The organism is Micromonospora sp. MW-13, from assembly GCF_003434305.1.
In the GTDB taxonomy this organism is placed as follows: Bacteria; Actinomycetota; Actinomycetes; order Mycobacteriales; family Micromonosporaceae; genus Micromonospora.
This window is the reverse complement of record NZ_QKKX01000069.1, coordinates 1-57,671: the sequence shown is the minus strand read 5'-3', so window position 1 is coordinate 57,671 and position 57,671 is coordinate 1. Positions and strand designations below refer to the sequence as shown.

4 protein-coding genes (1 of these 4 running past the window's edge) are annotated in these 57,671 nt (G+C 76.0%); all 4 read right to left on the bottom strand.

What is annotated here, in order from left to right; translation table 11 throughout:
* Nucleotides 1-5,312, bottom strand: partial view of a type I polyketide synthase gene (locus C5N14_RS27355; protein WP_117672153.1) — the start only. 9,334 nt of this gene lie to the left of the window's left edge; 5,312 of the gene's 14,646 nt are visible here — the first part of the coding sequence; it begins with the start codon at nucleotides 5,310-5,312; the stop codon falls past the left edge of the window.
* Nucleotides 5,313-5,355: 43 nt separating this feature from the next.
* Nucleotides 5,356-15,405: a type I polyketide synthase gene (locus tag C5N14_RS27350; RefSeq protein ID WP_371685915.1), complete on the bottom strand. Its 10,050-nt coding sequence runs from the start codon at nucleotides 15,403-15,405 to the stop codon at nucleotides 5,356-5,358.
* 873 nt (nucleotides 15,406-16,278) lie between these two features.
* The gene (locus C5N14_RS27345) at nucleotides 16,279-46,209 is read right to left on the bottom strand and encodes a type I polyketide synthase (RefSeq protein WP_117672149.1); all 29,931 of its coding nucleotides are present in this window, start codon (nucleotides 46,207-46,209) and stop codon (nucleotides 16,279-16,281) included.
* A gap of 26 nt (nucleotides 46,210-46,235) precedes the next feature.
* Nucleotides 46,236-57,671 (bottom strand): type I polyketide synthase (locus tag C5N14_RS27340; RefSeq protein WP_117672147.1); only part of this gene is annotated, 11,436 nt, incomplete at its 5' end.

Genomic DNA, 57,671 nt, shown 5'->3' with positions numbered 1-57,671 from the left:
TAGTCGAACACCAGCGTCGAGGGCAGCCGCAGGCCGCTGGCCGCGTTCACCCGGTTGCGCAGGTCCACCGCCGTCAACGAGTCGAAGCCCAACTCCCGGAACGCCCGGTCCGCCGGCACCGACTCCGCCCCACCGTGGCCGAGCACCTGCGCGACGAGCCCCCGGATCAGCACGTCGACCTGGGCGCGGGCCTCCTCGGGGGCCAGGCCGGCGATGCGGGTCGCCCAGGTCGCGCCCTGTCCCGCCTGGCGGCGGATGGTGGTCGCGCCGACCAGGGCGCGCAGCATCGGCGGCACCATGCCGGTGCCGGCGGCGGCCCGCAGGGCGGCCACGTCGATCACGGCCGGCACGAGGGCCGACCGGCCCCCCGAGACCGCCGCGTCGAACAGCGCCAGGCCGGTCTCGGCGCTCATCGCGGCGAGGCCACCCCTGGTCGTCGAACGGGTCCGCCCGGCCTCGCCGAGGGACGCGGCCATCCCGGGGGTGTCCCACATCCCCCACGCCAGCGACACCGCCGGCAGACCGGCCCGCCGCCGGTGCACGGCCAGGGCGTCCAGGAACGCGTTGCCCGCCGCGTACGCCGCCTGACCCGGCGAACCGAGCACCCCGGCAACCGACGAGAACACCACGAACAGGTCCAGGTCCAGCCCGGTGGTGGCCTCGTGCAGGAACCAACCGGCCGACACCTTGGGGGCCAGCACGCCCGCCAGCCGCTCGGCCGTCAGCGTCTCGACGACGCCGTCGTCCAGCACGCCGGCGGTGTGCACCACACCGGCGAGGCGGCCCGCCGACGTCACCTCGCCGACCAGGCCGGCCACCTGCTCCCGGTCGGTCACGTCACACGCCACCACCCGGACCGACGCGCCCAGACCCGCCAGCCGCTCCACCAGCTCGGCCGCGCCCGCAGCGTCCGGGCCCCGCCGCGACACCAGCACCAGCGACCGCACCCCGTGCGCGACCACCAGGTGCTCCGCGACCAGCGCACCGAGCGAACCCGTGCCACCGGTCACCAGCACCGCGCCCTCGCCCACCACGGGCGACGGGTCCGGCACGGACGCCCGCACCAGGCGCGGCGCGAGGACCTCGCCGGCCCGGACCGCGACCTGGCCGCCGGTGGCGAGGGGTTCGTCCGCCACCCGGGCGAGCAGGCCCAGCACCGCCGCGTCGGCGTCGGCGTCGACATCCGCGAGGACGATCCGGCCCGGGTGCTCCGACTGCGCCGACCGCAGCAGACCCCACACCGCCGCACCCGCCAGGTCCGTCACCTCGTCGCCGTCCCGGGCGGGCACCGCGCCCCGGGTCACCACGACCAGCCTCGACTCCGCGAGGGCGTCGGCGGCCAGCCACGATCGCACGACCGACAACACGCCGGACGTGACCTCGCGCACCGCGTCCGGGACCGCCGCCCCGGGGGCGACGGACACCGGCAGCACCAGCGCCGGCGGCACCGCCGCGCCCGCCGCGCCCGCGCCCGCCACTGCGGCCAGGTCCGGGTACGAGGCCAGCCCGCCCCGATCCGCCAGCTCGCCGGCCAGCCCGGCAACGCCCTCGTCGCCGGCGCTGTGGAGCTGACCCGGCTGCGCTGCCAGCAGCGCCCACCCAACGACCTGCCCGGCCGGGGCGGTCTCCGCCGCCTGCCAGGCCACCTCGAACAGCGACCGCCCGGCCGGGTTCGGGGCGGCCACCCCGCTCATCTCCCGTAGCACGAGCGAGTCGACGGAGACGACGGCCGCGCCCGAGGAGTCCACGGCGACCAGCCGTACCGCGGAGCCCTCGCGGGTCAGCCGCACCCGCAGCACCGACGCCCCCGAGGCGTGCACCTGCACACCCTCGAACGCGAACGGCACCCGGGGCGCGGCCGTCTCCTCGAACAGCAGCGCGATCGGGTGCAGGGCGGCGTCCGACAGCGCCGGGTGCACCCCGAACGCCGCCGCGTCGCCCGCCACCCGCTCCGGCAGGGCCACCTCGGCGAACACCTCGCCACCGGCCGTCCAGAGCCGGCGCAGGCCCTGGAACACCGGCCCGTACACCAGGCCACGCTCCGCCACCGCCGGGTACCAGCCGGCGAGGTCCACCTCGGACGCCCCGGCCGGCGGCCACTCCCCCAGCACGGGCTCGTCGGCCGACACCGGCTCCAGCACACCCTCGGCGTGCCGGACCCACTCGGGGTCGGCGTCCTCCTCCGGCTGGGAGTGCACGGTCACCGACCGCAGGCCGGCCGCGTCGGCCGTGCCGACGCGCACCTGCACCCGCACCCCACCGGAGGCGGGCAGCACCAGCGGCGCGGCCACGGTCAGCTCCCGCACCCGCGACGCGCCCACCTCGTCACCGGCCCGCACCGCCAACTCCACCAACGCCGTCCCCGGCACCACCACCGAACCGGCAACCACGTGATCGGCCAGCCACTCGTGCGTCGACACCGACAGCCGCCCGGTCAACACCACCATGTCCTCGCCGGCCACCGACACGGCGGCGCCGAGCAGCGGGTGCCCGGCCGCGCCGAGGCCGGCCCCGGAGACGTCCGTCCACCGGCCGGCGGGCTCCAGCCAGTACCGCTGGTGCTGGAAGGCGTACGTCGGCAGGTCGACCCGCTCGCCGCCGGCTCCGGCGAGGAGGCGGGTCCAGTCGACGGCCAGGCCGTGGACGTGGAGTTGGGCGAGGGCCTCCAGGGCGGCCTGCGGCTCGGGCCGGTCGTGCCGGGACACCGCGACCAGCAGGGGCGCGGGCTCGTCGCCGGGCCGGTCGGCGAGGCAGCCCTGCGCCATCGCGGTCAGCACGCCGTTCGGGCCCAGCTCCAGGTAGGTGCCGACCTCCTCGGCGTGCAGGCTGTCGACGGCGTCGGCGAAGCGCACGGTGCCCCGGACGTGCCGCACCCAGTACCGGGAGTCGCGGAGCTGCTCCGGCTCGGCGAGCCGGCCGGTCAGGTTGGACACCACCGGGATGGTCGGCGGGTGGTAGGTCAGCTTGTCGGCGACGGCCGCGAACTCCGCCAGCATCGGGTCCATCCGGACGCTGTGGAAGGCGTGGCTGACCCGCAGCCGGCGGGTCGGGGCACCCCGGTCGGTCCAGGTCCGCTGGAGTTCGTCGAGGGCGTCGGCGTCCCCGGAGACCACGACGGCAGTGGGACCGTTCACGGCGGCGATGTCCAGCCGGTCGGCCAGCCCGGCCAGGGACGCGGTGACGGCGGCCTCGTCGGCGCCGACCGCGAGCATCCCGCCGCCGGCGGGCAGCGCCTGCATCAGCCGCCCACGGGCGGCGACGAGGGCGCACGCGTCCGCCAGGGAGAACACCCCGGCCACGTGCGCTGCGGCGATCTCCCCGATCGAGTGCCCGGCGACGAAGTCCGGGGCGAGGCCGAACGACTCGACGAGGCGGAACAGCGCCACCTCGACGGCGAACAGCCCGGCCTGGGTGAACACGGTCTGGTCCAGCAGGTCCGCCTCGGGCGTGGCCGGCGCGGCGAACATGACCTCCCGCAGCGGACGCGGCAGCAGCGGGTCCAGGTGCCCGCACACCTCGTCCAACGCGGCGGCGAACACCGGGAACGCGGCGGACAGCTCGCGACCCATGCCGGGACGCTGCGCGCCCTGGCCGGAGAACAGGAACGCCACCCGGCCGCGCGGGGACGCCGATCCGGTGGTGACGGTGCCGTTCGGCTCGCCGCCGGCCAGGGCGCGCAGCCCGGCGAGCAGGTCGTCGGGGCCCTCGGCCAGGACGACGGCCCGGTGTTCGAGGCCGGAGCGGCTGATCGAGGAGACGGCGACGTCCACCGGCCGCGGGGCGTCGGCGGCGGCGAGGTGCTCGGCCCACCGGGCGGCCTGCCCGGCGAGCGCCTCGGCGGTGCGCGCGGAGAGCAGCACCGGGGCCAGCGGCAGCGCCACGGGTCCGGCGGGCGGGGCGGCGTCGGCGGGCGGCGGGGCGTCGTCGACCGGGGCCTGCTCCAGGATGACGTGGGCGTTCGTACCGCTGATGCCGAAGGACGACACGGCGGCCCGGCGCGGCCGGTCGGACGCCGGCCACGGGCGGGCCTCGGTCAGCAGCGAGACCTGGCCGGCGGTCCAGTCGATGTGCGGGGACGGCTCGTCGACGTGCAGGGTGCGCGGCATCGAGCCGTGCCGGATCGCCTCGATCATCTTGATCAGGCCGGCGGCGCCCGCCGCCGCCTGGGTGTGGCCGAGGTTCGACTTGATCGAGCCGAGCCACAGCGGCCCGCCCTCGCCCCGGTCCTGCCCGTACGTGGCGAGCAGCGCCTGCGCCTCGATCGGGTCGCCGAGGGTGGTGCCGGTGCCGTGTGCCTCGACCACGTCCACGTCCGCCGGGGAGAGCCGGGCGTTGGCCAGGGCCTGCCGGATCACCCGCTCCTGGGAGGGTCCGTTGGGGGCGGTCAGGCCGCTGCTGGCGCCGTCCTGGTTCACGGCGCTGCCGCGCACGACGGCGAGGATCCGGCGGCCGTCGCGGCGGGCGTCGGAGAGCCGCTGGAGCAGCAGCACGCCGACGCCCTCGGACCAGCCGGTGCCGTCGGCGGACGCGGCGAACGACTTGCACCGCCCGTCCGAGGCGAGGCCACGTTGCCGGGAGAAGTCGGCGAAGGTGCCCGGGGTGGACATCACGGTCACGCCGCCGGCCAGCGCGAAGTCGCAGTCGCGCTGGCGCAGCGCCTGCACGGCGAGGTGCACGGCCACGAGCGACGACGAGCACGCCGTGTCGACGGTGACGGCGGGCCCCTCCCAGCCGAAGGTGTACGCCACCCGGCCGGACACGACGCTGCCGGAGTTGCCGGTGCCGATGTACCCCTCGACGCCGTCGGGCAGGTCCAGCACCCGGGACGCGTAGTCGTGGTACATCACCCCGGCGAAGACGCCGGTGCGGCTGCCGCGCAGCCGCTGCGGGTCGAGGTCGGCGTGCTCGATCGCCTCCCACGAGGTCTCCAGCAGCAGCCGCTGGTGCGGGTCCATGGCCAGCGCCTCGCGGGGGCTGATGCCGAAGAAGCCCGGGTCGAACTGCGCCGCGTCGTAGAGGAACCCGCCCTGGCTGGTGTACGAGGTGCCCGGGTTGTCCGGGTCGACGTGGAACAGCCGCTCCAGGTCCCAGCCCCGGTCGGTGGGGAAGTTCCCGACCCCGTCGCCATCGGAGTCGACCAGGTCCCACAGCTCCGCCGGGCTGGACACCCCGCCCGGGAACCGGCACGCCATCCCGATGACGGCCATCGGCTCGCGGTCCTTGGCCTCCACCTCACGTACCCGCCGACGGGCGTCGCGCAGGTCGGCGGTCGCGCGCCGGAGGTAGTCGAGGAACTCAGCCTCAGTGGGCATCGGGCCACTCCGTATCGGGAATCGGGGTGCGGAACATGCCGGATCAGGCCGCGCCGAGTTCTTCGTCCAGCAGGCTGAAGATCTCCTCGGCGGACGCCGAGGACAGGCTCTCGCCGTCGTCGGTGGCGTCCTGGGCGGCGGAGCCGGTGTAGGTCCACAGGGAGAGCAGTTCGCGCAGCCGGTCGCCGACGGCGGCCCGGTCGGCGTCGCCGTCGGCCACGGTCCGCATGACGTGCTCCAGCTTGTTCAGCTCGCCGAGCACCGACAGCGCGGACGTGCTCCGCTCGGCCAGCAGCGCGCCCCGCAGGTGCTCGACGAGGGCCGCCGTGGTGGGCCGGTCGTAGATCAGCGTGGACGGCAGGCGCAGGCCGGTGGCCGCGTTGAGGCGGTTGCGGAACTCGACGGCGGTGAGCGAGTCGAAGCCGAGTTCGACGAAGCCGCGCTCGACGTCGATGGACCGGATCGAGGCGTACCCGAGCACGGCGGCGGCGTGGGTGCGGACCAGGTCGGACAGCACCTGGTCGCGGTCGGCCTCCGGGGTGGCGGCGAGGGTGTCGCGCAGCGCCGCCGCCGGGTCGCGCTCGGCGGCGCGGGCCGCGCCGGTGGTCGCCGGGCGGACCAGCGACCGCAGCACCGGCGGCACGGCGGCGGGCCCGTGCCGGCCGATCAGGGCAAGGTCGAGGTTGACCGGTACGACCACCGGGTCGGCGAGGCGCAGCGCCTCGCTGAACAGGTCCATGCCCTCCTCGGCGGCGAGCGGGACGAAGCCGCCCCGGTTCATCCGGTCCTCGTCGACGTGCCCGGGCTGCCCGTCGCCGGTGTCGTTGGCCCACGGCCCCCAGGCCATGGCCGTGGCGGGCAGCCCCCGGTCGTGCCGGTGCTGGGCGAGGGCGTCGAGGAAGCAGTTGGCCGCGGCGTGGTTGGCCTGCCCGGGGCCGCCGAACAGGCCGGCGGCGGAGGAGAACAGCACGAACGCGGCCAGGTCCAGCTTCTCGGTCAGCTCGTGCAGGTGCCAGGCGGCGTCGACCTTGGGCCGGAGCACGGCGTCGAACCGGTCCGGGGTGAGCGCGCCGAGGATGCCGTCGTCGAGCACGCCCGCCGCGTGCACCACGCCGGTGAGCGGCCGGTCGGCGGGGAGCTGGTCGACGAGCAGGGCCAGCGCGTCGCGGTCGGTGACGTCGCAGGCGGCCACCCGGGCGGTCGTGCCCAGCTCGGCGAGCTCGTCGACGAGCGCCGCCACGCCGGGGGCGTCCCCGCCGGTACGGCTGACCAGCAGCAGGTGGCGTACGCCGTGCCGGTCGGCCAGCCGGCGGGCCACCAGCCGGCCGAGCGCGCCGGTCGCGCCGGTCACCAGGACGGTGCCGGCGGCCAGGTCGGGGTCGGGCCGGTCGGCGGGCGGCGGGCCGAGCCGGGTCAGCCGGGGGACGCGGAGCTGGCCGGCGCGCACCGCGAGCTGCGGCTCTCCGGTGGCGAGCGCCGCCGGCAGCAGGTCGGCGGCGGCCCGGTCGTCGTCGGCGTCGACGAGCACGATCCGGTCGGGGTTCTCCGACTGGGCGCTGCGCAGCAGCCCCCACGCGGTGGCGGCGGGCAGGTCGGCGATCCGGTCGCCCGCGTCGACCCGGACGGCGCCACGGGTGACCACCACCAGCCGGGCGGTGGCGAGGGTGTCCTCGGCCAGCCACTGCTGGGCGAGCGCGAGCGTGCGATGGCTGACCCGGTGGGCCAGCCGGGCCGGGTTCGGCTCGTCCGGCTCCGGGCCGACGCAGGTGACGACCACCGCGTCGGGGACGGCCGCGCCGGCGCGTACCCCGGCGACCAGGGCGGCGAGGTCCGGGGAGCGGTCGGCGGCGGGCCAGTCGTCGCCCAGGACGGCCAGCCGGTACGGGCCGTCGGCGCGGGCCGCGTCGGGGGTGACCCAGTCGAGGCGGTGCAGGGACCGGGTGGCGGCGCGACGGGCCGCGCTGAGCTGCTCGCCGGAGATGGGCCGCAGGACGAGGCCGGTGACGGCGGCGACCGGCGTCGCGCCGGTGTCGGTGACCGTCAGCGCGACCGCCCCGGAGCCGGTGGCGGTGAGCCGGATCCGCAGTTCCCGGGCGCGGGTGGGCCGGATCGTCACGCCGGTCCAGGTGAACGGCAGGCCGGGCCGGATGTCGGCGCCGCCCGTCGCGGGCGGCTGGGCGGCGTCGGGGTCGGCGCCGGCGACGCTGGCGCCGATGGCATGCAGCGCCGCGTCCAGCAGCGCGGGGTGCACCGAGAAGGCGGTGGTGTCGGTCGCCGCGTCGGCGTCCAGGGCCACCTCGGCGAGGATGTCGGTGCCGCAGCGCCACGCGGCGCGCAGGGACCGGAACACCGGGCCGTAGTGGTAGCCCTGCTCGGCGAGGCGGGTGTAGAGCCCGTCGAGGGCGATCGGCTCGGCGTCGGCGGGCGGCCACACCGCCGCCGGGGCGTCGGCCGGGTCCTCGGTGGCGGCGAGCAGGCCGGAGGCGTGCCGCTGCCACGGCCGGGCCCCGTCGGCGGCGTCGTCGGGCCGGGAGTGCACGGAGACCGGGCGGTGCCCGGTGTCGTCGGCCGGGCCGACCCGGACCCGCAGGTCGACGCCGCCCTCGGCGGGGATCGCCAGGGGCGCTTCCAGGTTCAGTTCGGCCACCGATGCGGCGTCGGCGTGCCGGCCCGTCCAGGACGCCAGCTCGACCAGCGCGGTGCCGGGCAGCAGCACGGTGCCCAGCACGGCGTGGTCGGCCAGCCACGGCTGGGCGGTCAGGGAGATCCGGCCGGTGAACAGCAGCCCCTCGTCGCCGGGCAGTTCGGCGACGGCGCTGAGCAGCGGGTGGTCGACGACGTCGAGGCCGACGGCGGGCAGGACGGCCCGGTGCGCGCCGGTGCGCTCCAGCCAGAACCGGTGCCGCTCGAACGCGTACGTGGGCAGGTCGACCGGGTCGGCCCCGGCGAGGACCCGGCGGTGGTCGACCGGCAGCCCGACGGTGTGGGCGGCGGCGAGGGCGGCCAGTAGCCGGGTGGGCCCGTCGCCGTCCCCGCGCAAGGTGTCCAGCACCTGAGCGGCGGCGCCGGCCGCGGCGAGGGCCCCGGTCAGCTCGGCGGTCGACGCCGGGTCCGGCGACAGCCCGACGAAGGTGACGTGGCCGGCCGCGACGGCGGTCCGCGCGGCGGCGTCGAGGGACCCGGGCCGGCGAACCCCGTCGGCCCAGTGGTCGGCGCCCAGGGACGCCGGGTCGGCCCAGTCCCCGGTCACGGTCGACAGCAGGCGGGCGGTGCCCGGCTGCGGGGCGAGGCCGGTCAGCTCGGCGCGGAGGCGGTCGGCGGCCCCGTCGGCCGGGTCCGCGACGGCCCGGGCCCGCAGGGCGACCACACGGGCCGCGTCGGGCAGGGACAGCACGCCGGCCACGCAGGCGGCGGTGACCTCCCCGTCGGCGTGGCCGAGCACGGCGGCGGGGGTGACCCCGGCGTGCCGCCACACGGCGGCCAGGGCCACGCCGACGGCGAAGGCGACGGGCTGGGCCAGCTCCGGCCGGTCGGTCCAGGACCGGTCCGCGCCGGTCAGCAGGGCGGCGGGGTCGACGTCCAGCCAGGGGGCGAGGGCCTGGCGGCAGTCGGCGAGCGCGTCGTCGAGGACCGCGCACCGGCCGACCAGCCCGGCCGCCGCGTCGAGGGCGGCGCGGGCGTCCGGGAGGACGAACACGGGGCCCGGCCCGTGGCCGGCGACGGCGCCGGTGAGCAGGTTGCCTGCGGGGGCGCCGGCGGCGAGCGCGTCCAGGCCGGCGAGCAGGTCCGGGGTGCCCGCGCCGAGCACCGCCGCCCGCCGGTCGAACGCCGACCGGGTGGTGGCCAGCGACCAGGCCACCGCCGCCGGGTCGAGCCCGGGGTGCTCCCGCAGGTGCCGGGCCAGCCGGGCGGCCTGCGCGGCCAGGGCGGCCGTGGAACGCGCCGACAGCGGCCACGCCACCACGTCGGCGGCGAGCAGTCCGGGGTCGGGGGCGGGCGCGGGGGTCGCGTCGGCGTCGTCGGCGGCGGGCAGCTCGACGAGCACGTGGGCGTTGGTGCCGGAGATCCCGAACGAGGACACCGCGGCCCGGCGCGGCCGGTCCACGGCCGGCCAGGGGCGGTTCCGGGTGACCAGCTCCACCGCCCCGGCCGACCAGTCGATGTGCGGCGACGGCTCGTCGGCGTGCAGGGACGCCGGGACCAGTCCCTCCCGCATCGCCAGCACCATCTTGATCACGCCGGCCACCCCGGCGGCGGCCTGGGAGTGCCCGATGTTCGACTTCACCGAGCCCAGCAGCAGCGGCTCGCCGCCGTCGCGGCCCTGGCCGTACGTGGCCAGCAGGGCCTGCGCCTCGATCGGGTCACCCAGGACGGTGCCGGTGCCGTGCGCCTCGACCACGTCCACGTCGGCGGTGGTGAGCCGGGCGCTGGCCAGGGCCTGCCGGATCACCCGCTGTTGCGACGGGCCGTTCGGGGCGGTCAGCCCGTTGGACGCGCCGTCGGAGTTGACCGCGGACCCGCGGACCACGGCGAGGATGCGCCGGCCCTCGCGGCGGGCGTCGGAGAGGCGCTGCACCAGCAGCATGCCGACGCCCTCGGACCAGCCGGTGCCGTCGGCGGAGGCGGCGAACGACTTGCACCGGCCGTCGGAGGCCAGCCCGCCCTGCCGGGAGAACTCCTGGAACGCGGTGGGGGTGGCCATCACGGCCACGCCACCGGCCAGCGCCAGGTCGCACTCGCCCCGGCGCAGCGCCGCCCCGGCCAGGTGCAGCGCCACCAGCGACGACGAGCAGGCGGTGTCGACGGTGACGGCCGGCCCCTCCAGCCCGAGGGTGTACGCGACCCGGCCGGAGATCACGCTGTGCGCGGCGCCGGTCATCAGGTACCCCTCGACGCCCTCGGGGACCTCGGTCAGCCCGGTGCCGTAGCCGGAGGTGGACGCGCCGACGAAGACGCCGGTGCGGGTGCCGCGCAGCGCGCCGGGGTCGATCCCGGCCCGCTCCAGCGCCTCCCAGGACGCCTCCAGGGTGAGCCGCTGCTGCGGGTCCATGGCCAGCGCCTCGCGGGGCGAGATCTCGAAGAACGCGGGGTCGAAGTCGGGCACGTCGTAGAGGAAGCCGCCGGCCGGGGCCTGGGCGCCGTCGAGGCCCTCGGGAATCTCCCAGCCCCGGTCGGTGGGGAACGCCGACACGGCGTCGACGCCGTCGGCGACGAGCCGCCAGAACTCCTCCGGCCCGCCGACGCCGCCCGGGTACCGGCAGGCCATGCCGACGATCGCCACGGGCTCGTCGGCGTCCACGACGGTGGCCGCCACGGCGTCGGCCGCGTCGCCCCCGAAGACCAGTTCGCGCAGGTGCGCGGCCAGCTCGGCGGGGGTGGGGTAGTCGAAGACGACGGTGGTGGGCAGGCGCAGGCCGGTGGCGGTGTTCATCCGGCCCCGGAAGTCCACCGCGGTCAGCGAGTCGAAGCCCAGGTCCTTGAACGGGCGTCCGCGCAGCTCGTCCGGGGTGGCGTGGCCGAGGACGGCGGCGGTCTGCTCGTTGACCAGCCGCAGCAGGTCGCGCTCCTGGTCGGTGGCGGACAGGCCGGCCAGGTGGCGCAGCGGCTCGGCGACGGCGCCCGGGGCGGGCGCGGCGGACTCCTCGGCGTCGAGCAGGGCCCGCACCTGGGGCAGGTCGCCGAGCAGCGGGCTGGGCCGGGCCACGGTGAACGCCGGGTGGAACCGGGTCCAGTCGACGTCGGCGACGGTGACGCATCCGGTGGGCCGGCGGGTGGCCCGGTCCAGCGCGACGAGCGCCCGCTCCGGGTCGATCGGGGGCAGGCCCATCCGGTTGAGCTGCGCGGTGGCCGCGTTCTCGGCGGCCATGCCGCCCTCGCCGCCCCAGGCGGTCCAGGACACGGCGGTGGCCGGCAGTCCCCGGCCGCGCCGGTTGACCGCGAGTGCGTCCAGCAGCGAGTTGCCGGCCCCGTACGCGCACTGGCCGGCGCTGCCCCACACCCCGGAGATGGAGGAGAACAGCACGAACGCGGCGAGGGGGCGGTCGGCCAGGCAGGCGTCGAGGTTCAGGGCGCCGAGCACCTTGCCGGCGACGACGTGGGAGAACTCGTCGAGGGTGGTGTCGGTCAGCGGGGTGAGCTGGTCGGTGCCGGCGGCGTGCACGACGGCGGTCAGCCCGGGCAGCGAGTCCAGCAGTGCGGCCACCGACGACCGGTCGGTCACGTCGCAGGTGGCGGCGGTGACCCGCCCGTCGGCACCGTACCGGTCGAGCAGGTCGGCCACGGCGGGGGCGGCGGCGCCCCGGCGGCTGGCCAGCACCACCTGCCGGGCGCCACGGTCCAGCAGCCAGCGGGTGACGTGGCCGCCGAGCCCGCCGGTGCCGCCGGTGACCAGGACGGTGCCGGCGCTCCAGTCGACGGCGGGCACGTCGTCCACGGCCGCCGGGGCGGGCCCGAGCCGGCGGGCCCAGACGCCGCCGGAGCGGACGGCCACCTGGTCCTCGCCGCCGTCGGCGAGCACGGCGGTCAGCCGGCGGGCGACGGCGGCGTCCACGGTGGCCGGCAGGTCGACCAGGCCGCCCCAGCGGTGCGGCTGCTCGACGGCGGCGGCGCGGCCGAGGCCCCAGACCTGGTTCTGTAGCGGGTGCTCCAGCGCGTCGGCGGGGGCCGCGGCGACCGCGCCGCTGGTGACGCACCACAGCGGCGCGACCAGGTCGAGGTCGGTCAGGGCCTGGACCAGCGCGAGGGCGGTGGCGGCGGCGAGCGTGACACCCGGGTGTTCCGGCAGCAGCCGGTCCTGGCCGGCGACGACGAGCAGCACGCCGGCGACGGGCCGCTCCCCGGCGGCCTCCCGCAGCCGGGCGGCCAGCGCCGCCCGGTCCAGGTCGGCCGCGCCGACGGTCAGCGGCGCGGCGTCGGGCAGCAGGTCGGCCAGCCCGGCGGCCCAGGCGGGGGCGTCGGTGGCGGGCAGCACGACCAGCCAGTGGCCGGCGGGCGCGTCCCGGTCGGCGACCGGCACCGGCTTCCAGGTCACCTGGTACGACCACTCGTCGGCCAGCGACCGCTCGCGGCGGGACCGGCGCCACGAGCTGAGCACCGGCAGGGCCGGCAGCAGGGTACGCACGGCGTCGTCGTCGGGGTCGACGCCAAGCTCGCCGCCGAGGGTCTCGGCGTCGGCGCCCTCCAGCGCGGCCCAGAACCCGTCGTCGTCGCCGGCGGCGGTGGCCGCGACGGGGGCGGGCGGCGGCTCGGGCCAGAACCGCTGGCGGTGGAAGGCGTACCGGGGCAGCGGCACCCGCGCGACGTCGGTGCCCGCGAACAGCGCGGCCCAGTCCACGTCGACCCCGCCGGCGTGCAGCTCGGCGAGGGCGGCGAACGCGGAGCCGGGTTCGCCCCGGTCGCGGCGCAGCAGGGCCGTCGCGGCCCGGCCCTCGTCCCGGCCGGTGGCGGCGAGGACGTCGCGGGTGAGCGCGGTGAGCACCCCGCTCGGACCCACCTCCAGGAAGGTGCGTACGCCCATGGCGCACAGCCGGTCCACGCCGTCGGCGAACCGGACGGCCTCCCGCACGTGCCGCACCCAGTACTCGGGGGTGCGCACGGCGTCGGGGTCGACGACCTCGCCGGTCAGGTTCGACACGATCGGCAGGGTCGGCGGGTGCAGCTCCACCCCGCGCAGCACGGCGGCGAACTCGTCGAGCATCGGTTCCATCAGCGGGCTGTGGAAGGCGTGGCTGACCCGCAGCGGCTTGGTCCGTACCCCCTGGTCGGCCCAGCGTCGTTCGAGGTCCTCCACCGCGTCGGCGGTGCCGGAGACCACCACGGAGGTGGGGCCGTTCACGGCGGCGACGGCGACCCGGTCGTCCAGGCCGGTCAGGGCGGCCCGGACCGACTCGGCGGGGAGCTGGACGGACAGCATCGCGCCGCCGGCCGGCAGGGCCTGCATCAGCCGGCCGCGGGCGGCGACGACGGCGGCGGCGTCCGGCAGGGCCAGCACGCCGGCGACGTGGGCCGCCGACAGCTCGCCGATCGAGTGGCCGAGCAGGACGTCCGGGACGATCCCCCAGCTCTCCAGGAGCCGGAACAGCGCCACCTCGACGGCGAACAGCCCGGCCTGGGTGAACAGGGTCTGGTTGAGCAGCGCGGCGGCCTCGTCGCCCTCGGGCGCGAAGAGCACCGGGGCCAGTGGCCGGGGCAGGTGGCGGTCCAGCTCGGCGCAGACCTCGGCGAGCGCGCGGGCGAAGACCGGGAACGCGTCGGCCAGGTCGCGGCCCATGCCGCAGCGCTGCGCGCCCTGCCCGGAGAAGAGGAACGCGAGCTGGCCGCCGCGCGGCCCGGCGCCGGTGACCAGTCCGGGCGCGTCGTGGCCGGCGGCGAGCGCGCGCAGCCCGGCGAGCAGGTCGGCGCGGTCGGCGGCGAACAGCACGGCCCGGTGCTCCAGCCGGGCCCGGGTGGTGGCCGACGACCAGCCCAGGTCGGGCAGCCGCAGTTCGGGGCGGGCGTCGACCAGGTCGGCCCAGCGGGTGGCCTGCTCGGCGAGCGCCGCCGCGTCGCGGGCAGAGAGCAGCACCGGCACGAGGCCGGCGCCGTCGACCGGCGCGGACCCGTCACCGGCCGACGTGGCCGCACCGGCCCCGGCGCTGGTGGCCGCGCCGCGCCCGGCGTCCCCGTCGGGGGCGGTGTCCGCCGCCGCCGGGTCGGCCTCGGCCGGCGCCTCCTCGATGATCACGTGGGCGTTGGTGCCGCTCATCCCGAACGACGACACGCCGGCCCGGCGCGGCTGCTCCCCGGCGGCCCACGGCTGGACCCGGGTCACCAGCGACACCGCGCCGGCCGTCCAGTCCACGTTGGGGGTCGGCTCGTCGACGTGCAGCGTCGCCGGCACCGTCTCGTGCCGCAACGCCATCACCATCTTGATCACCCCGGCGACGCCGGCGGCGGCCTGGGTGTGGCCGATGTTCGACTTCACCGAGCCGAGCAGCAGCGGCCGGTCCGCCGGCCGACCCTGCCCGTACGTGGCCAGCAGCGCCTGCGCCTCGATCGGGTCGCCGAGGGTGGTGCCGGTGCCGTGCGCCTCCACCACGTCGACCTGCTCGGGCGAGAGGCGGGCGCTGGCCAGGGCCTGGAGGACGACGCGCTGCTGGGACGGGCCGTTGGGGGCGGTGAGCCCGTTGGACGCGCCGTCCTGGTTGACGGCGCTGCCCCGGACCACGGCCAGCACGGGGTGCCCGTGCCGGCGGGCGTCGGAGAGCCGCTCGACGAGCAGCAGGCCGACGCCCTCGCCCCAGGCGGTGCCGTCGGCGGCGGCGGCGAACGACTTGACCCGCCCGTCGGCGGCGAGGCCGCGCTGCCGGCTGAAGCCGATGAAGGCGGACGGGGTGGACATGATGGTGGCGCCGCCGGCCAGCGCCAGGGTGCACTCCCCCTGGCGCAGGGCCTGGCAGGCGAGGTGCAGGGCGACCAGCGACGAGGAGCAGGCGGTGTCGACGGTGACGGCGGGGCCCTCGATGCCGAGGGCGTACGAGATACGGCCGGACACCACGCTCGCCGCCGTGCCGGTGAGGATGTATCCCTCGGTGCCGGGCGGCGGCTGCTGGAGCAGTGACACGTAGTCCTGGCCGGTGGTGCTGGCGAAGACGCCGACCTGGTGGCCGCGCAGCGCGGACGGGTCGATGCCGGCGTGCTCGAACGCCTCCCACGACGTCTCCAGCAGCAGCCGCTGCTGGGGATCCATGGCGAGCGCCTCGCGCGGGGAGATGCCGAAGAAGCCGGCGTCGAAGTCGGTGGCCGAGTCGAGGAAGCCGCCCTCGGAGGCGTACGACGTGCCGGGGTGGTCGGGGTCGGGGTGGAACAGCCGGGTCAGGTCCCAGCCCCGGTCGGCCGGGAAGCCGGAGATGGCGTCCTCGCCCGAGGCGACGAGCTCCCACAGGTCCTCCGGGGAGCGCACCCCGCCGGGGAAGCGGCAGGCCATGCCGACGATCGCGATCGGCTCACGGTTGGCCGCCTCAAGCTCGCCGAGCTTCCTCCTGGTCTGGTGAAGGTCCGCCGTCACCCATTTCAGGTACTCCCGTAGCGTATCTTCGTTCGCCATTAGCGCCACCTCTTCGGGCCGGAACAACCAGGCGACCCAATACCGTCCACAGACGCCTCAAGCCGCGAAGACCAGAGCCCACAAAGCCGACCACGAATTGCCAGACAAACAGCGCTGCAGCGCACACCAGGTCTTACTTACCGGAGGAAGGTATTTGGCCCCGGACAGCGCTGCCAACCCCTAGCGAGCCCCTACCACTGCCCCTAGCAGCAGGGCCGCAGGCTGGGACGAAGCGCCCCTCGGACGGGCACCGGCCGGTGCCCGTCGACCGGCGGCCGGGCGGGTGCGACACCGCCCGGGCCGACTTCGCCGTTCTCGTCGACACCACGCGCCCGCCGGCCTTTCCACTGTGGCACATTGAACCATTCCGCGTAACGATGCATGACGTCGTGCAGTGAGCCATTCGCACAATTTTATGAGCACGAAGCGCGCTGTGCTCAGAACGTGGAACTCTGCTACGAAGTGTTCCTCTCACAGACCACTGTCCGGCCCGGCCGGTGCAGGGTCATTGCGTTGTCGCGGGTGCGGTCCCCGGTCGGCCGGGGACCGTGGCCCGGGCGGAGCTGAGGGCGCGGCGGCTCGATGCCGTGGTACGCCGCCTATGGAGCTGAGTCGTCCACGTCATCACCGCCGGTCGGGCCACCGCCGTCGCGTTACCCACCACCCCGCCGGGCCGTTCGCCTGCGGTCGCCGATCACGACGGGCGTGGGTGATGTCGTATTCGACTCAGCTCCAAAGGAGCCGGTAGGCATACCTGCGATGGAGCGACGCCCACGCCAGGAACCCCCCGGACTCCCTGATCAAGCGCTCCCGCCCGACTTCGCAATCACCCTGCCGGCCGGTGGAGGAGGAGGGGCCGGGCAATCATCACACTCTCCATACTCAGCGCGTCGCACCGAAAGGCTCATCACCGCCGGGGCCACCCAGTTCGCGTCGGATGAAGTCGAAGATCTCGGCGTCCGTCGCGTCGTCGAGGGTCTGCGTGACGGGCTTCTCCTCGACCGGCGGCCGGTCGTCGCCCCACCGGGCTACGAACGCCTGGAGCTGGACCAGCAGCTTCTGCCGGGTCAGCCGGTCCGGCGTGTCGGCCGCGAAGACGGCGTCGAGGCGCTCCAGCTCGGCCAGCAGCGGCGCGGCCGTCGCGGTGCCGTCGTCGACGAGCTGGTCGCGCAGGTGCCGGGCCAGCGCCATCGGCGTCGGGTAGTCGAACACCACGCTGGGGGGCAGTTGCACCCCGCTGGCGGCGCGGAGCCGGTTGCGCAGCTCCACTGCCGTCATCGAGTCGAACCCGACCTCCCGGAACGCGCGGTCGGGTTCCAGCCCCCCGCCGTCGGCGTGGCCCAGCACGCTCGACGCCTGCGCGCACACCAGGTCGACGAGGATCACCTCGTGCTCCCCCGCGCCGAGCGGGCGCAGCCGCTCCCGCAGCGCCGCCACCGCCTCGTCGTCCGCCGGCTGGCGGACGTCGTCGGCGGGCAACGCCTCGCGCGCCTCGGGGATCTCGGTCAGCAGCGGGCACGGGCGCATGGCGGCGAACGTCGGCACGAACCGTTCCCAGCGCACGTCCGCCACCACGACGGTCGCCTCGTCGCGGACCGCCCGGGCGAGGGCCTCGACGGCCAGCTCCGGGGGCAGGCCCGGCAGCCCACGCCGACGAAGCTGCTCCAGCTCGGGCGACGCCGGGTCGTCCTGCCACGGCCCCCACGCCACGTCGGTGGCCGGCAGCCCGGCATGCCGGCGGTTCGCGGCGAGGGCGTGCAGCAGCGCGTCGCCGGCCGCCTGGCCAGCCCGGCCGCCCGAGCCCCACACCCCCGAGGTGGAGGTGCACAGGACGAAGGCGTCGACCGGCCGGTGGGCCAGCTCGTCGGCGTACCGGGGAACGTCGCCCACGGTCACGACGAGGTCCGCGGCCAGGGCCGCGACGGTGAGCTCGGCCAGCGGCACCGACCCGGTCTCCGCCGGGACGTGCACCAGCCCGGTGACCGGCCGGCTCTCGGCGGCGAGCTGCTCCATCAGGTCGGTGAGCTTGCCGGCCGCCGGCTCCTCCAGCGGCAGCACCTCGGCGCCCTGCCGGGCGAGCCACGCGCCGGCGTGCCGGGCCAGTTCGCCCGCCCCGCCGGTGAGCACGACGGTCCCGTGCGGGGTGTAGCCCCGACCGGTGTCCGCCGGCCGGGTGGTGTCCCGCACGAGGCGCCGGGTGTGCACCTCGGTGCCCCGGACCGCGAGCTGGTCCTCCCCCTCGACGTTGGTGAGCGCGGTGACCAGCGCCGCGTACGCCGCCTCGTCCGGGCTGCCGGGCAGGTCCACGACGCCCCCGAGGTGCCTCGGGTGTTCCAGCGCCGCGACCAGTCCGAGACCCCAGGTGGTGGCCTGCGTGGGCCGCGCGACCGGCTCGTCGTCGACGGCGACGGCGCCGGTGGTGGCCAGCCACAGCGGCACGGCCGGGCCGGGCCGCAGGGTGTGCGCCTGCACCAGCAGCAGGTTCGCCGCGAGGCCGGTCGGCAGGGCGGTCTGCTCGGGGTGCGGGGCGTCGTCCAGCGCCAGCAGGGACAGCAGCCCCGTCGGCCCGTGCTCCGCGCCGAGCCGGTCGAGGTCGGCGGCCAGGGCGTCGCGGGTGACCGTGGCCGGGTCGACCGGCAGCACGTGCACGGTCGCCCCGGCGGCGGTGAGCGCGGCGACGATCCCGCCCGGGTCCTGCTGCCGTGGGGTCACCACCAGCCAGGTGCCCGGGTTGCCGACGGTCATCGGCCGCCGCCGCCAGGTGACCCGGTACCGCCACCCGTCGAGGGTGCCGTCCCGGTGCTGGCGTCGCCGCCACGAGTCGAGTTCCGGCAGCACCTGGCGCAGCGGCTGGTCCGGGTCGATGCCGAGCCGGCCGAGGTCGCCGTCGGTGACCGCCCGCCAGAACTCGTCGTCCACCGGGTCGGCGGCCGGGGCCGGGGCCACGGTCAGCGTCGGCCAGTAGCGCTGCGGCTGGAACGCGTACGTGGGCAGGTCGGGCAGGTCGCGGGGGGTCGGGCGGGGCCCGGCCAGCGGGTCGAGCACCGCCGACCAGTCCACGTCCCGCCCGCCGGCGTGCAGCGCGGCGAGGGCGGCGAGCAGCGCGGCCGGCTCGTCCGCGCCGGCCCGCAGCGCCGCCACGGCCGTCCCGTCGGAGTCGGTGGGCAGCAGGCCGGCGGTGAGCGCGGTCAACACGCCCTGCGGCCCGAGTTCCAGGAACGTGTCCGCCCCGGCGGCGCGCAGGGCGCTGACCCCGTCGGCGAACCGGACCGCCTCCCGCACGTGCCGCACCCAGTACTCGGGCGTGCGCAGCTCGTCGCCCTCGGCCAGCGCGCCGGTCAGGTTCGACACCACCGGCAGGATCGGTGCGGCGAACGTCAGCCCGGCCAGCACGGCACGGAACTCGGCGAGCATCGGCTCCATCAGCGGACTGTGGAACGCGTGACTCACCGTCAGCCGGCGGGTGCGAACGCCCCGGTCCCGCCACGCCCGCTCGATCTCGTCGAGGGCGTCGACCGCCCCGGAGACGACGACCGAGGTGGGGCCGTTGACGGCCGCGACACCGACCCGGTCGGTGAACCCGTCCAGCGTCGGCAGCACCTCCGCCTCCGACGCGTTGACCGCCAGCATCCCGCCGCCGTCCGGCAGCGCCTGCATCAACCGGCCCCGCGCCGCCACCATGGCACACGCGTCGGCCAGGGACAGCACCCCGGCCACGTGGGCGGCGGCGATCTCGCCGATCGAGTGGCCGGCCACCTGGCCGGGGACCACGCCGAACGACTCGACCAGCCGGAACAGCGCCACCTCGACGGCGAACAGCCCGGCCTGGGTGAACACCGTCTGGTCCAACAGGCCCGCCTCGGCGGTGCCCTCCTCGGCGAACAGCACCGGCTTCAGCGGCTGCGGCAGCAGCGCGTCCAGGTGCCCGCACACCTCGTCCAGCGCCGCCGCGAACACCCCGAACGCGGCGTACAGGTCCCGGCCCATGCCGGCGCGCTGCGCGCCCTGGCCGGAGAAGAGGACGGCGAGGCCGCCGGAGCGGCGCCGGGCCGTGGTGAGCGCGGGATGCGGCTCGCCGGCGGCCAGCGCCCGCAGCGCCGCCGACCGGGTCGGCCCGTCGGCCGCGACGACGACCGCGCGGTGGCCGAGGTGGGCCCGTCCCACCGCGAGGCCCCAGGCGATCCGGGCGGGGTCGCCCGCACCGGCCGCCACCAGGTCGGCCAGCCGGCCGGCCTGGCCGCGCAGCCCGGCCAGGTCCGCCCCGGAGAGCAGCCACGGCACGGACGTCGGGTCGGCCGAACGGCCAGCCTGGTCGCGCAGCCCGGCGGGGTCCGCCGACCGGTCGGCGGCCGGTGCCGGGTCGACCGGGTGCCCGTCCGCCGCAGCGGGGTCGGCTTCCCGGCCCGGGCCGGCGGCCGGCCGGGGCGCGGGCGCCTCCTCCAGGATGACGTGGGCGTTGGTGCCGCTGATCCCGAACGAGGAGACGCCGGCCCGGCGGGGCCGGTCCGTCCCGGTCCACGGCCGGGCCTCGGTGAGCAGCGCCAGCGCGCCCGACGACCAGTCCACGTGCGGGGTCGGCGCGTCGACGTGCAGCGTCGCCGGCAGCAGCTCGTGCTGGAGGGCGAGCACCATCTTGATCAGGCTGGCGGCGCCCGCCGCCGCCTGGGTGTGCCCGATGTTCGACTTGACCGAGCCCAGCCACAGCGGCCGGTCCGCCGGCCGCTGGTGCCCGTACGTGGCCAGCAGCGCCTGCGCCTCGATCGGGTCACCCAAAGTGGTGCCCGTGCCGTGCGCCTCCACCGCGTCGACGTCGCCGGGCGTCAGGCCGGCGACGTCCAGCGCGTGCCGGATCACCCGCTGCTGCGCCGGCCCGTTCGGGGCGGTCAGGCCGTTGCTGGCGCCGTCCTGGTTGACCGCGCTGCCGCGCACCACGGCGAGGATCCGGTTGCCGTCGCGCTGCGCATCGGAGAGCCGTTGCAGCAGCAGGACGCCGACGCCCTCGCCCCAGCCGGTGCCGTCCGCGCCGGCGGCGAACGCCTTGACCCGGCCGTCCTCGGCGAGGCCGCGCTGCCGGGAGAACTCCAGGAACGCCCCCGGCGTCGACATTACCGTCACGCCGCCGGCCAGGGCCAGGTCGCACTCGCCGGAGCGCAGCGCCTGGGCGGCCAGGTGCAGGGCAACCAGCGCCGACGAGCAGGCCGTGTCGACGGTGACCGCCGGCCCGTGCAGGCCGAACGAGTACGCCAGCCGGCCGGAGACCACCGAGGCGCCGTTGCCGGTGGCCTGGTAGCCCTCCACCTGGGACCGGGCGCCGAGCAGCAGGGTGGCGTAGTCCTGGCCGTTGGTGCCCATGAACACGCCGGTGGCGGTGCCGCGTACCCGCTGCGGGTCGATGCCGGCGGACTCGAACACCTCCCAGGTGGTGTGCAGCAGCAGCCGCTGCTGTGGGTCCATGGCCAGGGCCTCGCGCGGGTTGATGCCGAAGAACGCGGCGTCGAACCCGGCCACGTCGGCCAGGAAGCCGCCGCTGCAGGTGTAGCTGGTGCCGACCCGCTCGGGGTCGCTGTCGAACAGGGAGTCCAGGTCCCAGCCCCGGTCGGTGGGCATCGGCGTCACCGCGTCCGTCCCGTCGGCCAGCAGCCGCCACAGTTCCTGCGGGGAGGACACCCCGCCGGGGAAGCGGCAGGCCATCGACACGACCGCGATCGGCTCGTCGGCCGCCGGCCGGACCACGGTGCCGCCGGCCGCCGGGCCGTCGGCCGCGCCGGCCACCAGTCCGGTACGCAGGAAGCGGGCCAGTTCCAGCGCCGACGGGTGGTCGAAGACCACGGTCGACGGCAGGGTCAGCCCGGTGACCCGGCCGAGCCGGTCCCGTAGCTGCACAGCCGCGAGGGAGTCGAAGCCCAACTCCCGGAAGGCGCGGCCGGCCGGCACCTGGTCGGTGGAGCCGTGGCCGAGGACCGCCGCCGCCTCCGCCCGGACGAGGTCGACCAGCAGCGTCTCCTGGCCGTTCGCCGGCAGCCCGGCGAGCCGGGACCGCAGCGCGGTGGTAACGCCGGTGTCCTCGGGCTGCGGGTCCGGTTGGGCGGGGCCGGCCGGGGCGACCCGGTCGAAGAGGCCGCTCGGCCGGGCCGCGGTGAACGCGGCGACGAACCGGGACCAGTCCACGTCCGCGATCACCGGCGCCGCCTCCGGGGCGTTGACCCAGCGGCCCAGCGCCGCCACGGCGGCCTCGGGCGCGAGCGGGACGAAACCGCGTCGGCGCAGGCCGTCGGCGGTCTCCCCGGCCGCCATGCCGTCGGACGCCCACGGCCCGTAGGCGAGGGCGGTGGCGGGCAGCCCGGCGGCCCGGCGGGCGGCGACCAGCGTGTCGAGCAGGGCGTTGCCGGCGGCGTACCCGGCCTGCCCGCCGCCGCCCCAGACCCCGGCGACGGAGGAGAACACGACGAACGCGTCGAGGTCCCGGCCCCAGCAGGCGGTGTCCAGGTGCACGGCCCCGAGCACCTTGCCGGCCAGGGTCGCCGACAGCTCGCCGTCGGTCAGCCCGTACGCCGGGGTGGTGCCGCCGGACGCGCCGGCGGTGTGCACGACGGCGGTGAGTTCCGGCAGGCCGCCGACCAGCGCGGTGACAGCCTCGGCGTCGGCGACGTCGCAGGCGACCACCCGCACGGTGCCCAGGTCGGCGAGGTCGGCGACGAGCGCGGCGGCGCCGGGGGCGGCGGGGCCGCGCCGGGAGGCGAGCACCACCTCGGCGGCGCCGTTGGCCAGCAGCCACCGGGCGGTGTGCCGGCCCAGCGCGCCGGTGCCGCCGGTGACCAGCACCGTGCCCGACGGCTGCCAACCCGGCCCGGTGGGCGGGGCGGCGGGCACGAGGCGGCGGGCGAAGACGCCGTTGCGGCGTACCGCCACCTGGTCCAGGGTGCCGTCGGCGAGCACCGCGACGAGCGCGGCGCGGGTGCTGCGGTCGGCTCGGGCGGGCAGGTCCACCAGCCCGCCCCAGCGGTCGGGCTGCTCCAGGGCGACGGCCCGGCCGAGGCCCCAGGCGAGCCCCGCCCAGACGTCGCCGACCCGCTCCGCCGCCGAGACCGGCAGGGCGGCCCGGCTGAGCGCCCACACCCGGCCCGGCAGGCCCGTGTCGGTCAGCGCCTGGGTGAGGGTGAGCAGCGCCGCGGTTCCGGCGGGGACCCCGGGCGCGTGCGGCAGCGGCCGGTCCTGCCGGGGCAGGACGCACAGCACCCCCGCCCAGCCCTCGGCGCCGATCCGGCGCAGCCGCTCGGCCAGTTCGGTCCGGGTCTGGGTCGGTGGCACGGTCAGGGTGTCGACGTGGGCGCCGGCCTCGGTCAGCGTCTGCGCCACGCCCGCGTCGGCGCCGCCGCCGACGGTGACGACCAGCCACCGCCCGGACAGTCCGGTCGCCGGCGCCGGCCGGACCGGCTCCCAGCCGATCCGGTACGACCACCCGTCCAGCGCCGTGTCCCGGGTGCGCGCCCGGCGCCACTCGGAGAGCACCGGCAGGGCCGGGGTGAGGGCGTCCACGGCGGCGTCGTCGCCGAGCTGGGTGGCGAGGGCGGTGAGGTCGCCCCGTTCGACGGCGGCCCAGAAGTCGGCGTCGCCGCCGTCGGGGACGGTGTGCTGCCGGGCCGGGGCCTCGGGCCAGTACCGCTGGTGCTGGAACGCGTACGTGGGCAGGTCGACGCGCTGCGCGCCGGCGTCGGCGAACCACTGGGTCCAGGTCACCGGGACGCCGTGCACGTGCAGCTCGGCCAGGGCGGCGAGCAGGGCATGGGCCTCGGGCCGGTCCCGGCGCTGGACGGCGACGGCCAACACACCGTCGTCGGCCGGCAGGACGTCGGCGGCCATCGCGGTCAGCACACTCTGCGGCCCGACCTCCAGGAACGTGTCCACCCCGACCGCCCGCAGGGCGGTGATCCCGTCGGCGAACCGGACGGCCTCCCGCACATGCCGCACCCAGTAGTCGGCCGTGCGGATCTCGTCGCCGTCGGCCAACGTCCCGGTCAGGTTCGACACCACCGGCAGGAGCGGGGCCGAGAACGTCAGCTCGGCCAGCACAGTACGGAACTCGTCGAGCATCGGCTCCATCAACGGACTGTGGAACGCATGACTCACCGTCAACCGGCGAGTCCGCACGCCCCGGCCCTGCCAGAGTTGCTCGACCTCGTCGAGGGCGTCGACCGCACCGGAGACCACCACGGACGACGGCCCGTTCACCGCCGCGACACCGACCCGGTCGGCCAGTCCGGCGATCGACTCGACCACCGCCGCCTCGTCCGCGGCCACGGCGAGCATTCCGCCGCCGGTCGGCAGCGCCTGCATCAGGCGACCACGGGCGGCAACAAGAGCGCACGCCTCCGCCAGGGACAACACCCCGGCCACGTACGCGGCCGTGATCTCCCCGATCGAGTGCCCGCCCACGAAGTCCGGCACGATCCCGAACGACTCCACGAGGCGGAACAGGGCCACCTCGACGGCGAACAGCCCCGCCTGGGTGAACACGGTCTGGTCGAGCAGGCCCGCCGCCTCGGACCCCGGTGCGGCGTTCAGCACCTCCCGGAGGGGGCGCGGCAGCCGACCGTCCAGTTCGGCGCACACCTCGTCCAGCGCGGCGGCGAACACGGGGAACGCCTCCGACAGCTCCCGGCCCATGCCGGCGCGCTGCGCGCCCTGGCCGGAGAACAGCAGCGCGAGCCGGCCCCGCCCGGTGGCGGCACCCGTGACGACCGCGCCGGAGGGCTCGCCCCGGTCGAGGGCCCGAAGCGCGGACAGCAGGTCGTCCCGGTCGTTCGTCAGAAGGACGGCCCGCTGTTCCAGAGCGGGTCGGGTGGTGATCGACGACCAGGCCACGTCCACCGGACGCACAGCCTCATCGGCGGACAACCAGCGCACCCACCGGCCCGCCTGCCCCGCCAACGCACCATCCGTACGCGCCGACAACACCACCGGCACCACCGGCGGCACCACCCGACCAACAACCTCACCCACAACCACCGGGGCCGGCGGCTGCTCGATGACCACATGCGCGTTGGTACCGGAAATGCCGAACGACGACACCGCCGCCCGACGCGGCCGGTTCACCACCGGCCACGCCATCGCCTCCGTAGCCAGCGCCACCGACCCGGCCGACCAGTCGATGTGCGGCGACGGCTCATCCACGTGCAGGGTCGCCGGCACCACACCATGCCGCATCGCCATGATCATCTTGATCACACCCGCCACCCCGGCCGCAGCCTGGGTATGCCCGATGTTCGACTTCACCGACCCCAGCCACAACGGCCGGTCCGCCGGCCGGTCCTGACCGTAGGTCGCCAGCAACGCCTGCGCCTCGATCGGGTCACCGAGGGTGGTGCCGGTGCCGTGCGCCTCCACCACGTCGACCTGCTGCGAGCTGAGCCGGGCGTTGGCCAGGGCCTGCCGGATCACCCGCTGCTGCGACGGACCATTCGGCGCCGTCAAACCGTTCGACGCACCATCCTGATTGACGGCAGTGCCCCGCACCACCGCCAGAATTTTCCGCCCCTCCCGCTGCGCATCCGACAACCGCTGCACCAGCAACACACCGACGCCCTCGGACCAGCCGGTCCCGTCGGCGGAGGCCGCGAACGACTTGCACCGACCATCCTGCGACAGACCACGCTGCCGGGAGAACTCGATGAACGTCCCCGGCGTCGCCATCACCGTCACACCACCGGCAAGGGCCAGATCACACTCACCAGAACGCAACGCCTGCGCCGCCAGATGCAACGCGACCAGCGACGACGAGCAGGCCGTGTCCACGGTGACCGCCGGACCCTCCAGGCCGAACGTGTACGCCACCCGACCCGACAGCACACTGCCCGACGTGCCGGTGCCGACGTAACCCTCCACCTCGCCGGGCACGTCCATCAGCCGGGACGCGTAGTCGTGGTACATCACGCCCGCGAACACACCGGTCCGGCTGCCCCGCACCCGCTGTGGGTCAACGCCGGCGGACTCGAACGTCTCCCAGGACGCCTCCAGCAGCAGCCGCTGCTGCGGGTCCATCGCCAGGGCCTCACGGGGCGAGATCCCGAAGAAGGCCGGGTCGAACTCCCCCGCGCCGTACAGGAAGCCGCCGTGCCGGGTGTACGACGTACCGCTGTTGGTCGGGTCCGGGTCGAACAGCGACTCCAGGTCCCAGCCCCGGTCGGCCGGGAACTCCCCGATCCCGTCCCCGCCTCCGGCCAGCAGCTCCCACAGTTGGTCGGGGCTTTCGACCCCGCCCGGGTACCGGCAGGCCATGCCCACGATCGCGATCGGCTCGTCGAGTCCGGCGACCGTGCTGGCGGTCGGCTGCGCCGTCGACTGGCGTACGCCGGCCAGCTCGGACCACAGGTGGTCGGCGAGCACGGCCGGGGTCGGGTAGTCGAACACCAGCGTCGAGGCCAACCGCAACCCCGTCGCCGCGTTCAACCGGTTACGCAGGTCCACCGCCGTCAACGAGTCGAAACCCAACTCCCGGAACGCCCGCTCCGCCGGCACCGACTCCGCCCCACCATGACCGAGCACCTGCGCGACGAGGCCCCGGACGAGCAGGGCGACCTGGGCCCGGCCCTCGTCCTCGGTGAGCCCGGCGAGCCGTCCGGCCCAACCGTCGCCGCCCTGTCCCGCCTGGCGGCGCGTGGTGGTCGTGCCGACCAGCGCGCGCAGCATCGGCGGCACCACACCGCCGGCGACCGCCGACCGCAGCGCCGGCACGTCCACCACTACCGGCACCAACACCGGCCGGCCCACCGCCAGCGCAGCATCGAACAACTCAAGACCGGTCTCCGCGCTCATCGGCGGCAGACCCGACCGCGCCGAACGCGCCCGATCCACATCACCAACCGACGCCGCCATCCCGGCCGTGTCCCACATCCCCCATGCCAGCGACACCGCTGGCAGACCGGCCCGCCGCCGATAGACCGCAAGGGCATCCAGGAACGCATTGCCCGCCGCGTACGCCGCCTGACCGGGCGAACCCAACACCCCGGCAATGGACGAGAACAACACGAACAGATCCAAGTCCAGGCCCGCCGTCGCCTCGTGCAGCCACCAGCCCGCCGACACCTTGGGGGCCAGCACACCCGCCAGCCGCTCGGCCGACAGCCCTTCGACGACCCCGTCGTCGAGCACACCCGCCGTGTGCACCACACCCGCCAGCCGACCCGCCGAAACAACATCGGCGACCAGCCCGAACACCTGCTCCCGGTCCGTCACGTCACACGCCACCACCCGAGCGGCGGCACCCAAACCGGCCAACCGATCCACCAGCTCGACCGCGCCCACAGCGTCAGGACCCCGCCGCGACACCAGCACCAACGACCGCACCCCGTGCGCCCGGACGAGGTGCTCCGCGACGAGGGCACCCAACGCGCCCGTACCACCGGTCACCAGCACCGCGCCCTCACCCACCACGAGCGAGGAACCCGACGCCGACGCCCGCACCAGCCGCGGCACGAACACCCGACCAGCCCGGACGGCCACCTGACCGCCCGCAGCGGCGGCACCGGCGAGCGTGGTGAGCAGCGCGGGTTCCACGTCACCGTCGACATCCGCGAGGACGATCCGGCCCGGGTGCTCCGACTGCGCCGACCGCAGCAGACCCCACACCGCCGCACCCGCCAGGTCGGTCACCTCGTCACCGTCCCGGGCCACCACCGCGCCCCGGGTCACCACCACCAGCCTCGAACCCGCCAGAGCATCCGCGGCCAGCCAGGACCGCACGACCGACAACACGTCGGACGTCACCGACCGGACCGACTCCGGCACCCCCACGCCGGCCGGGCCGAGGACGGTACGGCTCGGCAGCACCAGTGCCGCCGGCGTCGCCGCGCCCGTCTCGACCGCCGCCAGGACCGCCGCCACGTCCGGGTACGCCACCAGCCCACTCCGGGCCGCCAGCTCATCGGCGAGCCCACCGTCACCGGTGAGCAGCGCCCAGTCGGCGACCTGTCCTGCCGGGGCGTTCTCCTCGGCCTGCCACGCGACCTCGAACAGCGACCGGGCGGCCGGGTTCGGGGCGGTCAGGCCGGTCATCTCCCGCAACACGAGCGAGTCCACCGACACCACAGCGGCACCCGACTCGTCCACCGCAACCAGCCGCACCCCAGAGCCCTCGCGGCTCAACCGAACCCGCAACACCCGCGCCCCCGAGGCATGCACCTGCACACCCTCGAACGCGAACGGCACCCGAGGACCACCCGACTCCGCACCGGAAAGCAGCAGCCCGACCGGGTGCAGGGCCGCGTCCAGCAACGCCGGGTGGACGCCGAACCGCGCAGCGTCGCCGGCCGCGTCGTCCGGCAGGGCCACCTCTGCGTACGCCGCACCGTCGGCCGTCCAGGCACGTCGCAGGCCCTGGAACACCGGCCCGTACGCCAGGCCGTGCCCAGCCAACAGGCCGTACCAGTCGGTCAGGTCCACCTCGGACGCGCCGGCCGGCGGCCAGGCCCCGATGCCCGGCTCGTTCGGGAGGGCTGCTTCGAGCACACCGTCCGCGTGCCGGGTCCAGCCCGCCTCGGCGTCGTCGTCGCGGCGCGAGTAGACGGTCACGGTCCGCTCCGGGGAGCCGGCGGGCCCGTCGACCCGTACCTGGATTCGCACGCTTCCGGCGTCGGGGACCACCAGCGGGGCGGCCACGGTCAGCTCCCGCAGCCGGGAGAGGCCCACCTCGTCGCCGGCGCGTACCGCCAGTTCGACGAGGGCGGCGCCGGGGACGAGCGTCACGCCGGAGACCGCGTGGTCGGCGAGCCACGGATGGGTGTCCAGCGACAGCCGGCCGGTCAGCACCATCTCGTCGTCGCCGGCCAGGTCCACCGCCGCACCCAGCATCGGGTGCTCGGCGTCTCCCAGGCCGGCCCGGGAGACGTCGCCGGCCCTCGGGCGGCCGGCCGCCGGCCAGTACCGCTCCCGCTGGAACGCGTACGTGGGCAGGTCGACGCGCCGCGCGCCGGTGTCGGCGAACCACTGGGTCCAGGTCACCGGGACGCCGTGCACGTGCAGCTCGGCCAGGGCGGCGAGCAGGGCGTGGCCCTCGGGCCGGTCCCGGCGCTGGACGGCGACGGCCAACACACCGTCGTCGGCCGGCAGGATGTCGCCGGCCATCGCGGTCAGCACACTCTGCGGCCCGACCTCCAGGAACGTGTCCACCCCGACCGCCCGCAGGGCGGTGACCCCGTCGGCGAACCGGACCGCCTCCCGCACATGCCGCACCCAGTACTCGGCCGTGCGCAGCTCGTCGCCGTCAGCCAACGCCCCGGTCAGGTTCGACACCACCGGCAGCAACGGCGCGGCAAACGTCAACCCCGCCAGCACGGCACGGAACTCGTCGAGCATCGGCTCCATCAACGGACTGTGGAACGCATGACTCACCGTCAACCGGCGAGTCCGCACCCCCCGGCCCCGCCAAAGCTGCTCCACCTCGTCGAGGCCGTCCACCGCACCGGAGACCACGACGGACGACGGACCGTTCACGGCCGCGACACCGACCCGGTCGGCCAGCCCCTCCAGCGTCGGCAGCACCTCCGCCTCCGACGCGTTGACCGCGAGCATCCCGCCACCTGCCGGCAGCGCCTGCATCAACCGACCACGCGCCGCCACCAGGGCACACGCGTCCGCCAGGGACAGCACCCCGGCCACATGCGCGGCCGTGATCTCACCGATCGAATGCCCACCCACGAAGTCCGGCACGATCCCGAACGACTCCACCAGCCGGAACAGCGCCACCTCGACGGCGAACAGGCCGGCCTGGGTGAACACCGTCTGGTCCAGCAGGCCAGCCTCTTCGGAGCCCGGCGAGCCGTTCAGCACCTCACGAAGCGGACGCGGCAGCAGCGGATCAAGCTGCCCGCACACCTCGTCGAGCGCGGCGGCGAACACGGGGAACGCCTCCGACAGCTCCCGGCCCATGCCGGCGCGCTGCGCGCCCTGACCGGAGAACATCAGGGCCAACTGACCGCGCTGGCCGGCGGCGCCGGTGACCACCACGCCGGAGGGGTCCCCGGCGGCGAGAGCGGTCAGCGCCGCGATCAGGTCGTCCCGGTCGGCGGCCGTGACCACGGCACGGTGCTCCAGGGCGGGTCGGGTGGTGATCGACGACCAGGCCACGTCCACCGGACGCACAGCCGCATCGGCGGACAACCAGCGCACCCACCGGCCCGCCTGCCCCGCCAACGCACCATCCGTACGCGCCGACAACACCACCGGCACCACCGGCGGCACCACCCGACCAACAACCTCACCCACAACCACCGGGACCGGCGGCTGCTCGATGACCACATGCGCATTGGTGCCCGAGATGCCGAACGACGACACCGCCGCCCGACGCGGCCGGTTCACCACCGGCCACGGCGTCGCTTCGGTGGCCAGGGTGACCGCACCGGCAGTCCAGTCGATGTGCGGCGACGGCTCGTCCACATGCAGCGTCGCCGGCACCACACCATGCCGCATCGCCATGATCATCTTGATCACACCCGCCACCCCGGCCGCAGCCTGGGTATGCCCGATGTTCGACTTGATCGACCCCAGCCACAACGGCCGGTCAGCGGGCCGGTCCTGACCGTAGGTCGCCAGCAACGCCTGCGCCTCGATCGGGTCACCCAGGGTGGTGCCGGTGCCGTGCGCCTCCACCGCGTCCACGTCGGAGGTGGTCAGCCGAGCGTTGGCCAGGGCCTGCCGGATCACCCGCTGCTGCGACGGACCATTCGGCGCCGTCAGGCCGTTACTCGCACCATCCTGGTTCACGGCCGTGCCCCGCACCACCGCCAGGATGTTCCGACCCTCGCGCTGCGCGTCCGACAACCGCTGCACGAGAAGCACACCAACACCCTCGGACCAACCCGTGCCATCCGCCGACGCCGCGAACGACTTGCACCGACCATCCTGCGACAAACCCCGCTGCCGGGAGAACTCGATGAACGTCCCCGGCGTCGCCATCACCGTCACACCACCGGCAAGGGCCAGATCACACTCACCAGAACGCAACGCCTGCGCCGCCAGATGCAATGCCACCAGCGACGACGAACACGCCGTGTCGACCGTAACCGCCGGCCCCTCGAGCCCGAACGTGTACGCCACCCGACCGGACAGCACACTGCCCGACGTGCCGGTGCCGACGTAGCCCTCGGCGTCCGGCGGAAGGTCCTCCAACCGGGACGCGTAGTCGTGGTACATCACGCCCGCGAAGACCCCGGTCCGGCTGCCCCGCAGCCGCTGCGGGTCCACCCCGGCCGACTCGAACGACTCCCACGACGCCTCCAGCAGCAGCCGCTGCTGCGGGTCCATGGCGACCGCCTCGCGCGGGCTGATCCCGAAGAAGGCCGGGTCGAAGTCCGCCGCGCCGTGCAGGAAGCCACCGTGTCGGGTGTACGAGGTGCCGCTGCGGTCCGGGTCCGGGTCGAAGAGGTTGCCGAGGTCCCAGCCCCGATCGGTCGGGAACTCGGAGATGCCGTCGCCTCCGGCGGCCAGCAACGCCCACAGTTGCTCCGGCGTCTCCACTCCACCCGGGTAGCGGCAGGCCATGCCCACGATCGCGATCGGCTCGTCGGTGCCCGCGGTCACCACCGCGGACCGTCGGGCGGTGATCTGACCGGAGACCAGTTCGTAGAGGTAGTCGGCGAGCACGGCCGGGGTCGGGTAGTCGAACACCAGCGTCGAGGCCAACCGCAACCCCGTCGCCGCGTTCAACCGGTTACGCAGGTCCACCGCCGTCAACGAGTCGAAACCCAACTCCCGGAACGCCCGGTCCGCCGGCACCGACTCCGCCCCACCATGACCAAGCACCTGCGCGACGAGCCCCCGGATCAGCACGTCGATCTGGGCCCGGGCCTCCTCGGGAGCCAGGTCCACCAACTGGTTGGCCCAGTCGCCGCCCTGTCCCGCCTGGCGGCGCGTGGTGGTCGTGCCGACCAGCGCCCGCAGCATCGGCGGCATCACACCACCAGAAGCCGCCGCCCGCAACGCCGGCACGTCCACGACCGCCGGCACCAACGCCGACCGCCCCGTCAACAACCCGGCGTCGAACAACTCAAGACCGGTCTCGGCACTCATCGGCGGCAGACCCGACCGCGCCGAACGCGCCCGATCCACCTCACCAACCGACGCCGCCATCCCGGCCGTTTCCCACATCCCCCACGCCAACGACACCGCCGGCAGACCGGCCCGCCGCCGATACACCGCAAGGGCATCCAGGAACGCGTTGCCCGCCGCGTACGCCGCCTGACCGGGCGAACCCAACACCCCGGCAATGGACGAGAACAACACGAACAGGTCCAGATCCAGGCCCGCCGTCGCCTCATGCAGGAACCAACCCGCCGACACCTTCGGCGCCAACACCCCCGCCAACCGCTCCGCGCTGATCCCCGACACCACACCGTCGTCGAGCACACCCGCCGTGTGCACCACACCCGCCAGCCGACCCGCCGAGGCGACCTCGGCGACCAGCCCGAACACCTGCTCACGGTCCGTCACGTCACACGCCACCACTCGAGCGACGGCACCCAGACCGGCCAGCCGCTCCACCAACTCGCCCGCCCCCGCAGCGTCAGGACCCCGCCGCGACACCAGCACCAACGACCGCGCCCCGTGCCGCACCACCAGGTGCTCCGCCACGAGCGCACCGAGCGCACCCGTGCCCCCGGTCACCAGCACCGCGCCCTCACCCAGCACGGGCGAGGACTCCGACGCCGGCACCGACACCCGCACCAACCGCGGCACGAACACCCGCCCAGCCCGGACGGCCACCTGACCGCCCGCGGCGTCCTCGGCGACCCGCGCCAGGACGGCCACCAGGCCCGCGTCCACGTCACCGTCGACATCCGCGAGCACGATCCGGCCCGGGTGCTCCGACTGCGCCGACCGCAGCAGACCCCACACCGCCGCACCCGCCAGATCCGTCACCGCATCGCCATCCCGAGCCGCCACCGCGCCCCGGGTCACCACCACCAGCCTCGACTCCGCGAGAGCCTCGGCGGCCAGCCAGGACCGCACGACCGCCAGCACGTCGGACGTCACCGCCCGGACCGACTCCGGCACCGCCACGCCGGGGGCGTCGGCGGGCACGGGCAGCACCAGCGCACGCGGCGCGGGGGCGGCCGTGGCGAGCAGCGCGTCCACGTCCGGGAAGGTGGGCAGGTCCAGGCCCGCCGGGAGCCCGTCGACGGCGAGCAGCGCCCAGCCGGCCGCGTCGCCGGCCTCGCTGACCTCCTCGGCCTGCCACGCGACCTCGAACAGCGACCGGGCGGCCAGGTTCGGGACGGTCAGGCCGGTCATCTCCCGCAGCACCAGCGAGTCCACCGACACCACCGCGGCACCCGACTCGTCCACCGCGACCAACCGCACCCCGGAACCCTCGCGGCTCAACCGAACCCGCAACACCCGCGCCCCCGAGGCATGCACCTGCACACCCTCGAACGCGAACGGCACCCGAGGACCACCCGACTCCGCACCGGAAAGCAGCAGCCCGACCGGGTGCAGGGCCGCGTCCAGCAACGCCGGATGCACCCCGAACGACGCCGCCACCCCCGCCGCCTCGTCCGGCAACCCCACCTCGGCGAACACCTCGCCACCGGAAGCCCACACCCGCCGCAGGCCCTGGAACACCGGCCCGTACACCAGGCCGTGCCCGGCCAACAGGCCGTACCAGTCGGTCAGGTCCACCTCGGACGCACCGGCCGGCGGCCATGCGCCGATGGTCGGCTCGTCGGGGAGGGCTGCTTCGAGCACACCCTCGGCGTGCCGGACCCACTCCGCCTCCGGGTCGCCCTCGGCCTGGGAGTGCACCGTCACGGCCCGGGAACCCGACGCGTCGGCCGCGCCGACCCGCACCTGCACCCGTACGCCACCGGAGGCGGGCAGCACCAGCGGCGCGGCCACGGTCAGCTCCCGCACCCGCGACGCGCCCACCTCGTCACCGGCCCGCACCGCCAACTCCACCAACGCCGTCCCCGGCACCACCACCGAACCGGCAACCGCGTGATCGGCCAGCCACTCGTGCGTCGACACCGACAGCCGCCCGGTCAGCACGACGACGTCCTCGCCGGCCACGGTGACCGCGGCGCCCAGCAGCGGGTGGCCCGCGACGCCCAGCCCGGCGCCGGAGACGTCCCCGGTGCGGGGCCGCCCGGCGCCGAGCCAGTACCGCTCGTGCTCGAAGGCGTACGTGGGCAGGTCGACCCGCTCCGGGCGGGTGCCCGCGTACCACTGCTGCCAGGTCACCGGCACGCCGTTGACGTGCAGCTCCGCCAGCGCGTGCAGCAGCGCCTGCGGGGCGGGCCGGTCCCGCCGCTGGGTGGCCAGCGTCAGCGTTCCCTCGGCCAGCAGCTCGGCGTTCATGGCGGTCAGCACGCTCTGCGGGCCGACCTCCAGGAACGTGTGCACCCCGGCGTCGCGCAGGGCGGTGATCCCGTCGGCGTACCGGACGGTCCCGCGGACGTGCCGCACCCAGTAGTCGGGGCGGGTGATCTCCTGCGGGTCGACGACCGTCCCGGTCAGGTTGGACACCACCGGCAGCAGCGGCGCGCGGAACGTCAGCGCCTCCAGGGCCGTCCGGAAGTCGTCGAGCATCGGCTCCATCAGCGGGCTGTGGAACGCATGGCTGACCGTGAGCCGGCGGGTGCGCGCTCCCCGGTCCGTCCAGACCTGCTCCAGCTCGTCGAGGGCGTCGACGTCGCCGGAGACCACCACGGCGGACGGGCCGTTCACGGCGGCGATCCCGACCCGGTCGGTGCGTCCGTCCAGGCTGGACGCCACGTCGGCCTCGGGGGCGGCGACGGCCAGCATCCCGCCGCCGGCGGGCAGCGCCTGCATCAGCCGCCCACGGGCGGCGACGAGGGCGCACGCGTCGGCCAGGGACAGCACCCCGGCCACGTGCGCGGCGGCGATCTCCCCGACGGAGTGGCCGGCCACGAAGTCCGGCACCACACCGAACGACTCCACCAGCCGGAACAACGCCACCTCGACGGCGAACAGACCGGCCTGGGTGAACACGGTCTGGTCCAACAGGTCCGCCTCCGCCGAGCCCTCGGCGGCGAACAGCACCTCCCGCAGCGGACGCGGCAGCAGCGGGTCCAGGTGCCCGCACACCTCGTCCAACGCGGCGGCGAACACGGGGAACTCGGCGGACAACTCCCGGCCCATCCCGGCGCGCTGCGCCCCCTGGCCGGAGAACAGCACGGCGAGCGGGCCCTGCGGCGACCCCGTACCGGTGACGACCGTGCCCGACGGCGAGCCGGCGGCGAGGGCCCGCAGCCCGGCCAGCAGCTCGTCCCGGTCGGTCGCGGTGACGACCGCGCGGTGTTCCAGCGTCGACCGGCTGACCAGCGAGGACCAGCCGACGTCCGACGGGCGCGGGGTCTCGTCGGCGGCGAGCCAGCGGGCCCAGCGGTCGGCCTGGGCCGCCACGGCGGCCTCGGTCCGGGCCGAGAGCAGCACCGGGACCAGCGGCGGTACGGCGGCGTCCGCCGGTTCCGTCCGGTCCTCGGCGGGCGGCTGCTCGATGATCACGTGGGCGTTCGTGCCGCTGACCCCGAAGGAGGACACGGCGGCCCGGCGCGGCCGGCCCGGGGCGGTCCACTCGCGGGCCTCGGTGAGCAGTTCGACCGCGCCCGCCGACCAGTCGATGTGCGGGGACGGCTCGTCGACGTGCAGGGTGCGCGGCATCGTCCCGTGCCGCATCGCCATGATCATCTTGATCACGCCGGCCACCCCGGCCGCGGCCTGGGTGTGGCCGATGTTCGACTTGATCGACCCCAGCCACAGCGGCCGGTCCTCGGGCCGGTCCTGACCGTAGGTGGCCAGCAACGCCTGCGCCTCGATCGGGTCACCCAGCGTCGTGCCCGTGCCGTGCGCCTCGACCGCGTCCACGTCGGCGGTGGTCAGCCGGGCGTTGGCCAGAGCCTGCCGGATCACCCGCTGCTGCGACGGCCCGTTCGGCGCGGTCAGTCCGTTGCTCGCGCCGTCCTGGTTGACCGCCGTGCCCCGCACCACCGCCAGGATCCGCCGGCCGTCCCGCCGGGCGTCGGACAGCCGCTGCACCAGCAGCACACCCACACCTTCGGACCAGCCGGTGCCGTCCGCCGAAGCGGCGAACGACTTGCACCGGCCGTCGGCCGACAGGCCCCGCTGCCGGGAGAACTCGATGAACGTCCCCGGCGTCGCCATCACGGTCACACCACCGGCCAACGCCAGATCACACTCACCGGAACGCAGCGCCTGCACCGCCAGGTGCAACGCCACCAGCGAGGACGAGCACGCGGTGTCCACGGTGACCGCCGGCCCCTCCAGGCCGAACGTGTACGCGACCCGACCGGACAGCACACTGCCCGACGTGCCGGTGCCGATGTAGCCGCCCACCCCCTCGGGGAGATCCTGCACCTGGGAGGCGTAGTCGTGGTACATCAGGCCGGCGAACACGCCCGTCCGGCTGCCCCGCAGCCGCACCGGGTCCACCCCGGCGGACTCGAACGACTCCCAGGACGCCTCCAGCAGCAGCCGCTGCTGCGGGTCCATGGCGACCGCCTCGCGCGGCGAGATCCCGAAGAAGGCCGGGTCGAACTCGGCCGCCCCGTACAGGAAGCCGCCGTGCCGGGTGTACGACGTCCCGGGGTTGTCCGGGTCGGGGTGGAAGATCCGGTCGAGGTCCCAGCCCCGGTCGGCCGGGAACTCGCCGATCCCGTCGGCGCCGGTGGCGACCAGTTGCCAGAGCTGCTCCGGGCTCGTCACGCCGCCCGGGTACCGGCAGGCCATGCCCACGATCGCGATCGGCTCGTCGACGTTCGCGGTCGCCACTGCGTCGCGCTGCTCGGCGACCTGCCCGGACAGCTCCTCGTAGAGGTGGTCCGACAGCGCGCCGGGGGTCGGGTAGTCGAAGACGAGGGTGGACGTCAGCCGCAGCCCGGTCGCGGTGTTGATCCGGTTCCGCAGCTCCACGGCGGTCAGCGAGTCGAAGCCCAGCTCCCGGAACGCCCGGTCGGCGGGCACCTGGTCGGCGCCGCTGTGCCCGAGGACCTGCGCGATCAGGCCCCGGACGAGCAGGGCGACCTGGGTGCGCGCCTCCTGCGGGTCGAGCCCGGCGAGCCGGTCGGCCCAGCCCCCGGCGGCGGGACGCCGCCGGTTCGCCGTGGAGCCGACCAGGGTGCGCAGCATCGGCGGCACCCGGCCGGCGGTGGTCTGCGCCCGCATGGCCGGCAGGTCGACCACGGCCGGCACCAGCGCGGCGCCACCGTGGGCCAGCGCGGCGTCCCACAGCCCGAGGCCGACGGGGGCGGTCATCGGGGTGAGGCCGGCCCGGCTGGCCCGGGCCCGGTCGGTGTCGTTGATCGCCGCCGCCATGCCGTCGGTGTCCCACATGCCCCACGCCAGGCTCACCGCCGGCAGGCCCCGCTGGGCGCGGAGCTGGGCGAGGGCGTCCAGGAAGGCGTTGCCGGCGGCGTACGCGGCCTGGCCGGGGGAACCGAGCACGCCGGCGATGGACGAGAACAGCGCGAACAGGTCGAGGTCCAGCTCCGCCGTCGCCTCGTGCAGCCACCAGCCCGCGGTGACCTTGGGCGCCAGCACGTCCGCCAGCCGGTCCGCGGTGATCCCGGTGACGACGCCGTCGTCGAGGACGCCTGCGGTGTGGACCACGCCGGCCAGCCGCCCGTCGGCGGTGATCCGGCGGACCAGCGCGTCGACCTGCGTCCGGTCGGTCACGTCGGCCGTGGCGACCTGGACGGCGGCGCCGAGGCCGGTCAGCCGCTCCACCAGGTCGGCCGCGCCCGGGGCCGCCGGGCCCTGGCGGGAGGCCAGCACCAGCGACCGCACCCCGTACGCCGTCACGAGGTGCTCGGCCACGAGGGCGCCCAGTGAGCCGGTGCCGCCGGTCACCAGGACGGTGCCCGCGCCGACCACCGGCGCGGCCTGCGCGCCGCCGGCCGCGCGGACCAGCCGCGGGACGTACGCCGTGCCGGCGCGCACCGCGAGCTGCCCGCCCGCGCCCGGGTCGGCGGCGAACCCGGCCAGCAGGGCCAGCAGCTCCGGGCCGAGGTCGGCGTCGGGTTCGAGGTCGGCCAGCACGATCCGGCCGGGGTGCTCCGACTGCGCGGACCGCAGCAGGCCCCAGACGGCCGCCGCCGCCACGTCGGTGACCCGGTCGTCGGGGTGGGCGGCGACCGCCCCGCGGGTGACGACGACCAGCCGGCAGTCCGCGAGGGCGTCGGCGACCAGCCAGCCCTGCGCCTCGCGCAGCACGGCCGCGGTCGCGGCGCGCACCGCGTCGGGCACGTCGGCGTCGGGCACGTCGGCCTCGGTCGCTGGGGACACGGGCAGCAGCAGCGCCGCCGGGGCCGGGGCGGTCGCGTCCGTCACCGCCTCGACCACCGCCGCCACGTCCCGGTACGCCGACGTCAGCGGCGTGCCGTCGGTGGCGTCGCCGCCGAGCACCGCCCAGCCGTACCCGGCGTCGGCCGGGACGACCTGCTCGGGCTGCCACGACACCTCGAACAGCGAGCGGTGCGCCTGGTCCGGCGTGCTCGCCGCGGTCATCTCCCGCAGCGTCAGGGAGTCCACCGACACCACCGGCGTGCCGGCCTCGTCAACGGCGACCAGCCGCACCGAGGACCCGCTCGCGGTCAGCCGAACCCGGAGGGTCCGCGCGCCGATAGTGTGGACCTGCACCCCCTCGAAGGAGAACGGCACCCGGGGGCCGTCGCCGGCGGCCTCGGCGGGCAGCAGCCCGACGGGGTGCAGCGCGGCGTCCAGCAGCGCCGGGTGCACGCCGAATCCGGCCGGGTCCCCGATCACCGTGTCGGGGAGGGCCACCTCGGCGTACACCGTGCCGTCGGCGGTCCACGCGCGCCGCAGGCCCTGGAAGACCGGCCCGTAGGCGAGCCCGTGCCCGGCCACGGTCGGGTACCAGCCGGTGAGGTCCACCTCGGCCGCGCCGGCGGGGGGCCAGGCGCCCACGGTGGGCTCGTCGGTGGTGGGGAGGCCGACGACGCCGTCGGCGTGCCGGGTCCAGCCGGCCTCCGGGTCCTCCTCGAACTGGGAGTGCACGGTGACCGGCCGGGCGCCCGTCGCGTCGACCGGGCCGACCCGGACCTGCACCCGCATTCCGCCGCCGCTGGCGGGCAGCACCAGCGGGGCGAGCACGGTGAGGTCGCGGACGCGGGACGCGCCCACCTCGTCGCCGGCCCGGACCACGAGGTCGAGCAGGGCGGTGCCCGGCACCACCACGGCGCCGGAGACGACGTGGTCGCCCAGCCACGGGTGGGACGACAGCGACAGCCGGCCGGTCAGCACCACCATGTCCTCGCCGGCCACCGACACGGTCGCGCCGAGCAGCGGGTGGCGGGCCACGCCGAGGCCCGCGCCGGACACGTCGGCCGCCTGCCCGACGGGCGACAGCCAGTACCGCTGGTGCTGGAACGCGTACGTCGGCAGCTCGACCCGGGTCGCGCCGGTGTCGGCGAACCACTGGGTCCAGGTCACCGGGACGCCGTGCACGTGCAGCTCGGCCAGGGCGGCGAGCAGGGCATGGGCCTCGGGCCGGTCCCGGCGCTGGACGGCGACGGCCAACACACCGTCGTCGGCCGGCAGGACGTCGGCGGCCATCGCGGTCAGCACACTCTGCGGCCCGACCTCCAGGAACGTGTCCACCCCGACCGCCCGCAGGGCGGTGACCCCGTCGGCGAACCGGACCGCCTCCCGCACATGCCGCACCCAGTAGTCCGGGGTGCGCAGCTCGTCGCCGTCGGCCAACGCCCCGGTCAGGTTCGACACCACCGGCAGCAACGGCGCGGCGAACGTCAACCCCGCCAACACACTGCGGAACTCGTCGAGCATCGGCTCCATCAACGGACTGTGGAAGGCATGACTCACCGTCAACCGGCGCGTCCGCACGCCCCGGCCCCGCCACGCCCGATCCACCTCTTCAAGGGCGTCGACCGCTCCGGAGACGACGACGGCCGACGGGCCGTTCACGGCCGCGATGCCGACCCGGTCGGTCAGCCCGTCCAGCGTCGGCAGCACCTCGGCCTCCGACGCGTTGATCGCCACCATCCCGCCGCCGGCCGGCAACCCCTGCATCAACCGACCCCGCGCCGCCACCAGGGCACACGCGTCGGCCAGGGACAACACCCCCGCCACATGCGCGGCAGTGATCTCACCGACCGAGTGCCCGGCCACGAAGTCCGGCACCACACCGAACGACTCCACCAACCGGAACAACGCCACCTCGACGGCGAACAGACCCGCCTGGGTGAAGACGGTCTGATCGAGGAGGTCGGCCTCCGCCGAGCCCTCGGCGGCGAACAGCACCTCCCGCAGCGGACGCGGCAGCAGCGGGTCCAGGTGCCCGCACACCTCGTCCAACGCGGCGGCGAACACGGGGAACTCGGCGTACAGGTGCCGGCCCATGCCGGCGCGCTGCGCGCCCTGGCCGGAGAACAGCAGCGCGAGCTGGCCGCGCGGGCCGGCGGCGCCGGCGACCACTCCGCCGGAGGGGTCTCCGGCGGCGAGGGCGGTCAGCGCCGCGAGCAGGTCGTCCCGGTCGGTCGCGGCGATGACCGCGCGCTCGTCCAGCGTCGCGCGGGACACCACCGAGGAGAGGGCCACGTCCAGCGGGCGGAGGTTCTCGTCGGCCGCGAGCCAGGCCGCCCAGCGGGCCGCCTGGGCCGACAGCGCGGCGCCGTCGCGGGCGGACAGCAGCACCGGGGCCAGCGACCGCGCGGCGGCGGGGGTCGGCTCCCCGGCGTCCGCCTCGTCCCCGGCCGGCGGGGCGGGGGGCTGTTCGAGGATCAGGTGGACGTTGGTGCCGCTGATCCCGAACGAGGACACGGCGGCCCGGCGGGGGCGGTCCACGTCGGGCCAGGAGCGCGCCTCGGTCAGCAGCGACACGGCGCCGGCCGACCAGTCCACGTGGGGGGTGGGTTCGTCGAGGTGCAGGGTCGACGGGAGCAGCCCGTACCGCATCGCCATGATCATCTTGATGATGCCGGCGACCCCGGCGGCGGCCTGCGCGTGCCCGATGTTCGACTTGATCGAGCCGAGGAACAGCGGCCGGTCCGCCGGCCGGTCCTGGCCGTAGGTGGCCAGCAGCGCCTGCGCCTCGATCGGGTCGCCCAGCGTGGTGCCGGTGCCGTGCGCCTCGACGGCGTCCACGTCGGCGACGGTGAGCCGGGCGTTGGCCAGGGCGGCCCGGATGACCCGCTGCTGCGCGGGCCCGTTCGGCGCGGTGAGGCCGTTGGACGCGCCGTCCTGGTTCACGGCGCTGCCGGCGAGCACGGCGAGCACCTGCCGGCCCTGCCGCCGCGCGTCGGACAGGCGCTGGACCAGCAGCACGCCGACGCCCTCGGACCAGCCGGTGCCGTCGGCGGACGCGGCGAACGACTTGCACCGCCCGTCGGGGGCGAGGCCGCCCTGCCGGGAGAACTCCACGAACGCGCCGGGGGTGACCATGACGGTCACGCCGCCGGCCAGGGCCAGGTCGCACTCGCCGCCGCGCAGCGCCTGGGCGGCGAGGTGCACCGCCACGAGCGACGACGAGCAGGCGGTGTCGACGGTGACGGCGGGGCCCTCCAGCCCGAGGGTGTAGGAGACCCGGCCGGAGATGACGCTGTGCGCGCCCCCGGTGAGCTGGTAGCCGGCCAGCTCCTCCGGGGTGTCGGTGGTGCCGTAGCCCGACGGGGAGGCGCCGACGAAGACGCCGGTGCGGCTGCCGCGCAGCCGGTCCGGGTCGACGCCCGCCTGCTCCAGGGCCTCCCAGGACGCCTCCAGCAGCAGCCGCTGCTGCGGGTCCATGGCCAGGGCCTCGCGCGGCGAGATGCCGAAGAAGCCCGGGTCGAAGCCGGTGGCGCCGGGGACGAAGCCACCCTCGCGGGTGTGCGACACCGGCCGGCCCTCGGCGTCGACGGCCAGCAGCCGGGCGATGTCCCAGTTACGGTCCTCGGGGAAGCCGGTGATGCCGTCACGGCCGGTGGCGACGAGGTCCCACAGCTCGCCGGGGCTGGTCACGCCGCCGGGGTACCGGCAGCTCATGCCCACGATGACGATCGGGTCGTCGTCGACCGGCCCGGTGGGTCCCCAGGTGGTCACGGCATCGACCTCGTGCAGGCGCAGCGCGGCCGACAGGTGGTCGGCGAGGGCGGCCGGGTTCGGGTAGTCGAAGACGAGGGTGGTGGGCAGGGAGAGCCCGGTGGCGGCGCTGAGCCGGTTGCGCAGCTCCACCGCGGTCAGCGAGTCGAAGCCCAACTCCTTGAACGCCCGGTTCGCCTTGACCAGCTCGGGGCCGGTGTGCCCGAGGACCGTGGCGGCGACCGTCCGGACCAGGTCGGTGAGGTGCCGGTCCTGCTCGGCGCGGGGCAGGGTGAGCAGTTGCTGCCGCAGGCCGCCGCCGGCCCCGTCGGCCGGCTCCTCGTCGGTGCCGCGCAGGGCGGCCCGGGCCTCGGCGATGTCGTCGAGCAGCGGCCGGGGCCGCGCGGCGGCGAACGCCGGGGTGAACAGGGACCAGTCGACGTCCGCCACGGTCAACGACGGCACGGAGCGGCCGACGGCGCTGCGCAGCGCGTACACGGCCTGGGCCGGGGACATCGCGGTGAGGCCGCGACGGGCCAGCAGTTCCTGGCCCTCCCCGCTGGCCATGCCGCCGTCCGCCCAGGGGCCCCAGGCGACCGCCGTGGCGGCGAGACCGCGGGCGCGGCGCCGCTCGGCGAGCGCGTCCAGGAAGGCGTTGCCGGCGGCGTAGCCGGCCTGGCCGCCGCTGCCCCAGATCCCGGCGATCGAGGAGAACAGCACGAACGCGTCCAGCGGCCGGTCGCCCAGCAGCTCGTCCAGGTGGACCGCGCCGGTGATCTTGCCGTCGAGGACGGCGGCGAGCGCGGCCAGGTCGGTGTCCGCCAGCATGGCGAGCTGGCCCACGCCGGCGGCGTGCACGACCGCCGTCAGCGGCGCGTCGTCCGCGTCGATGTCGCGCAGCACCGCCTCGACCTGCGCCCGGTCGGCCGCGTCGCAGGCGACCAGCGACACCCGCGCGCCGAGCCCGGCCAGCTCGTCGCGCAGTTCCGCCGCGCCCGGCGCCCGCTCGCCGCGGCGGCTGGTCAGCACCACGTGCGCGGCGCCGTTGGCCGCCACCCAGCGGGCCACGTGGGCGCCGAGCGCCCCGGTGCCGCCGGTGATCAGTACCGTGCCGGAGGGCTGCCAGCGTTCGAGAGTCCCCACCCCGGCGGGGTCGGCGCGGACCAGCCGGCGCGCGAACACGCCGGAGGGGCGGATGGCGATCTGGTCCTCGTCGCCGGCCCCGGCCAGCACGCCCACGAGCCGGTCCCAGCCGGCGGCGTCGGGCCGCTCCGGCAGGTCGACCAGGCCGCCCCAGAGCTGGGGGTGTTCCAGCCCGGCGACCCGGGCCAGGCCCCACAGGCCGCCCTGGGCGACGCTGCGGACACCGTCGGCGTCGCCGGTGCCGACCGCGCCCCGGGTGAGGGTCCACACCGGCAGCGCGACGTCGGCGTCGTGCAGGGCCTGCACCAGGGTCGCCGTCGCGGCGGTGCCGGTGGGCACCGCCGGGTGGCCGGGGTGCGGCCGGTCCAGCAGGCCGAGCAGGGACACCGCCGCCGCGAACCGGCGGTCCGCCGGCAGCTCGGCCAGCCGGGCCGCCAGCCCCTCCCGGTCGGTCAGCGGATCCACCGGCAGGCGGTGGACCGTCCCGCCGGCGGCGCCGAGCGCCGCCGTCAGCGCGTCGGTCCACTGGGTCACCGCCGGTTCGCCGGCCGGTTCCAGCAGCAGCCAGTCGCCGATCGGCGCGGCGGCGACGGGCGCCGCCGTGCGCTTCCACACCACCCGGTACGACCAGCCGTCGACGACGGCGTCGCGCAGCCGCGCCCGACGCCAGGACGACAGGACCGGCAGCGCCGGGGCGAGGACGTCCAGGCCGTCGTCGCCGAACTGCGCGGCCAGCGCCGCCACGTCGGAGCGCTCCACGGCGGACCAGAACTCGACGTCGATGACGTCGGGGCTGACCGGGCCGGCGACGGAGACCGGAAGCTGCTCCGGCCAGTAGCGCTGCCGCTGGAACGCGTACGTGGGCAGGCCGACCGTGGTCGCGCCGGTGTCGGCGTACACCCGGGGCCAGTCGACGGCCGCGCCGTTGACGTGCAGCTCGGCGAGGGCGGCGAGCAGCGCCCGGGCCTCGGGGCGGTCGGCGCGCAGCGCGGGCACGGCGACGACCGGGGTCACGTCGTCGGCGGGGTCGACCGGCTGCGAACCGAGGACGTCCTGCGTCATCGCGGTGAGGACGCTGCGGGGGCCGATCTCCAGGAACGTGTCGACCCCGGCGGTCCTCAGGGCGGTGATCCCGTCGGCGAAGCGGACCGCCTCGCGGACGTGGCGCACCCAGTAGTCGACGGTGCGGAGCTGCTCGGCGGTCGCCAGCGCGCCGGTCAGGTTCGACACCACCGGCAGCACCGGCGCGGCGAACGTCAAACCCGCCAGCACGCTGCGGAACTCGTCGAGCATCGGCTCCATCAGCGGACTGTGGAACGCGTGACTCACCGTCAACCGGCGGGTCCGCACCCCCCGGTCCCGCCACACCCGCTCCACCTCGTCGAGAGCGTCCACCGCCCCGGAGACCACCACGGACGACGGACCGTTCACGGCGGCGATCCCGACCCGGTCGGTGAACCCGTCCAGCGTCGGCAGCACCTCGGCCTCCGACGCGTTGACCGCGAGCATCCCGCCGCCGACCGGCAACGCCTGCATCAACCGACCCCGCGCCGCCACCAGGGCGCACGCGTCCGCCAGGGACAGCACCCCGGCCACGTGCGCGGCCGTGATCTCCCCGATCGAGTGCCCGCCCACGAAGTCCGGCACGATCCCGAACGACTCCACGAGCCGGAACAGCGCCACCTCGACGGCGAACAGCCCGGCCTGGGTGAACACCGTCTGGTCCAGCAGGCCAGCCTCCGCGGTGCCCGGCTCGGCGAACAGCACCGGCTTCAGCGGCTGCGGCAGCAGGCCGTCCAGGTGCCCGCACACCTCGTCTAGCGCGGCGGCGAAGACCGGGAACTCCCCGTACAACTCCCGGCCCATGCCGGCGCGCTGCGCGCCCTGGCCCGAGAACAGCACCGCCAGCGGACCCCGGTCCGCCGCCTGGCCCGCCACCAGCACGCCCGACGACTGGCCCGAGGCCAGGGCCCGCAGCCCGGCCAGCAGCTCGTCCCGGTCGGTCGCGGCCACCACGGCCCGGTTGTCCAGCGCCGACCGGGACACCGCCGACGACCACCCGACATCCAGGGGACGCAGGTCCTCGTCGGCGGCCAGCCACCTGGCCCAGCGGCCGGCCTGGCCGGCGAGCGCGGCGTCGGAGCGGGCGGACAGCAGCACCGGCACCACCGGCAGGGTGACGGCCGGTTCGGGGGCGGCTGCGGCGTCGGTGTCCGGGGCGGGGGGTTCCTCGATGATGGTGTGCGCGTTGGTCCCGGAGATGCCGAAGGACGAGACGGCGGCCCGCCGGGGCCGCCCGGTCGCCGGCCAGGGCCGCGCCTCGGTCACCAGCGACACGGCGCCCGCCGACCAGTCGACCTTCGGCGTCGGGGAGTCCACGTGCAGGGTCGACGGGACGACGCCGTGCCGCATCGCCATCACCATCTTGATGATCCCGGCGACGCCCGCGGCCGACTGGCTGTGTCCGAAGTTCGACTTGATCGAGCCGAGCAGCAACGGCCGGTCGGCGGGCCGGTCCTGCCCGTACGTGGCCAGCAGCGCCTGCGCCTCGATCGGGTCGCCGAGGACGGTGCCGGTGCCGTGCGCCTCGACGGCGTCGACGTCGGCGGTGGTGAGGCGGGCGTTGGCCAGGGCCTGCCGGATGACCCGCTGCTGGGCGGGGCCGTTGGGGGCGGTCAGGCCGTTGGACGCGCCGTCCTGGTTGACCGCGCTGCCCCGGACGACGGCCAGCACGTGGTGGCCCTTGCGCTGGGCGTCCGACAGCCGCTCCACCAGCAGGAGGCCGACGCCCTCCGCCCAGCCGGTGCCGTCGGCGGCGGCGGCGAAGGACTTGCACCGGCCGTCCGGGGCCAGGCCGCGCTGCCGGGAGAAGCCGACGAACGGGCTGGGGGTGGCCATGATGCAGACGCCGCCGGCCAGGGCGAGGTCGAAGTCGCCCTGGCGCAGGGCCTGGCAGGCCAGGTGCAGGGCCACCAGCGACGACGAGCAGGCGGTGTCGACGGTCACCGCCGGGCCCTCCAGCCCGAGGGCGTACGCGATCCGGCCGGAGACGACGCTCGTGGCCGTGCCCGTCAGCAGATAGCCCTCGTCGGTGCCCTCCAGTTCGGTCTGCGGGCCCATCCCGTACCCGTTGGCGGCGGTGCCGACGAAGACACCGACCTTCTGCCCACGCATGGACGCGGGCGCGATCCCCGCGTACTCGAACGCCTCCCACGACGTCTCCAGCAGCAGCCGCTGCTGGGGGTCCATGGCGACCGCCTCGCGGGGCGAGATGCCGAAGAAGCCGGCGTCGAACTCGGCCGCGTCGTAGAGGAAGCCGCCCTCGCGGGTGGTGGAGCGGCCCGCCCGGTCGGCGTCGGCGTCGTACAGGTTGTCCAGGTCCCAGCCCCGGTCGGTGGGGAAGCCGCCGACGGCGTCGCTGCCCGACGCGACCAGGTCCCACAGTTGCTCCGGGGTGGCGACGCCCCCCGGGTAACGGCAGGACATCGCCACGATGGCGATCGGTTCGCGCGCGGCGGCGGTCAGCTGCTGGTTGAGCTGACGGAGGCGGCCCGTCTCCTTGAGCGAGGCGCGGAGCGCCTCGACGACCTTGTCTGCGGACGTAGACATCACAAGCTCCGTACTGGGGACAACGGTCAGGAATCGGATCCGTCAAGCGCCAACTTGACGAGGGTGTCGGCGTCCATCTCGTCGATGAGGTCGAGGCTCTCGTCGGTGGACTCGGCGGCGGCGCCGGTCTCGGCGTCGGTGAGGTTCAGCAGCAGTTCCAGCAGGCCCGCGTCGCGGAGCCGGGCCAACGGGATGGTCGCGAGGGCCTGCCGGACCGTCGACTCCGACGGGTCCGCGCCGTCCGACCGCCGCGCCTCGGGGAGCAGCCCGTCGAGCAGGTGCTCCGCGAGGGTGGTGGGGTTCGGGTAGTCGAAGACGAGGGTCGCCGGCAGCGGCAGCCCGCTCGCGGCGCTGAGCCGGTTGCGCAGCTCCACCGCGGTCAGCGAGTCGAACCCGAGCTCCTTGAACGCCCGCTGGGGCTTGACCCGGTCCGTGCCGGGGTGGCCGAGCACCGCCGAGGCGTGGGTGCGGACCAGGTCGATCAGGTGCCGGGCCTGCTCGGTGCGGGGCAGGGCGCGCAGGTGTTCCCGGAGCCCGTCGGCGGCGCCGCCCGGCTGCTCGTCGGTGGGCGCGCGCAGCGCCTCCCGGGCCTCGGCGAGGTCGTCGAGCAGCGGCCGGGGGCGGGCCGAGGCGTACGCGGGGGCGAACACCGCCCAGTCGACGTCGGCCACGGTCAGCGTGGGCCGGGGCTGGCCGACCGCGTACCGCATGGCGTGCACGGCGTCGTCCGGCACCATCGCGCTGAGGCCACGCCGGGCCAGCGCCTGCTGGGCCTCGACGCCGGCCATGCCCCCGTCGGCCCACGGCCCCCAGGCCACGGACGTCGCCGCGAGGCCCCGGGCCCGCCGCTGGTCGGCCAGCGCGTCGAGGAACGCGTTGCCCGCCGCGTAGGCGCCCTGTCCGCCACTGCCCCACACCCCGGCGATCGAGGAGAACAGCACGAACGCGTCCAGCGGCCGGTCGCCCAGCAACTCGTCCAGGTGCACCGCGCCGGCCACCTTGCCGGCGAGGACGGCGGCGAAGCCGGCGAGGTCGGTCTCGGCCAGCAGGCCGACGTCACCGGCCCCGGCGGCGTGCACCACCGCGGTCAGCGGCGCCGGGTCCTGGTCCAGCTCGGCCAGCAGGGCCGCGACCTGGTCCCGCTCGGCGACGTCGCAGGCCACGATCGAGACCCGGGCGCCGTGCGCGGCCAGTTCCTCCCGCAGCTCCGCCGCGCCCGCGGCCCGTTCGCCACGGCGGCTGGTCAGCACCACGTGCGCGGCGCCGTTGGCGACCGCCCAGCGGGCCACGTGGGCGCCGAGCGCCCCCGTGCCGCCGGTGACCAGCACCGTGCCGGACGGCTGCCAGCGCTCCCCGGCGGCCGGGGCGGCGGCTGCCGCCCGGCCGAGCCGCCGGACGAACACGCCGGTGGGTCGTACGGCGATCTGGTCCTCGTCCCCGGCGCCGGCGACCACCCGGACCAGCCGGTCCCAGCCGGCGGGTTCGACGTCGTCGGGCAGGTCCACGAGGCCGCCCCACAGGTGTGGGTGTTCCAGGCCGGCGACCAGTCCGAGGCCCCACAGCCCGGCCTGGGCGACCCGGCGGACCGCGTCGCCGTCCCCGGTGCCGACCGCGCCCTGGGTCAGGCACCACAGCCGGGTCTTCGTCCCGGTGTCGTGCAGCCCCTGGAGCAGCAGCAGGGTGGCCGCCGTGCCGACGGGCACCGCCGGGCTGTCCGGGTGTGGCTGGTCGCGGAGGCCGAGCAGGGAGAGCACGCCGGTGACCGTCCGGTCGGCCAGCGTCTCGGCGAGCCGCCGGGCGAGGTCGTCCCGGTCGGTGCGGACCGGGTCGACGGTCAGCCGGAGCACGTCGGCGCCGGCCGAGGCCAGGGCCTTGGCGGCCTCCTCGGTCCGCGCGCCGGTGACCGGGTCGTCGTCCTGCGGCGACACCAGCAGCCAGGTGCCCGCCGGGGTCGCGGCCAGGTCGGTCCGCTTCCACATGACCCGGTACGACCAGCCGTCGACCAGGGCGCGTTGCCGGCGGGCCCGGTGCCACGTCGACAGGACCGGCAGGGCCGGGGCGAGTGTGTCGAGGTCGCTGCCGTCGCCGCCGAACTGGGTCGCGAGGGCGGTGAGGTCGCCGCTCTCCACGGCCGTCCAGAACTCGGCGTCCGCGCCGTCGCCGGCCGTCCGCCGGGTCCGGGCCACCGACTCGGGCCAGTACCGCTGGTGCTGGAACGCGTACGTCGGCAGTTCGACCCGGGACGCCCCGGCGCCGGCGAACCACTTCGACCAGCTCACCGGCACACCCTGCACGTGCAACTCGCCCAGGGCCGCCAGCAGCGCCTGCGACTCCGACCGGTCCCGGCGCTGCACCGCCACCGCCAACACGTCCCCGCCGGCCGGCAGCGCATCAGCCACCAGCGCCGTCAGGACACTCTGCGGGCCGACCTCCAGGAACGTGTCCACCCCGGCGGTCTTCAGGGCGGTGATCCCGTCGGCGAACCGCACCGCCTCCCGCACGTGCCGCACCCAGTACTCCGGCGTACACAGCTCATCACCCTCGACAAGCCCACCGGTCAGGTTCGACACCAGCGGCACCAACGGCGCGGCGAAACTCAGGCCACCGAGGACCGACCGGAACTCGTCGAGCATCGGCTCCATCAACGGACTGTGGAACGCGTGACTCACCGCCAACCGACGGGTCCGGGCCCCCCGGCCCCGCCAAAGCTCCTCCAACTCGTCCAAGGCAAGGACCTCGCCCGACACCACCACCGACGACGGCCCGTTCACCGCCGCGATCCCAACCCGGCCGGCAAAACCGTCCAGGCTCGACAGCACGTCCGCCTCGGACCCGCCCACCGCCAGCATCCCGCCACCCGCCGGCAACGCCTGCATCAACCGACCCCGCGCCGCCACCAGGACAGCCGCGTCCGCCAGCGACAACACCCCCGCCACATGCGCGGCCGCGATCTCACCGACCGAATGCCCACCCACGAAGTCCGGCACCACACCGAACGACTCCACCAGGCGGAACAACGCCACCTCGACCGCGAACAGACCGGCCTGCGTGAACACCGTCTGATCCAGCAGGCCCGCCTCGGCGGAACCCTCCGCCGCGAACAACACCGACCTCAACGGGCGCGGCAGCAGCGGATCCAGCAGCCCACACACCTCGTCCAACGCGGCGGCGAAGACCGGGAACTCACCGGACAACTCCCGGCCCATCCCGGCCCGCTGCGCACCCTGACCGGAGAACAGCACCGCCAGCGGTCCGCGTTCCACGGCGGAGCCGGTGACCACCGCGCCGGAGGGGTTCCCGGCGGCGAGGGCGGTCAGCCCCGCCAGCAGGTCGTCGCGGTGCGCCGCGACGACGACGGCCCGGCGCTCCAGGGCCGGTCGGGTGGTTACCGATGACCAGGCGACCTCGACCGCTCCGAGGTGCTGGTCGGCGGAGAGCCACCGGGTCCACCGGTCCGCCTGGGCCGCCAGCGCCGCCTCGTCGCGCGCCGACAGCAGCACCGGAACCACCGGCGGCACGGCGTCCCCGGCCGCCTCGCCCTCGACCACCTCGGCGGGCGGCTGCTCGATGATCACGTGTGCGTTGGTGCCGGAGATGCCGAACGACGACACCGCCGCCCGACGCGGCCGGTTGACCGCCGGCCACGGCATCGCCTCCGTGGCCAGCGCCACCGCACCGGCCGACCAGTCGATGTGCGGCGACGGCTCATCCACGTGCAGGGTCGCCGGCACCACACCATGCCGCATCGCCATGATCATCTTGATCACGCCGGCCACCCCGGCCGCAGCCTGGGTGTGGCCGATGTTCGACTTGATCGATCCGAGCAGCAGCGGCTGGTCCGCCGGCCGATCCTGACCATAGGTGGCCAGCACGGCCTGCGCCTCGATCGGATCACCCAGGGTCGTGCCCGTGCCGTGCGCCTCCACCACGTCGACCTGCTGCGAGCTGAGCCGGGCGTTGGCCAGGGCCTGCCGGATCACCCGCTGCTGCGACGGACCATTCGGCGCCGTCAAACCGTTCGACGCGCCGTCCTGGTTCACCGCGGTGCCCCGCACGATCGCCAGGATCCGCCGGCCGTCCCGCTGCGCATCCGACAACCGCTGCACGAGAAGCACACCCACGCCCTCGGACCAGCCGGTCCCGTCGGCGGAGGCCGCGAACGACCTGCACCGGCCATCCTGCGACAGACCACGCTGCCGGGAGAACTCGATGAACGTCCCCGGCGTCGCCATCACCGTCACACCACCGGCCAACGCCAGATCACACTCACCACTGCGCAACGCCTGCGCCGCCAGATGCAACGCGACGAGGGACGACGAGCACGCCGTGTCCACGGTGACCGCAGGCCCCTCCAGCCCGAACGTGTACGCCACCCGACCCGACAGGACGCTGCCCGAGTTGCCGGTGCCGATGTACCCCTCGGTCTCCCCCGGCATCTCCATCAGCCGCGTCGCGTAGTCGTGGTAGATCGCTCCCGCGAACACGCCCGTCCGGCTGCCCTGCAACCACTGCGGGTCGACCCCGGCCGACTCGAAGGTCTCCCAGGACGCCTCCAGCAGCAGCCGCTGCTGCGGGTCCATCGCCAGGGCCTCACGCGGCGAGATCCCGAAGAAGGCCGGGTCGAACTCGGCCGCCCCGTACAGGAAACCGCCGTGCCGGGTGTACGAGGTGCCCGGACGGTCCACGTCCGGGTCGAACAGGGTCTCCAGGTCCCAGCCCCGGTCGGCCGGGAACTCCCCGATCCCGTCCCCGCCACCGGCCAGCAACGCCCACAGTTGCTCCGGCGTCTCCACCCCGCCCGGGTAGCGGCAGGCCATGCCCACGATCGCGATCGGCTCGTCGCCGCCGACCGTCGCCTGCGACTCCGGCTCGACCTCGGCGGCCCGGGTGCCGACCAGTTCGGCGTACGCGTGCTCGGCCAGCGCCTGCGGGGTGGGGTAGTCGAAGACCAGGGTCGAGCCGAGGCGCAGCCCCGTCGCGGTGTTGACCCGGTTGCGCAGCTCGACCGCGCCCAGCGAGTCGAAGCCGAGGTCCCGGAACGTCCGGTCCGCCGGCACCGCCTCCACGCCGTCGTGCCCCAGCACCTGCGCGGCCAGACCCCGGACGAGCAGGGCGACCTGCGCCCGGCCCTCGTCCTCGGTGAGCCGGGCGAGCCGGTCGGCCAGACCGTCGCCGCCCTGCCCCGCCTGGCGGCGCGCCGTGGTCGTGCCGACCAGCGCCCGCAGCATCGGCGGCACCACGCCGCCGACAGCGGCGGCCCGCAGCGCGGGCACGTCGATCACCGCAGGCACCAGGGTCGGCCGGTCCACGGCCACCGCCGCGTCGAACAGCGCCAGGCCGATGTCGGCGCTCATCGCGGTCAGGCCGGCCCGCCCCGACCGGGCCCGGTCGGCGTCGCCGAGGGACGCGGCCATCCCGGCCGTGTCCCACATCCCCCACGCGAGGCTGACCGCCGGCAGGCCGGCCTGCCGGCGCTGCGCGGCCAGGGCGTCCAGGAACGCGTTGCCCGTCGCGTACGCCGCCTGGCCCGGCGAGCCGAGCACCCCCGCGATCGAGGAGAACAGCACGAACAGGTCCAGGTCCAGGCCGGCCGTCGCCTCGTGCAGGTGCCAGCCCGCCGACACCTTCGGCGCCAGGACGCCCGCCAACCGGTCGGCCGTCAGTCCCTCGACGAGGCCGTCGTCGAGCACACCGGCCAGGTGGACCACGCCCGCCAGCCGGCCCGTCGAGGTGACGTCCGCGACCAGCCCGGCCACCTGCTTCCGGTCGGTGACGTCGCACGCCACCACCCGGGCGGTCGCGCCCAGCCCGGCCAGCCGTTCGACCAGCTCGTCGGCGCCGGCGGAAGCCGGACCCCGCCGGGACGCCAGCACCAGCGCCCGGAGGCCGTGCGTCCGGACGAGGTGCTCCGCGACGAGGGCGCCCAGCGCGCCGGTGCCGCCGGTCACCAGGACGGTGCCGGCGTCCGCCACGAGCGGGGCGTGCATCGACGGCGCCGGCGCGCGCACCAGCCGCGGCACGAACACCCGACCCGCGCGGACGGCCACCTGACCGCCCGCGGCGTCCTCGGCGACCCGCGCCAGGACAGCCACCAGGCCCGCGTCCACGTCACCGTCGACATCCGCGAGCACGATCCGGCCCGGGTGCTCCGACTGCGCCGACCGCAGCAGACCCCACACCGCCGCACCCGCCAGATCCGTCACCGCATCGCCGTCCCGGGCCACCACCGCGCCCCGGGTCACCACCACCAGCGTCGACTCCGCGAGGGCGTCGGCGGCCAGCCAGGCCCGCAGCTCCGCCAGTACGGCCGAGGCGAGGGCGTCGACCGCCTCGGGCACCGCCCCTTCCTGCCCGGCGGTGGCCGGGAGCAGCAGCAGGCCCGGCGGTTCGGCGCCGCCGTCGAGCGCGGTGAGCAGGTCGGCGACGGTGCGCTGGACCCGCCCGACGGCGTCGGCCGGGCCGGGCCCGCCGAGGGCCGCCCACGCCGGCACGGTCACGACCGGGGTGACCTCCGCGGCCCGCCAGTCGACCTCGAACAGCGACCGGGCTGCCGCGTCCGGAGTGGCCCGGCCGATCAGCTCCCGCAGGGTCAGCGACTCCACGGACACCACCGGCGTGCCGGCCTCGTCGCCGGCGACCAGCCGCACGCCGGTGCCCTCGCGGGTCAGCCGCACCCGCAGCACCCGCGCGCCCGAGGCGTGCACCTGCACACCCTCGAACGCGAACGGCACCCGGGGCGCGGCGGACTCCTCGAACAGCAGGGCGGCGGGGTGCAGGGCGGCGTCCAGCAGCGCCGGGTGCACGCCGAACCGGGTGGCGTCGCCGGCCGCGTCGTCGGGTAGGGCGACCTCGGCGAAGACCTCGCCGCCGCCGGTCCAGGCCCGACGCAGGCCCTGGAACACCGGCCCGTACGCCACGCCGCGCTCGGCGAACGCCGCGTACCAGCCGGTCAGGTCGACCTCGTCGGCGCCGGCGGGCGGCCACGCGCCGACGCCCGGCTCGTCGGCGGACGCCGGTTCCAGCACACCGTCGGCGTGCCGGGTCCAGCCCGCGTCGGGGGCGTCGTCGGGGCGGGAGTGGATGGTGACGGTGCGCTGCGGCGCGTACCCCGGCGCCGACACCCGGACCTGGATGCGCACGCCGCCGGAGGACGGGATCACCAGCGGCGCGGCGATGGTCAGCTCCCGTACCCGGGACGCGCCCACCTCGTCGCCGGCCCGCACCGCGAGTTCCACCAGCGCGGTGCCCGGCAGCAGCACCGCGCCCGACACCGCGTGTTCGGCGAGCCACGGCAGGGTGGCGAGCGCCAGCCGGCCGGTCAGCACGACCTCGCCGTCGCCGGCCAGGTCGACGGCCGCGCCGAGCAGCCCGTGCCCGGCCGCGCCGAGGCCGGCGCCGGCCACGTCACCGGCGCGCAGCCGGCCGACGTTGGGCCAGTACCGCTGCCGCTGGAACGCGTACGTCGGCAGGTCGACGGGGTGGCCGCCGGTCTCGGGCAGCAGGGTGGACCAGGTCACGGGCATGCCGTGGACGTGCAGTTCCGCCAGCGCGTGCAGCAGCGAGACGGGTTCCGGCCGGCCGGGGCGCAGCGCCGCGACGACCGCGACCGAGGAGGTGGCCGGGTCGTCGTCCGGCAGGCAGGTGCGGACCATGCCGGCGAGGACCGCGTCCGGGCCGAGTTCGAGGAACGTGCCGACGTTGCGCTGCCGCAGGCAGGCGACGCCGTCGGCGAAGCGGACGGCCTCCCGGACGTGCCGCACCCAGTAGTCGGGGGTGCTGATCTCCTCGGCGTCGGCGATCCCGCCGGTGAGGTTGGAGACCACCGGCAGCAGCGGCGGGCGGAAGGTGAGCCCGTCGAGGACCGTCCGGAACTCGGCCAGCATGGGTTCCACCAGGGGGCTGTGGAAGGCGTGGCTGACCCGCAGCCGGCGGGTGCGCGCCCCCCGGGCGGACCAGGTCCGCTCCAGGACGTCCAGGGCGTCCAGCGCCCCGGAGACCACCACCGCGGCCGGCCCGTTGACCGCCGCGATCCCGACCCGGTCGGTCAGGCCGGCCAGCGACTCGGTGACCGCCGCCTCGTCGGCGGCGACGGCGAGCATCCCGCCGCCCGCCGGCAGCGCCTGCATCAGCCGGCCCCGCGCGCCCACCAGGGCGCACGCGTCGTCGAGGGAGAGCACCCCGGCCACGTACGCGGCGGTCACCTCGCCGATCGAGTGACCGGCGACGAAGTCCGGCACGATCCCGTACGACTCGGCGAGGCGGAACAGGGCCACCTCGACGGCGAACAGGCCGGCCTGGGCGAAGACGGTCTGGTCGAGCAGTTCGGCGTCGGCCGAGCCCGCCGAGGCGAACAGCACGTCCCGCAGCGGGCGGGGCAGGTGCGGGTCGAGGTGGGCGCACACCTCGTCCAGCGCGGCGGCGAAGACGGGGTGCCCGGCGGACAGCTCCCGGCCCATGCCGGCGCGCTGCGCGCCCTGGCCGGAGAAGACCACGGCGGTGCGCCCGCCCCGGGCGGTGCCCTCAACGACGGCGGGCGAGGGCTGCCCGTCGGCGAACGCGTCCAGGGCGGACAACAGGCCGGCCCGGTCGGGCACCAGCAGGACGGCGCGGTGTTCGAGGACGGACCGGCCGGTGGCCAGCGCGCGCCCGATCCCGGCGACGGTCAGGTCCGGCCGGTCGGCCACCAGGCCGTGCAGCCGGCGGGCCTGCCCGCGCAGGGCGGCGGCGTCGCGCGCCGACAGGACGCAGGGGACGAGACCGCCGGGGACCTCGCCGGTCGCCGCCGGGGTGGCCGCGGGGGCCGCCGCCGGCGCCTGCTCGAGGATGGTGTGCGCGTTGGTGCCGCTGATCCCGAAGGAGGACACTGCCGCACGGCGGGGGCGGTCCAGGGCCGGCCAGCGGCGGGTCTCGGTGAGCAGCTCCACCGCCCCGGCGTCCCAGTCGATGTGCGGGGACGGCTCGTCGACGTGCAGGGTCGACGGCAGCATCCCGTGCCGCATCGCCAGCACCATCTTGATCACCCCGGCGACACCGGCGGCGGCCTGCGCGTGCCCGATGTTCGACTTGATCGAGCCGAGCAGCAGGGGCCGGTCGGCGGGCCGGTCCTGCCCGTACGTGGCCAGCAGCGCCTGCGCCTCGATCGGGTCGCCGAGCGGGGTGCCGGTGCCGTGCGCCTCGACGGCGTCCACGTCCGCCGCCGTGAGGCGGGCGTTGGCCAGGGCCTGCCGGATCACCCGCTGCTGGGCGGGGCCGTTGGGGGCGGTCAGGCCGCTGCTCGCGCCGTCCTGGTTGACCGCGCTGCCCCGCACCACGGCGAGGACGCGGTGCCCGTTGCGCTGCGCGTCGGAGAGGCGTTCCAGCAGCAGCATGCCGATGCCCTCGGCGAAGCCGGTGCCGTCGGCGCCCGCGCCGAAGGCCTTGCACCGCCCGTCGGGCGAGAGGCCGCGCTGCCGGGAGAACTCGGTGAGCATCCCGGGGGTGGACATCACGCTGACGCCACCGGCGAGCGCGAGCCGGCACTCGTCCTGACGCAGCGCCTGGGTGGCCAGGTGCAGGGCGACCAGCGAGGAGGAGCAGGCGGTGTCGACGGTGACGGCGGGGCCCTCCAGGCCGAACAGGTACGAGATCCGGCCCGACGCGACGCTGCCGGCGCTGCCGTTGCCGACGTAGCCGTCCAGCTCGTCCGTGGTGTCGGCGGCCTGGGACGCGTAGTCGTGGTAGATGAGGCCGACGTAGACGCCGGTGCTGCTGCCCCGGGCCGTGTGCGGGTCGATCCCCGCCCGCTCGAAGGCCTCCCAGGAGGTCTCCAGCAACAGCCGCTGCTGCGGGTCCATGGCCAGCGCCTCGCGGGGAGAGATCCCGAAGAAGCCGGCGTCGAACTCGGCCGCGTCGTGCAGGAAGCCGCCCTGGCGGGGGGCGTTGCCGTCGTCGCCGATCCGCAGGTCGTCCGGGTCCCAGCCGCGGTCGGTGGGGAACGGCGCGATGACGTCGGCCCCGGCCGTGACCAGCTCCCAGAGCTGCTCGGGGGTCTGCACGTCGCCGGGGAACCGGCAGGCCATGCCGATGATCGCGATGGGCTCGTCGAGGGCGGTGGCCGTGCCGACGGCCACGGGGGCGGTCGCCGCCGCGCCGCCGAGCTCCCGGTCGAGGAACTCGGCGAGGACGACCGGGGTGGGGTAGTCGAACGCCACGGTGGCGGGCAGCCGCAGCCCGGTGGCGGTGGCCAGCCGGTTACGCAGTTCCACCGAGGTCAGCGAGTCGAAGCCCAGCTCCTTGAAGCCCCGATGGGCGTCGACGCTGTCGGCGGAGCGGTGCCCCAGCACGGCGGCCACGCTCGCGGCGACCAGGTCGAGCAGGTGGCTGCGGCGCTGCGCGGGGCTGAGCGTGGCCAGCCGCCCGCGTTCCGAGGCGGTGTCGGTGGCCGCCTGCCCGGCGGTCCGCCGGACGGGTCCGGTGGGGCGGACCAGCTCGCGCAGCATGCCGGGCACCGCGCCGGCGGCCGGTCGGGCCGCGGCCGGCGGCAGGTTCATGAGTACGAGGTGCACGCCGCCGTACTGCCGCGCCAGGTCGAACAGGGCGGTGCCCTCGACCTCGGTCAGCGGGGCACTGGTGGCCCGGATCGCCCGGCGGTGGGCGTTGCCGCCGAGGTGGGCGGTCATCGCGCTGGCGGTGTCCCACAGTCCCCAGGCGAGACTCGTGGCGGGCAGCCCCTGCTGCTGGCGGAGGCGGGCGAGGGCGTCGAGGAACCCGTTCGCCGCCGCGTAGTTGCCCTGCCCGGGCGAGCCGAGGGTGGCCGCCACCGAGGAGAACACCGCGAAGGTGGCCAGGTCGGCGTCGCGGGTGGCCCGGTGCAGCGCCCAGCCGGCGTCGACCTTCGGGGTCAGCACCTTGTCGAGGGCCGACTCGTCGAGGGAGCCGATGGTGGCGTCGGCGATCACCCCGGCGGTGTGCACCACCGCGGTCAGCGGGTGCGCCGGGTCCACCTGCGCCAGCAGGCGGGCGACCTGGTCGGGGTCGGCGACGTCGGCGGTGGCGGTGGTGACGCGGGCGCCCTGCCGGGTCAGCTCCGCCACCAGGTCGCGGTACGCCTCGGGGCCGCGGCGGGAGGCGAGCAGCAGGTGCCGGGACTGGCCGGTGGCGACGAGGTGCCGGGCGAACACGCCGGCCAGGGCGCCGCCCGCGCCGGTGATCAACGTGGTGCCGTCCGGGTCCACCGGGGCGGGAATGCGCAGCACCACCTTGCCCACGTGCCGCGCCTGGCTCATGTACCGCAGCGCCCGCCGGGCGTGCTGCACGTCCCACACCCGCACCGGCAGCGGACGCAGCACGCCCTGCTCGAACAGGGCCAGCAGTTCGGCCAGCATCTCCCCGATCCGGTCGTGCCCGGCCTCGTTGAGGTCGAACGCCCGGTAGGTCACGCCCGGGTGGCGTTCGGCGACCTGGCGGGGGTCACGGATGTCGGT

Coding starts and splice junctions, on each gene's coding strand:
- C5N14_RS27345 (WP_117672149.1), bottom strand. CDS start 46,209: ATGTCTACGTCCGCAGACAAGGTCGTCGAGGCGCTCCGCGCCTCGCTC.